This is a genomic window from Thalassobaculum sp. (assembly GCF_040219615.1).
In the GTDB taxonomy this organism is placed as follows: domain Bacteria; phylum Pseudomonadota; class Alphaproteobacteria; order Thalassobaculales; family Thalassobaculaceae; genus Thalassobaculum_A.
Map to the genome: position 1 here is coordinate 1 of NZ_JAVJSE010000016.1, position 55855 is coordinate 55855.

Here is a 55855-nt window from a genome sequence, read left to right on the forward strand (position 1 = left end):
CGATCCGTCGACCATCAGATCTACCGACAACGCAACCTCGTCGAACGCTTCTTCAACCGACTCAAACACTTCCGGGCCATCGCAACCCGATATCACAAGCTCGCCAGAAACTTCCTCGCCGCCATCGCACTCGCATCCGCCCGACTCTGGATCAGGCAATATGAGCCCACGACCTAGGCGAGCCTGCGACCCCCCGGCCGGCTCGAGACCATCGCTACCGCCCCCGGTCCCGCGGATGCGCCGATCGGTGCACGTCGAGCAGCCGGGCGGCGTCGACCTCGGTGTAGCGCTGGGTCGTCGACAGCGAGGCGTGGCCGAGCAGCTCCTGGATGGCGCGCAGGTCGCCGCCGCCGGCCAGCAGGTGGGTGGCGAAGGAGTGCCGGAGCGCGTGCGGCGTGGCGGTCTCGGGCAGGCCGAGCCAGCCGCGCAGGGTCTGGATCGCCTGCTGCACCCGCCGGGCGCCGAGCCGGCCGCCGCGCACGCCGACGAACAACGGGTCGCCGGGGCCGAGCCGGTACGGGCATAGCGTCAGGTAGTCGTCGACGGCGCGCCGCACCACCGGCAGCACCGGCAGCATCCGTGCCTTGCCGCCCTTGCCGGTGATGGTGATCGTGTCGCCGAGCGGCAGCGCCCTGCGGTCGAGCGCCAGAGCCTCGCCGACCCGCAGCCCGCAGCCGTACAGCAGTGCCAGAACCGCCGCGTCGCGCGCCGCCACCCAGGGCTCGTCCGACAGCTCGCCGACGCTCTCCAGGGCGTCCATCGCCTCGTCGACGGTCAGCGCCTTCGGCACCGAGCGCGGCACCCGCGGGCCGCGCACCGCGCCGACCGCGGCGTTGGCGGCCAGGCCGCGGCGCTCCAGGAACCGGAAGAACCCGCGCACGGTGGACAGCGCCCGCGCGGTCGAGCTCTTCTCCAGCCCGTCCAGCGCCCGGCGCGCCAGCCAGGCCCGGAGGTCGGCGGGCGTGAGCGCCGCCAGCGCCGGCAACGACACCGAGTCGCCGAGATGCCCGGCCAGGAAGCCGAGGAAGCCGCCGAGGTCGCGGCCGTAGGCGGAAAGCGTGTGGGGCGAGACCCGCTTCTCGGAAGTCAGCCATTGCCGCCAGTCGGCGATGGCGGCGGACAGGCGCGCGTCGACCGGCCCAGTGCCGTTATCGGGCGCGGGGTCGAGGGGGTCGCTCAGCCGGGCAGGTGCAGCCACTGCCGGATCATGATCTCGAGCGCCCGGGCCAGGAAGCCGAGCAGTTCGGTGCCCTGGCCGGCGACGAAGCCGTCGGGCTTGCGGGAACCCAGGGCCAGCAGGCCGACCGGCGCCTGGGTCGAGGCCCGCAGCCGGGTCAGCGCCTGGCTGCGGACCAGGCCGGCGGCGGCCCCGAACAGCCGCGGGTCGCCGTTGATGTTGCCGGTCAGCAGGACGTCGCGGCCGCGCCCCAGCATGCTGTCGACCGCGCCCTCGGGCAGCGCCCGGATGCCGGCGGCATAGGCCTTCGGGATCGGCACGTCGCCGGCCTCGACGCCGATGGTCACGGCGTCGACGTCGAGCTGGATCGCCAGGTCGCCGGTGACCGTGTGGATCATGCTCTCGAAGGACGGCGCCCGCAGGATCGACAGTACTGAATCATGCACCCGCGACTGGATCGACTGGTTGGCCCGCGCGGTGGTGACCAGGTAGTCCTGGGCGGCCTGCAGCTTCTCGTTCTCGGTCTTCAGGCGCTGCACCATGGCGTGCTGGAAGTCGACCACGTTGCCGGCGCTGCGGCGCGGCGGCGTCAGGATCTCCAGCAGGCCCGGGTTGTCGACCAGGAAGTCCGGGTGGCGCTTCAGGTAGTCGACGATGCGGTCGGCCGTCAGCTCCTTCAGGTCGCCCGGCGGGCGGCCGCTGCCCTTCGCGCTCTTGGCCGGGACCTTGTCCGTCATGCGGCGTCGGTCTCCGGCCCCTGATCGGACTGGCCCAGGATCGACTGACCGGTCTTCGCCCAGTCGGCCAGGAACGCCTCCAGGCCCTTGTCGGTGAGCGGGTGCTTGTACATCTGGCGCAGCACCGCCGGCGGCAGGGTCGAGACGTCGGCGCCCAGCTTGGCGGCCTCGATCACGTGCTGCGGGCCGCGGATCGACGCGACCAGCACCGCGGTCCGGAAGTCGTAGGCGGCGTAGATCTCGACGATCTCGGCGATCAGGTCCATGCCGACCGCGCCGATGTCGTCGAGCCGGCCGACGAAGGGCGAGATGTAGGCGGCGCCGGCCTTGGCCGCCAGCAGCGCCTGGGCCGCCGAGAAGCACAGGGTGACGTTGACCGGCGTGCCGGCGTCGGACAGCACCTTGCAGGTCTTCAGGCCGTCGACCGTCAGCGGCACCTTGACCGCGATGTTCTTGGCGATCGAGGCGAGGTAGCGGCCCTCGCGCAGCATGGTGGCGTGGTCGGTCGCGGTCACCTCGGCCGAGACCGGGCCTGGAACCACGTCGCAGATCTCGGCGATCACGTCGGCCATCGGCCGGCCGGACTTGGCGATCAGCGACGGATTGGTGGTCACGCCGTCGACCAGCCCCGTGCTTGCCAGGTCGCGGATCTCCGCCACGTCGGCGGTGTCGATGAAGAACTTCATGGCCGGTTGGTCCCCACTCGTGGAAGGCCGGAGCCCTACGCGAATCGATTTGTCGAGTCTACCCCATCGCCAAGAAACCGGCCAGCCGAGCGGCCGGTCGCGCGTCGTCCGGCACACCCGCGTTGTAGGGGCGGCGATCGGGCGGCAGACTCGCGCCCCGAATCCGGTTACCGAATCCGGTGCCCGAAGCCGGCCGGCGGTGGCCGCCGCCGAATCGCCGCCAGGGCCTGCCATAGCCCGGGGCATGCAAGGAGAGTTTCGCCGCTTGGACGACCTGTTCGCCCTCGACGCGCCGTTCGAGAGGGTCAGCGTGCTGCTGCCGCTGCCGCTCGACGCGGCCTACGACTACAAGGCCGACCCGGCCTGGGGGCTGGGCCGCGGCGCCGTGGTCGAGGTGCCGCTCGGCAAGCGCCGGCTGATCGGCGTGGTGCTCGGCCCCGGCGGCGACGACGTGCCGGACGAGCGGCTGCGCGGCGTGCTGCGGGCCTACGACGTGCCGCCGCTGCCGGCCGCGGTACTCGACCTGGTCGACTGGGTGGCGAGCTGGACCCTGGCGCCGCGCGGCTCGGTGCTGCGGATGGCGGTCAGCTCGCCGGGCGCGCTCGAGCCGCCGCCGGCGTCCCATGTCCTGACGGCGGTGCCGCAGGCGGCATGGCCCGAGGGGACCCGGATGACGCCGGCGCGGCGGCGGGCGCTGGCGGCGCTCGACGGCCCGGCGCTGGAGCCGAAGGACCTGGCACGCGAGGCGGCGATCGGCCCGGCGGTCATCAAGTCGATGCTGGAGTCCGGGCTGCTGGAGCGCCACGCCCTGACGCCGTCGCCGCCGTTCCAGCCGCCGGATCCAGACCGGGCCGGGCACGCCCTGACCGGCGAGCAGGCCGACGCGGCGGCGGCGCTGCGCCGGTCGGTGGCGGACCGGGCGTTCTCGGTCACCGCCCTCGACGGGGTCACCGGCTCCGGCAAGACCGAGGTGTATTTCGAGGCGATCGCCGCGGCGCTGTCGGCCGGCCGGCAGGCCCTGGTGCTGCTGCCCGAGATCGCGCTGTCGGCACAGTGGCTGGAGCGCTTCGCCGACCGCTTCGGCACCGCCCCGGCGGTCTGGCACTCGGAGCTCAAGCCGAAAGTCCGGCGCGAGACCTGGCGGGCGGTCGCCGAGGGCACCGCTCGGGTGCTGGTGGGCGCCCGCTCGGCGCTGTTCCTGCCGTTCGCCGAGCTCGGCCTGATCGTCGTCGACGAGGAGCACGAGCCTGCCTACAAGCAGGAGGACGGGGTCGCCTACCAGGCCCGCGACATGGCGGTGGTGCGGGCCCGGCTGGAGGGCGTTCCGGTTGCCCTGGTGTCGGCCACGCCCAGCCTGGAGACCCTGGAGAACGTGCGCGGCGGCCGCTACCGCGCGCTGCACCTGGCGGCCCGGCCGGGCGTCGCCGAGCTGCCGACGGTCGAGCTGATCGACCTGCGCCGCGACCGCCCGGAGCGCGGCCGCTTCCTGGCCCCCGCCCTGGTGCGGGCGGTCGAGCGTACGCTGGCCGACGGCGAGCAGGTGCTGCTGTTCCTGAACCGCCGCGGCTATGCCCCGCTGACCCTGTGCCGCGGCTGCGGGCACCGGCTGGAATGCCCGAACTGCACGGCCTGGCTGGTCGAGCATCGGCTGCTGGGCCGGCTGCAATGCCATCACTGCGGCTTTTCCGGGCGTATGCCGCGGGTCTGCCCGTCCTGCGAGGCCGAGGACAGCTTCGTGGCCAGCGGCCCCGGGGTCGAGCGGCTGGCCGAGGAGGTGCTGAGCCGGTTCCCGGAGGCGCGCTTCCAGATCGCGTCGTCGGACACCATCCTCGGGCCTGAGCAGGCCGGCGAGTTCGTGCGTGCCGTCAACGCCCGCGAGATCGACGTGATCGTCGGCACCCAGATCGTCGCCAAGGGCCACCACTTCCCGTGGCTGACCCTGGTCGGCGTGGTCGATGCCGACCTCGGCCTGGCCGGCGGCGACCTGCGGGCCGGCGAGCGCACCTACCAGATGCTGCACCAGGTCGCCGGCCGCGCCGGCCGGGCCGAGCGGCCGGGCCGGGTGCTGCTGCAGACCCATGTGCCGGAGAACCCGGTGATGGCGGCGCTGGCGGCCGGCGACCGCGACCGGTTCCTGGAATACGAGGCCGAGCAGCGCCGGGCCGCGGGCATGCCGCCATTCGGGCGGCTGGCCGGGCTGGTGGTGTCGGCGCCGGACCCGGAGCGCGCCGACGCCGCCGCCCGCGCGATCGCCCGCGCCGCCCCGCGGCTCGAGGGGGTGACGGTGCTCGGCCCGGCCCCCGCCCCGCTCGCCCTGCTGCGCGGCCGGCACCGCCGCCGGCTGCTGGTGAAGGCCCGCAAGGAGATCAACCTGCAGCGCGTGCTGCGCGACTGGCTGACGCCGATCAGGCTGGAGAACGCGGTCCGGCTGGCGATCGACGTCGACCCGTACAGCTTCATGTAGAGTCGGGCGATGTCCGATCCGCTGCTTCGCCCGCTGGTTCCCGCCGACCTGGACGAGACCGTCGCCATGCAGTGCCGGGCGATGGCCGAGCTCGGGCGCACCCACTACGACGCCACGCAAATCGCCCTGCTGCTGGCGGCGACGCGGGAGCCGGACTATCCCGAGGCGCTGCTCGGCAACGACGTCTGGCTGGCGGTCGGCCCGGGCGGGGCAATCCTCGGCTCGGCCGGCTGGGGTGCGGTCTTCGGCTCGCAGCCGCCGACCGGCAGGATCCGCAAGGTGTTCGTGGAGCCGGGCCTGGCCGGCCGCGGATTCGGCCGGCGCCTGGTCGAGGCCGCCGAGGCCCGGGCCGGGGCCGCCGGCTGCCGCGATTTCGTGGTGCGCGCCAACCTGAACGCCGTGCCGTTCTACCAGCGCCTCGGCTATCGGGTGACCGGCCCGGGGACGATGACGGTCGCCGGCTGCGACGTACCGATGACGATGATGGAAAAACCGGCGGAAACCGTCGGTTAGCAGCGCGATGGCTGTCGCGTGACTTGCTGTGCCGTGTCCGCTTGCAGCCCCCGGACCCGTGTGCTAGTTAGGCGCCGCGCCGCGGGGGGAGGCCTCTCCGGGAGGCCTTTGCGCGGCGGCTTCACCAACCACGCGGCCTGTCGGCGTGGTCCCGTCATCCGGACGGGATTTCAGTCGGCACCGATCGAGACGAAGGGGCGTTTCCTCGTGGCATCGGAAACCCAAGGGCTTGCCGCTCGATACGCGTTGGCGCTCTACGAGCTGGCCGACGAGGGCAAGGTTCTGGATGACGTCGCTTCGGACCTGTCCGCGCTGCGGCAGCTTCTGAACGAGAGTCCGGACTTCGTGCGCCTGATCCGGTCGCCGGTGCTTACCCGGAACGACCAGAGCAGGGGCATCCTCGCCGTTGCGAACAAGGCGGGGGCGAATCCGCTCACCGCCAAGTTCCTCGGCGTGCTCGCGGCCAACCGCCGGCTGTTCGCGATTCCGCGGATGATCGACGCCTATCTGTCCGAGCTGGCCCGCCGTCGCGGCGAGGTCGCCGCGCAGGTCACCTCGGCGGTGTCGCTGTCCGACGAGCAGGTCGCCTCGGTCACCGAGGCGCTGCGCAAGGTGGTGGGCCAGAAGGTCACCGTTGATCTCACCGTCGATCCGTCGCTGATCGGCGGCCTTATCGTGCGCGTCGGCTCGCGCATGATCGACAGTTCGCTCCGTACCAAGCTGCAGCGCCTGCAGCTCGCCATGAAAGGGATTGGCTGATGGACATCCGTGCCGCTGAAATTTCCGGCATCCTCAAGGAGCAGATCGCCAATTTCGGGGCCGAGGCGGAAGTCGCCGAGGTCGGGCAGGTGCTCTCGGTCGGTGACGGTATCGCGCGCGTCTACGGGCTGGACCAGGTCCAGGCCGGCGAGATGGTCGAGTTTCCGGGTGGTATCCGCGGCATGGCGCTGAACCTCGAGACCGACAACGTCGGTATCGTGATCTTCGGCGACGATCGCAACATCAAGGAAGGCGACACCGTCAAGCGGACCGGCGCCATCGTCGACGCGCCCGTCGGCAAGGGCCTGCTCGGCCGCGTGGTCGACGGCCTCGGCAACCCGATCGACGGCAAGGGGCCGCTGAAGGACGTCGAGCGCAAGCGCGTCGAGGTCAAGGCGCCGGGCATCATGCCGCGCAAGTCGGTGCACGAGCCGATGCAGACCGGCCTGAAGGCGATCGACAGCCTGATCCCGGTCGGCCGCGGCCAGCGCGAGCTGATCATCGGCGACCGCCAGACCGGCAAGACCGCCATCGCCGTCGACACCTTCATCAACCAGAAGGCCGTCAACGACGCGGCCGGCGACGACGACAGCAAGAAGCTGTTCTGCATCTACGTCGCGATCGGCCAGAAGCGCTCGACGGTCGCCCAGATCGTCAAGACCCTCGAAGACTACGGCGCGATGGAGTACTCGATCGTGGTCGCCGCCACCGCCTCCGAGCCGGCGCCGCTGCAGTTCCTGGCGCCGTATACCGGTTGCGCGATGGGCGAGTACTTCCGCGACAACGGCATGCACGCGGTCATCGTGTACGACGACCTTTCGAAGCAGGCCGTGTCCTACCGCCAGATGTCGCTGCTGCTGCGCCGCCCGCCGGGGCGCGAGGCCTATCCGGGCGACGTGTTCTACGTGCACTCGCGCCTGCTCGAGCGCGCCGCCAAGATGAACGACGCCAACGGCGCCGGCTCGCTGACCGCGCTGCCGGTCATCGAGACCCAGGCCGGTGACGTGTCGGCCTACATCCCGACCAACGTGATCTCGATCACCGACGGCCAGATCTTCCTCGAGACCGACCTGTTCTATCGCGGTATCCGGCCGGCGGTGAACGTCGGCCTGTCGGTCAGCCGGGTCGGCTCGGCCGCCCAGATCAAGGCCATGAAGCAGGTTGCCGGCAGCATCAAGCTGGAGCTCGCGCAGTATCGCGAGATGGCCGCCTTCGCTCAGTTCGCCTCGGACCTCGACGCCGCCACCCAGCGCCTGCTGGCCCGCGGCGCGCGTCTGACCGAGCTGTTGAAGCAGCCGCAGTTCAGCCCGATGACGGTCGAGGAGCAGGTGATTTCGATCTTCGCCGGCGTGCGCGGCTATCTCGACAAGATCGCGATCGCCGACATCGGCCGCTTCGAGAGCCAGGTTATCGCCGACATCAAGGCGAAGGCACCCGGCATCCTCGACGCGATCCGCACCGAGAAGGCGCTGTCGGACGACACCCAGGGCAAGCTGAAGGAGTTCATGGACTCCTTCGCCAAGACCTTCGCCTGATCCAGGGGCGCGTCCTCCGGGGCGCGCCCGACACCGGGACCCGCTGACCGGCGGCCCGGCGACACAACGCGAACGGTGCGGCAGCGGACGGTACGATGGCCAACCTCAAGGACCTGAAGATCCGGATCAAAAGCGTCAAGTCGACGCAGAAGATCACCTCGGCCATGAAGATGGTCGCGGCCGCCAAGCTGCGCCGGGCGCAGGAGGCGGCCGAGGCCGCGCGGCCCTACGCCCAGCGCATGGACCGGATGATCGCGTCGCTCGGCGCCAAGGTGGGCAGTTCCGGCGGGCCGAAGCTGATCGCCGGAACCGGCAAGGACGACGTGCATATGATCGTCGTCGCGACCGCCGACCGCGGCCTGTGCGGCGGCTTCAACTCATCGATCGTGCGCGCCGCCCGGCGCCGCATCACCGAGCTGGAGAAGTCCGGCAAGACCGTCCGGATCATGACCGTCGGCCGCAAGGCCCGCGACCAGCTGCGCCGAACGCATGCGTCGCAGATCGTCAAGTCGCTGGAGAACATCGCCCGAACGGTGGTCGGCTTCGAGACCGCCAACGACATCGCCCGCGAGCTGATCCACGGCTTCGATGCCGGCGAGTTCGACGTCTGCACGATCTTCTTCAACCGCTTCAAGTCGGCGATGAGCCAGATCGTCACCGCCCAGCAGCTGATCCCGGCCAGCATCCCGGAGGCCGAGGAGGATCAGGGTGACGAGCTGAAGGCGCTGTACGAGTACGAGCCCGACGAGGAAGGCATCCTCGCGGCCCTGCTGCCGCGCAACGTCGCCACCCAGATCTATGCCGCGCTCCTGGAGAATGCGGCCAGCGAGCACGGCGCGCGGATGACGGCGATGGACAGCGCCACGCGCAATGCCGGCGACATGATCGACCGACTGACGATGACCTACAACCGGACCCGTCAGGCGGTGATCACCAAGGAGCTTATCGAGATCATTTCGGGCGCAGAGGCGCTCTGAGGCCGACCACCCTCCGCCTCCCCCGCCCAACCGAGGAGCCTAGAGCATGGCGAACAACGCTACCGGCAAGATTACCCAGGTCATTGGCGCCGTCGTCGACGTGAAGTTCGAGGGCGAGCTGCCGCCGATCCTGAACGCGTTGCACACCAAGATCGGCGACAACCTCCTGGTGCTGGAAGTGGCGCAGCACCTGGGCGAGAGCACGGTGCGCACGATCGCCATGGACTCCACCGAGGGCGCCGTCCGCGGCCAGTCGGTCGAGGACACCGGTGCCCCGATCACCGTGCCGGTCGGCCCCGAGACTCTCGGCCGCATCCTGAACGTAATCGGCCAGCCGGCCGACGAGCGGCCGCCGGTCGAGAGCAAGATGCACTACCCGATCCACCGCCCGGCGCCGGAGTATGTCGACCAGTCGACCGAGGCCGAGATCCTGATCACCGGCATCAAGGTCATCGACCTGCTGGCGCCCTACGCCAAGGGCGGCAAGATCGGCCTGTTCGGCGGCGCCGGCGTCGGCAAGACCGTGCTGATCATGGAACTGATCAACAACGTCGCGAAGGCGCATGGCGGCTACTCGGTGTTCGCCGGCGTCGGCGAGCGGACCCGCGAGGGCAACGACCTCTATCACGAGATGGTCGAGTCGGGCGTCATCGTGCCGGACGGCCCGGGCTCGAAGGCCGCGCTGGTCTACGGCCAGATGAACGAGCCGCCGGGGGCCCGCGCCCGCGTCGGCCTGACCGGTCTGACCCTGGCCGAGTACTTCCGCGACGAGGAAGGCCAGGACGTGCTGTTCTTCGTCGACAACATCTTCCGCTTCACCCAGGCGGGCTCCGAGGTGTCGGCACTGCTCGGGCGCATCCCGTCGGCGGTGGGCTACCAGCCGACCCTGGCGACCGACATGGGCGCCCTGCAGGAGCGGATCACCACCACCAAGAAGGGCTCGATCACCTCGGTGCAGGCGATCTACGTGCCGGCCGACGACCTGACCGACCCGGCGCCGGCCACGTCGTTCTCGCACCTCGACGCCACCACGGTGCTGAACCGGCAGATCGCCGAGCTCGGCATCTACCCGGCGGTCGACCCGCTCGACTCGACCTCGCGCATGCTCGACCCGCGGGTCATCGGCGACGAGCACTACAACGTCGCCCGCCGCGTCCAGGAAGTGCTGCAGCAGTACAAGTCGCTGCAGGACATCATCGCCATCCTGGGCATGGACGAGCTCTCGGAAGAGGACCGTCTGACGGTCGCGCGGGCCCGCAAGATCCAGCGCTTCCTGTCGCAGCCGTTCCACGTCGCCGAGGTGTTCACGGGCAGCCCGGGCAAGCTGGTCGCGCTCGAGGACACCATCAAGGGCTTCAAGGCCATCGTCGACGGCGAGTACGACGACCTGCCGGAGGCCGCGTTCTACATGGTCGGCGGCATCGACGAGGTCATCGAGAAGGCCCGCAAGATGGCGGCCGAGGCCGCCTGATCGGGCTGGATCGCGAAGCGTCGGCAAAGAGGTAGGGATCGATGGCTGAGACCACCCAGTTCGAGCTCGTGTCTCCGGAGAGGCTGGTCCTCTCCCGTGACGTCGAGATGGTCGTCGTCCCCGGCAGCGAGGGGTACTTCGGTGTGCTGCCGCGGCACGCGCCGATGATCTCGACGTTGTCGGCCGGCGTGATCGACATCTACGAGGGCGGCCAGGTGGTCGACCGGATCTTCGTCGCCGGCGGCTTCGCCGAGGTGACCGAGACCCGCTGCACGGTGCTGGCCGAGGAAGCGACGCTACTCTCCGAGGTCAACGTGGCGGAGACCGAGAAGACCCTCGCGGGCGATCGCGACGTCCTCAAGGATACCAGCGACGCGATCGAGCGCGGCAAGCTCGAGGAGCGTATCCGCACCCTCGAGGCGCTGCTGGCGGCGACCCGGCGCGCCGCTTAGAGCGACCGGCTCCGGCCGTCCCGCGATACCCCAGACACCCCGAGCGGCCGTCCGTTGGACGGCCGTTTGGCGTCTTGTCATACTCCTTCCCGATTCGCGGCCGCGTCGGAGGGAGTCGCTAGGGTGCATTGGCTGGGCCGCTCGGTCCTGATCCTGCTGGCGATCGTCGCCGTGCTGGCACCGGCCATCTGGATTGGCCGGGACGTCGTGCCGCCACGGGTGGTGCGCTGGGCGGTCAACTACGCCGCCGGCGCCGAGGTGATCGACGACCTGGCCTTCCGCATCGACGGGCTGTCGACCGGCCATGTCGAGCTGACCGACCTGCGCGTCAACGCCGATGCCGCCCTGACGGCCGAGCGTGTCCGTCTGGCCTTCGACCCGCGCGAACTGCTGGGCGGCCGGTTGCGGACGGTGACGGTGGTCGCGCCCGAGCTCCGCGCGACGGTCGGCCCGGCCGGCGGTGTCGGCCTCGGCAGCCTGGACGCGGTGGTGGCGGCCTTCGGTTCGCAACCCGACGGGACGCCCCACGGGCCAGCCGACGGACCGGCGGCCCTGCGGCAGATTGAGATCCGGGACGCGACCGTTCGGCTGGCCGGCGCCGCCACCGGGCGGCTGCGCCTCGACGGCATCCTCGCACCCGCGCCGACCGGCCTGGCCGCGACTCTGGCCTGGCGGCTCGACGCCGCGACCGACGGCACCGGCGCGCCCCAGACCTCGATCCTGCCGCCCGGCCTGGCGGTCGCCGCCGAAGGCCGCCTCGCGCTCGACCTGGACGCTGCCGCCACACGGGTGAACCTGGGTATCGGCGACGGTCGGCTGCAGCGCGGGACCCTGGCGGTCGACGGCCTGGGCGGCACCGTCGTCCTGGCCCTGCCGAGCGCCGGATCGCCGGTGCTGAGCGCCGCACTGACGGCGGTCCGGGCGGTCGCCGGCGAGGTCGCCCTGGCGGATCCGTCCCTGCGTCTGCGCTACGATCCGGACGGGCTCTCCGCCACCGCCCGGCTGGGGGACGGTCCGGAACCCGGCGTCGTGGCGGCGGCGACCGCCGATGCGGCAGGCCCGGACGGCCGCCGGCCGTTCCGGATCGAGCTGCGGGCCGACCTGGCGCGCATCGACGCGATCCTGGCGGCCTGGACCGACCGGCCGCCGATGGCGTGGCGTGGTACGGCCACCGCCGAGATCGGGGGCGCGCTCTCGCTCGACGACCCGACGCCGGCGGCTATGTGGTCCGGTGCGGTGGCATCGGGCGGGGTGACGGTGACGCTGGACGATGGGGCGTTGCCGCCGGGCTACGGCCGCGTTCGCGGCACCGCGCGCCTGGCACTGGCACTCGCCGCCGGACGGCTGTCGGTCGAGACCGTCGAGCCGCTGACCGTCGAGACCGAGCCGGCCAGCCCGCCGGTCGACGAACTGCTCGCCTCGCCTGTCGAGATCACCCTCGGCACCGTCGACACTCCGTTCAGACTGCTGCTGGAGGAGCCGTTCGGCGCGGCCCGGCTGGAGGTCGCGGGACCGGCGGCGGCGCTGTCGGAGGACGGTGCGCGCGGCGCGGTCGAGGGCAGTGCCGCGTTCCGACTCGGGCCCGCCGGCTGGGAGCTGGAGCGGCTGGTCCGGGCGGCGGTGCAGGTCGCCGGCGTGACCCGGGCCGGCGTCGTGCTACGGCATCTCGATGCGGTGGTCGAGGACCTGACGGTCGGGCCGACGGGGCCTGCCGGCCGGTTCGACATGACCGTCCGTGCCAGCGCGCCGGACCGCGGGATGTCAGGGATGACCGCCGCCGTCTCGGGTCGGATCGAGCCCGGCGACGGCGGCGTGGACGTCGTACTGGCGTCGCCGGGCCTGCTGAGCGTCGACCGGCTGGCGCCAGCCGCCCCGCTGGCGCCGATCGAGGGATTGACGGCGCGCATCGCGGCCACCCGAAATCCGATCGCGACGGTTCCGGCGGACGGCGGTCCGCTCGTGCTGCGGCTGCCCCTCGATCTCCCGGCGCTTGCCCTGGCGTCGGCCGAGCCGGGGCGGTGGCGGATCGATCTCGCGCCGATGCGGGTCGACGTCGACGCTACCCTGGCGCCCGAGGCGGCAGGGCGGCTGCGGATCAGGCTGGCGAACGCGGCGGCCGGGATCGCACCGGCCGGCGTGAGACTGGAGGGTCTGGCCGCCGACCTGCGCATGGCGCTGGCGCCGAACGGCGCGCGCCTGGAACGGGTCGACCTGCGGGCCCGCAAGCTGGCCGACCAGGCGCGTCTGGCGCGCTTCGTGCCGCTCTCGCTCGAGGGCCTGGTGCGTGGCGCGGCGACCGCCAGGAATCCGGACCGGCTTGCGTTCCGGGTGACCCTGCGCGGCGGCGACGGCGCCTTCGTTCTGGATGCCGACGGCCATCACGCGCCGTCCACCGGCCGCGGCGAGGCGGCACTGACCCTGTTCCCGATCCGGTTCGTGCCGGGCGGGCTGCAGCCGGCCGACCTGTCGCCGGCGGCGGCCGCGATGTTCCGCAGCGCGTCGGGGGAAATATCGCTCGCCGGCCGGGTGCGCTGGCCGGGCGAGGCGGTGCCGCCGGACGACCCGTTGACCCTGACCCTGAAGGATCTGGGTTTCACCGGGTCGGTCGGGACGGTGACCGGGCTGGGCGGGTCGGTGGCGCTGACCCAGGTCGACCCGCCGGCCACGCCGCCGGGCCAGGAGCTGACGGCGACTGCGGTCGACATCGGCATCCCGATCGTCGCCCCGCGGGTACGGTTCCGCCTCGAGCCGGAGCGCATCCTGCGCCTGGAGAGCGTCGAGGCCCGGTTCGCCGACGGCCGGGTCAGCGCCGAGGACGTGGCGGTGCCGCTGGACGGCGGCCGGGCCGTTCCGGTGGTGCTGACGGTCGAGAAGGTCGATGCCGCCCGGCTGGCCGAGGTCATCGACCTGGAAGGACTGAGCGCGACCGGAACCCTGTCCGGATGGCTGCCGCTGCTGTGGGACCCGCGGTCCGGTCTGGCGGTCCGGCAGGCGCGGCTGACCGCCGGAACCGGCGGTGGGCAGCTGCGTTACCGACCCAAGGACGGCGCCCCCGGATTGCAGGATTCCGGCGAGCAGGTTAGCCTTCTCCTCGAGGCGATCAGGAATTTCGAATACGAGTCCTTCGAGGTCGAGGCCGACGGCCGCCCCGGAGAACCGTTCGACGTAAAACTCAGGTTGCGCGGTGCCAATCCGGACCTCTATGACGGCTACCCGATCGCCCTCAACGTCACCCTCGAGGGGGCGCTCGACCAGCTGTTCGGCAATCTCCGCCGCAGCCTGGGGCTTACCGACGTCATCCGCCGGCGCCTGGAGGCGTCGAGCGGTGGCTAGCGGCCGCCTGCTGCCCCTGGTCCTCGGAGCGTCCCTGGCCCTCGCGGCCTGCACGCCGCGCATTGCGCTGGAGGCGCCGAAGGAGCCGATCACGATCAATCTGAACATCAAGATCGAACAGGAGGTCCGGATCAAGGTCGAGCGGGACCTCGAAGAGCTGTTCAAGAGCGACAAGAAGATCTTCTGAGGAGAGGGTGATGCGGTTCGGGCGACGAACACTGGTCGCGGCGCTGACCGCGCTGTCCGCGGCCGCCGCTTTCGGCCCGGTTCCGGCGCTGGCGCTCGACCTCGATGCCGCGAAGGCCAAGGGCTGGATCGGCGAGCGTCGCGACGGCTATATCGGCCTGGTCGACGCGGCGGCTCCGGCCGAGGCGGCGGCGCTGGTCGCGCAGGTGAATGCCGAACGCCGCGACGCCTACGAGAGCGTGGCCAAGCAGAACGGCGTGCCGCGCGAGCAGGTCGAGGCGCTGGCCGGGCAGAAGCTGATCGGCCGCGCGGCCGCCGGGACCTTCGTCATGGACGCCGCCGGGCGCTGGATCCGGAAGTAGCGACGGATCGCCGGCTGCGCGCCGGCGCCGGCCTTCAGTCCGACTTCTCCGGCGGCCGGTCGTCGTCTTCGTTGTTCATCTGAACGAAGCGGGTGTGCGGCCGGCGCTTGCGGCCTTCCTCGACGCGCGTCTGCAGCTCGGAGTCGAGACGGTCGTTTTCCCAGCTGTGCATCTGGCTGACCATCCGGACCCGGGCCTGCTCGTAGCGCGAGCCCGACTTGACCTGTTCGTGGTCCGGGAACAGCTCGCGGACCGGAATTCGCGGGGCGTACCCGGAGATGCGATGGATGGCGCGCTCGACGGCGCGGCTGCCGCCGATGGCGTCGCGGGCGACATAGGCATCGCGCCAGACCGAGATCATGTCGTCCCAGCCGTCGAGCCCGTAGGCGATGTCGCGCCGCAGCCGCTCGAGCCGGTCGATGGCCGCCAGGTTCTGGTCGAACAGGTCGGCCAGCTTGCCCATCAGCTCGTTGAGCTGGCTGAGCCGCTCGTTGACGTAGCCGATGCACTCGTCGGCGGCTTCGACGATCAGCTCCACCTGGCGGTCCAGCTCCTCGCGAACCTGACTGCGGTAAGCGGTGACCTCGGACCGGAAGTTCAGCAGCCGGGTGTGCTGAAGGTACAGGAAGCCGTTGCTCTTCTCCTCGCCCTTGGCGGTGACGTTGCCGAACGGCGTGATCATGCCGACCAGCGGGTCGAGGTAGCTCTTGGCGTCGCTCACGGTGCACTTGCCGCGCTCGGCTGCGAAGATCATCACCCGCTCGATCAGCAGGTCGAGGTCGATGCGGGTGCGGCCGGAGTCGCCGCCCATCAGGTCCATGAGCGTCCGCGTGTTGGTGCGGGCCATCAGCTGGTCGCCTTTGGCGATCCCGCATTCGCGCGTCAGCTGGGCGATGAACGAAAGCCGGACCATGGCCTTGTCCTCGGCGTCGCGCTGGGCCGCCCGCTGCGCCGCCTCCTGGATGGCCGGGTCGCCGCTCAGCGCGGCGTCGGCTTTCAGGCAGATGTCGCGGATGTTGACGGGGTCGAGGTCGCGGACCGTGACAGTGCGGAGAACCTGCTCGTGCACCCGCTGGTCCCGCAGATCCAGGCTGGCGAGCTGGGTGACCTGTTCCCACGGCACCACGACCAGTTCGCCGCGCCGGGCGCCCGAGTAGTTCGGGATCACCGCTTCAAGCAGCCGATCCTCACCATGGAAATACTCGCGCACCCGCGCATGCGCCAAGTCCTTCTGGTGGAACGGGACGGCGGTTCCCCTGCGCTCGAAAGTCTGAGGCAGATTGATGCCGCGCATTCGCGTCCCCCAACTGATTTCACAGGAGTTTACGCTGGTATGACGGGATTAGGAACGCTCGGCTTGACTGGTGCCTGCGGCGCGTTGGCGGACAGCCGGGCCGAGCTCCTCGATCACCGCCGCGTAGATCGCCTTCTTGAACGGCACGATCAGCGAGGTCAGCTCGTCGATGCCCACCCAGCGCCAGGCGTCGAACTCCGGATGTGCGGTGTCGAGCCGGATGTCCTGATCGGTCCCGGTGAAACGGCAGGCGAACCATTTCTGACGCTGGCCGCGCCAGCGACCGCCCCACAGCTTACCGACCAGATGGCCCGGCAGATCGTAGGTGAGCCAGCCGGCGGTGCCGGCCTCGATCACCGCGGCGGCGGTACCGATCTCCTCCTCGAGTTCGCGCAGGGCGGCGGCCTCCGGCGCCTCGCCGTCGTCGATCCCGCCCTGGGGCATTTGCCAGGCGTCCGGCGTGTCGATACGGCGCCCGACGAACACCCGGCCGCGGGCGTCGAACAGCATGATGCCGACACAGGGCCGGTACGGTAGCGAGTCCGGGGCGGTCAATTGGCTTTCCTCAAGGCGGCCGGACGTCAGCGCAGCCGCTGGCGGTCGGCGATCGCGGACACCGGCGCCAGCGCCAGGCCCTTGGCCTCCAGCGTGCCGGCCCAGCGCATCAACCGGTCGAGCGTGACCGGCAGCGGGCGCGCGATGCCGACCGCGTAGCGCTGCTGGCGGGCAATCGACTCCAGCCCGGCGAGCGCCCGGTCGACCGCATCGATCGACGGGGTGGAATCGATGAAGGCGTTGTTGAAGGCGCGCGGCAGCTGGATCGACGAGGCCAGCTCGGTGGCGATGCTGCGCGAGGTCGCCCGGCTGTCGACGAACATCAGCCCGCGCTGCTTGAGACCCTGCAGGATCGGCATCAGCGCGTCCTCGACGGTGCTGAACTGCGAGCCCATCCAGGTCGCCACGCCGACATAGCCGGGTGCCCGGCCGAGCACCCATTCCAGGCGGTTGAGGTTGTCGACCAGCGACAGCGAGGTCAGCAGGGTCGACGGCCCGGGATCGTCGCGCGGAAAGTCCAGCGGCTCCATCGGCAGGTCGATCAGGGTCTCGTGTCCGGCGCGCCTCGCCTTGGCCATCAGCGACTCGATGTTTCGGGCGTAAGGCGAGAAGCTCAGGCTGATGGCGCCAGGCAGGCCGGTGATCGCGTGGTCGGTCAGCTCCTTGCTGAGGCCCAGCCCGACCACCACGACGGCCACGCGCGGCCGGGTGTCGTCCAGGTTGAACGGGCGTCCGTAGGTCGACCAGGGCTGCCGGCCGTCCGGTCCGACCATCGGCAGCTTGATGTCGTTCTTGGTCTCCAGCAGGGTCGGGTCGACCGCTGCCAGCCGGACCCCGTCCGCCGGCGGCGGCTCCTCGGCCGCCGGCATCGCGCCCGGTGTCCCGTGCCCGGCGTCGGGTCCGCCGGGACCCGGCTCGGGCTTGCCGTGCGGATCGGCGGCGGCACGGCCGTCGGCCGGCTTCGCGGGCATGGCGCTGGCGGAACTGTTCGGCGTCGGCGCCTCGCCGTCGGCCAGGATCGGCACCGTGAGCTGCGGGCGTTGCAGGGCCCGCCGTGCCTCGGTCGTCTCGGCATTCACCAGGATCCAGCCGATCAGGGCACCGGTGCCGCCGATCACCAGGACCGCCAGCGCAGCGGTGGCGGCGGCCACGGCGATGCCTTTCAGGCGAGAGCCGTTCCCGGCGTCGCCGGCCGGCTCGGCTGCCGCTGACGGCGCCGCCATCGCGTCGTCGAGCGGGTCCACCCCGTCCGGGTCGCCGGTATTCGGGCGCCTGTTCAGGAAGGGAAGCCGTATCTTGGGCAGCTTCACGGTCGGCTTCGATGCCTCAATTCACGCGACGTTGGTAGAGGTGGATGCCGCGCAGCAGGTCGATGGCCCGGGCCAACTGGTAGTCCTCGATCTCACCCGGCTTGTCGGTGTCGGGGCCGACGGTCGAATCGACCTTGTCCTCCGCCGGACTGGCGGCGCCGGACTTGGGCGCCCCGGCGGCGCCGTCAGGGTTGGTGAGCGCGCCGCGCAGGTCGGCCTCGCGGCGGCCGCGCTGCTGGGCGATCTTCTCGATCTTGGCGGGCTCGACCAGGATGTCCGGGGTGATGCCCTTGGCCTGGATCGAGCTGCCCGACGGCGTGTAGTAGCGCGCCGTGGTCAGCCGCATCGCCCCGTAGCCCTGCAGCGGGATGATGGTCTGTACCGAGCCCTTTCCGAAGGACTGGGTGCCCAGCACGATGGCCCGGCGATGGTCCTGCAGGGCGCCGGCGACGATCTCCGACGCTGAGGCCGAGCCGCCGTTGATCAGCACCACGAGCGGGGCGCCGCCGGTGACGTCGCCCGGCTCCGCGTTGGCGCGGCTGGAGTTCTCCTCGCCGCGGCCGCGGGTCGAGACGATCTCGCCGCGCTCAAGGAACGCATCGGAGACCGAGATCGCCTGGTCCAGCAGGCCGCCGGGGTTGTTGCGCAGGTCGATGACATAGCCGTGCAGCCGGTCGCCGAGCTCGCCCTTGATGGCGGCGACGGCGTCCTGCAGTCCGCCGGTCGCCTGCTCGTTGAAGGTGGTGATCCGGATGTAGCCGATGTCGCCGATGGCGCGGTGCCGGACCGACCGGATGGTGATGATCGCGCGCTCGAGCTTGACGTCGAACGGCTCGGCCTCGCCGCGCCGGATGGTCAGGGTGATCTCGGAGCCGACCTTGCCGCGCATCTTCTCGACCGCCTCGGACAGGGTCAGGCCCAGCACCTGCTCGCCGTCGAGATGACTCACCAGGTCGCCCGGCTGCAGCCCGGCCCTGGCCGCCGGCGTGTCGTCGATCGGCGACACCACCTTGACCAGCCCGCCTTCCATGGTGACCTCGATGCCGAGGCCGCCGAACTCGCCGCGGGTCTGCACCTGCATGTCGCGGTAGTTCTTGGCGTTCAGGAAGGACGAATGCGGGTCGAGCGAGGCGAGCATGCCGTTGATCGCCGCTTCGAACAGCTTCTCCTCGCTGACCTCCTCGACGTAGTTGGCGCGCACGCGCTCGAACACCGCGCCGAAAAGGTTGAGCTGCCGGTAGGTCTCCGACGAGTTGGTCTGGGCGTCGAGATGGCCGGCGCCGGCCACGGCGAGTCCGCCGAGCAGCGTGACGACGGCGGCCGTGGCGCCGAGGCGGCGGACCAAAGGCCGGCGAAGCAACGGGAGGCGGGTCTCTGGGGTGGTCATCCTTTGGCCTTTCCGGTCAGTCCCGCGAACCACGGTAACGGGTCAATCGGGTCACCATTGTGGCGAAGCTCCACATACAGCTCGGGACTTTCGCCGCCGCCCACGCCGGACGGTCGCGCCCGCATTGTACCGACCGGTTCGCCGGCGAGCACGCGCTGGCCGACCTGCAGTCCGATGCGGCCAAGCCCTGCGAGCAGCGTATGATATCCCTCGCCGTGTTCAATGATCAAAATGAGCCCGAACCCCTCGAAGTCGCCCGCATAGATTACGCTGCCGTCATACGGCGCGACCACCGTGGCACGGTCGCGGCCGGCGATCACGATGCCGCGATTCCGCAGACCTTCCGGGTCGCGCTGTCCGAAACGGCGCACCATGGTGCCGGCGATCGGCCGAATCAGGCGGCCCTTGGCGGTGGTGATCGGCGGCGCCGCCGGTAACATGGCGAGCAGCGGGCCGGCGGCGGGGCCGGTCGCGCCGGCGGCAGGCCGCTCGGGCCGGGCGGTCGGCAAGGGGATGCCGGCACCCTGGGTCGCCACCGGTGCTTCGTCCGCCGGCAGCGGGGCCGCCGGAGCCGCTGCTTCGGGTGCCGCTGACTCGGGGGGCGGCGGCCGGACCAGTGATGCCAGCCGCTGCTGCTCGGACCGCTCCTGGGCCCGCTGAGCCTCCAGGCCCGCCAGCAGCTCGCGCAGTGACCGCGCGGAATCCGAAAGCATCTGCAGCCGTTCGGCGGTGCCGGCAGACCGGGTCTCGGTGGTCGCCAGCAGCCGGGCCTTGTCGTCGGCGAGCGTCGCCAGTCGCTGGCGCTCGCGCTCGAGCTGGGCGCTGGCGGCGTCCAGCCGGGCGTGCTGGTCGCGGATGCTGGCGTCGACCTCCGCCAGCGACGCCAGCTCGGCCTTCAGGCGCTCGGCCTCGGCGTTGATGCGCGGGATCGCGGCTTCCAGCAGGATTCCGGTGCGGACCGTCTCGAGCGGCGGACGGCGCATCAGCAGCAGCATCTCGGGCGGCCGGCGCGCCAGCCGCTGCAGGGCGCCGATCAGCTGGCCGAGCTCGATCTGCCGGGTCGCCAGGATGGCGCGCTTCTCGCCGGCCTCGTGACGCAGCACCGCCAGCGTGGCCTCGACCTCGCCGACCGTCTCCTCGGTCCGCTGCTGGCGGGTGGCGGCCTCGGCCATGTCGGCACGCAGGCGTTCGACCTCGCGGCCGAGTTCGCGGGCCAGCCGGTCCAGCCGCTCCTTGCTCGACCGGCCGCCGGCCAGATCCTGCTCGATGCGCTTGAGTTCCTGGGCGGCCCGGTCGGGATCCGCCGGCTGCCGGTCGCCGGCGGTCTGCGCCCGCAGCGGCCGGCCGTCGGTCAGCCCGAGCGCGACGCCGCCACATGCGAGCGCCAGCAGCAGGACCGGCGCCGCGCGGCTCACGGCGCTACTGGGCGGCGTGGTGTTCGTGCGCCGCCACATCGGCGGTCACCAGCATCGGCGTGCCGGTCATCGCCGCCGGAGGGGTGATGCCCATGAGCGTCAGCAGGGTCGGCGCCACGTCGGCCAGCTTGCCGGTGCGCAGCCCGATCACCTCGGATGGCGCGCCGACCAGCACGGTCGGGACCAGGTTGGTGGTGTGGGCGGTGTGCGGGCCGCCGGTCTCCGGGTCGACCATGATCTCGCAGTTGCCGTGGTCGGCGGTCAGGAACATGGCGCCGCCGACCGCCTCGATCGCCTCGGCGACCCGGCCGACGCAGGCATCGACGGTCTCGACCGCCTTGATGGCCGCCGGCAGGCTGCCGGTGTGGCCGACCATGTCCGGGTTCGCGAAGTTGGCGACGATCAGGTCGTAGGTGCCGGACCGGATCGCCGCGACCAGCCTGTCGCAGACCTCCGGCGCCGACATCTCCGGCTGCAGGTCGTAGGTCCTGACCTTCGGCGACGGCACCATGATCCGGTCCTCGCCGTCGAACACCTCCTCGCGCCCGCCGTTCAGGAAGAAGGTGACGTGCGGGTACTTCTCGGTCTCGGCGATGCGCAGCTGACGCTTGCCGGCCCGGGCGACCACCTCGCCGAGGGTGTCGGCCAGATCCTGCGGCGGGAATATCGCGAGCATCCGTGCGGCCAGCGCCGACGAGTACGCCACCATGCCGGCGGCGACCGCCAGCTGCGGCACCCGCGGGCGGGCGAAACCGTCGAACTCCGGGTCGAGCAGGGCGGTCAGGATCTCGCGCGCCCGGTCGGCCCGGAAGTTGGCCATGACGATGCCGTCGCCGTCGCGGATCGCGGCACCCTCGCCGATCACCGTCGGGCTGACGAACTCGTCGGTCTCGTCGCGGGCATAGGCGGCCTCGACCGCCGCCACCGCGTCGTCGGCCCGGTGCCCGGCCTCGGCCAGGGCCAGCGCCCGCCAGGCCGCCTCCACCCGTTCCCAGCGCTTGTCGCGGTCCATGGCATAGAACCGGCCGGTGACGCTGGCGATCCGGGCGGCGCCGTCCAGGTCCTTCACGAAGGAGGCGAGCTGCCCGGCGGCGCTCTTCGGCGGGCAGTCGCGGCCGTCGGTGAAGACATGCACCACCACCGGCACGCCGCGGGCGGCGATGACCTTGGCCAGGGCCGCGATCTGGCGCTGGTGGCTGTGGACGCCGCCGGTCGAGACCAGCCCCATCAGGTGGCAGGTGCCGCCGCTCGCCTGCAGCGCGTCGGCGATGCGGCCGATCGCCGGCTGGCGCTCCAGCTCGCCGTCGGCGATCGCCTTGTCGATGCGCGGCAGGTCCTGGAACACCACCCGGCCGGCTCCGAGGTTCATGTGCCCGACCTCGGAATTGCCCATCTGGCCCTTCGGCAGGCCGACATGCTCCTCGGACGCGTTCATCGTCCCGGCCGGCCAGCTCTCGCGCAGCCGGTTGAAGTTCGGTGTCTCGGCGAGCGCCACGGCGTTGTTCACCGTGTCGGCACGCTCGCCCCAGCCGTCCATGATGCACAGCACTACGGGGCGGGGGGGCTTCGGTGTCGCGGTCATGGCGGCGTTATACAGCAGCGGATCGGAGGCGTCACGGGCGCCGCCGGCCGGACATGTCGTTCGCCGTCGCCGACGAGCCGGCGCCGCTTCCGACGAAACCGACCTCGATCTCGGAGCGCGAATTGTGACGGCGCGCTGCCGGTGATATGCCGGGAGACCGATCTCGACCGGAGCCGCCGTCGGCTTCGGTGGAGCGCCTGGGGTGAATCGGGGCAGTGCGTATGGATGATGCGAACACCGGTCCGAGCCTGCCGGTCGCGATGACCGACGACATCGTCGATTCGTCCCGCGATGCGATCATCACCATCGATCCGAAGGGGCGGCTGACGTCGTTCAATCCCGGGGCGGAGGCGATCTTCGGGCTGCGGGCGTCGGAGACCGTCGGGAAGACCGTGGCCGAGGTCTTCCTTCCGATCCAGGAACTGGACGTCTTCACCGACTGCGTGCTGGAAGCGGTCCGGAACCCGGACCGGGAGCATACCGCCAACATCAGCCTCGACGGCGAGAACGGCCGCCTCCACCTCAGCGTCCGCGCCGTGCTGCTGCGCCACAAGGGCACCGGCGACCGGGTCGGCGTCCTGGTGATGATCTCCGACGAGAGCGAGCGGGTCGAGAGCCTGGCGCAGGCGGCGGAGCGGGAACGAGAGCGCGCGGCGACCGGCCGGTTCATCGTCGCCATCCTGACGATCTTCAGCGTGTTCACGCTGCTTCTGGAGCCGATGCAGAAGCTGGCGCAGGCCCGGTTCTTCGACCTCGGCCCGGTGATGGCGCTCCTGACCCTGGTGGTCATCGCCTTCCTGATCAACCGGTGGATCTCGCCGTCGTCCGAGACCATCGGCCTCGATCTCCGGCCGCGGCGCCGGCACCTGGTCGAGGCGGTCGCCTGGTCGGTCGCGTTCTGCGTCGCGATGACCCTGGCCAAATACGCCTTCCTCGCCCTCGACTCCGCCGGACCGCCCGAGCCGCTGTTCAGCTTCTACGTCCTGGACGACGGCACCAGGGTGGACAGCGTCGGGCTCTACGCGCTCGGGCTGTCGGTCTACCTGGTGTCGGTGCCGTTTCAGCAGTTCGCCGTGCGCTGCGCCATCCAGGCACCGCTGCAGAGCTTCCTGACCGGAGTCGTCGGCCCAGCCGGCTGGATAGCGAATGTGACAGCGACGCTGCTGTTCGCCGTGCTGCATGCTCATCTCAACCCGGTGGTCTCGCTCGCGGTGATCCTGCCGTCGTTGCTCTGGGGGTGGCTGTTCATGCGTTCCGGCAGCGTCGTCACGCCGATCGTCTCCCACGCCATCATCGGCGTGTACGCGATCTTCGTCCTCGGGGTGTTCGCCGGGTTGGATCAGGTTTGAACGCGCCGACACCGACCGAAGGCGAAGCAGCAGCATGAGCGACAGCCGGCGGCCGAGAGTTCTGATCGTCAACGCCTATGTCGATCCCTGGCGCTCGGCGGCGCCCATGCGCCTGTTCATTCCGCGCGCGATGGCACCCTACTACCTCGCCGGGCGGTTCTGTCGCGACCGCACCGACGTCCGGGTCCATGACGAGGTCAATCACGGTGCCCTGCTGGACCCGCGCCTCTTCGAGTGGCCGGATCTCGTCGTGCTCTCCGGCCTGACCGCCGCCTTCGACCGGGCTCGTCAGCTCGCGGCCTGTTTCCGCCACGCCCGCCCCGGTGTCGCGATCGCCATCGGCGGCCCGATCGCCCGGGCGTTGCCCGGACTGTGCGCGACCGTCTTCGACTACGTCTGCCAGGGCGACGTCGAGAGTCTCGACGACCTGATCGACGATGCGCTCGGGGCGGGCCGTCGCGCCGAGGACCCCGGGCCGCGGTTCGACCTGGTCGGATGGTCCTACGGCCTGGGGTTCGTCGAGACCACCAGGAACTGCAACTTCAGCTGCGCCTTCTGCTCGCTGACCGGCGAGAAACGGCCCTACCGGAGCTATTCCTCCGACGAGATCTCCCGCCAGTTCAGGGCCATGGGGCGGGTCCAGATGCTCATGGTGCTGGACAACAACCTCTACGGCAGCAACCGCGCCGACTTCGAGCGTCGGGTCGACCTCATTGGCGCGCATTGGCGCCGCGGCGACTTCCGGGGATGGGGCGCGCTGGTGACCGGCGACTTCTTCAAGAACCCGGACAACCTTGCCCGGGTCGCGGCGAACGGCTGCAAGGCCCTGTTCTCCGGTGTCGAATCCCTCGACCCCGTGGTGCTGAAGAGCTTCAACAAGCGCCAGAGCCTGTCGTCCGACCCCGCCACCCTGGCCCGGCTGTGCGCCGAGCACGGCGTGCTCTTCGACTACGGCATGATGCTGGACTTCGGCCAGCAGACGGTGGCCGAGGTCGACGGCCAGATCGACACGCTGCTCGCCAGCACGGACACGCCGCTGCCGGCCCTGCTGTCGCTGACCATCCCGATTCTCGGCACGCCCTATTTCGACGAGGCAGCCAGGGCGGGCCGCCTCATGCCGAACCTCCGGCTGAGCGACCTCGACGGCCAGAAGCTCGTGGAGTGGCCGAAAGAACCGCTCGAGCGGGTCGTGCCCTATGTGGCCGACCTGCTGCGGTTCCGCGGCCGCAAGACGGCCCTGCTCCGCCATGCGGTGCGCCATGCCTGGTCCCGCAGGTCGTCGTTCGACGTCACGCAGTCGATGATCAGCCTGCTCGGCCCCCTGGTGCGGTATGGCGGCAGCCTGAGGATCGGCAGCATCCGCCAGATGCGCCAGAGCTGGCGGGAGCCGCGGCGGACCTACTGTGCGATGTCCAATCCGCCGAGCGTCGCCTACCGTCCGCCCCGGCACCTGCCTGAGCGGTTCGCCCGGGACTTCGAGCCGCTATACGTCACGGACGGTGCCGGGCGGCTGACGGAAGAGCTTCAAGCAGCGACGGCGGGGAACCGATGATGGGCAATGGGAAAGAGGGTCCGTCCGGCGGCCGGCCGGCAAGCCTCCCTGGGCTGGACCGCTGGACGCGCGCCGCGTTCGGCATGCTGGATGGCCTCGCGGTCGGGCGGCTGACGGTGGTCCTGGCCGACGGCCGCGAGGTAGCGTTCGACAGCCCGGCGCCCGGACCCGACGCGGTGCTCCGCCTGCACGATCCCGGCGTGACCAGGCGCTTCATTCTGGGCGGGCACCTGGCATTTGCCGAAGCATACATGGACGGGGCGGTGGACAGCCCGGACCCGGTGGCCGTGGTCGAGCTGTTCGAGCGCAACAAACACGCGTTCAATCAGGGCAACCCGGACGGCCTGGTTCGCATCCTGGTCCGCCGCGTGCTGCATTGGCTCAACACCAATACCCGTCGCGGCAGCCGCCGCAACGTCGCCCGTCACTACGACCTGGGAAACGCCTTCTACGCGCAGTGGCTGGATCCCTCCATGACCTATTCCGGGGCCGTGTTCGAGGGCACCCAGCAGGACCTGGAGTCGGCGCAGGCCGCCAAGAACCGCCGGATCGCCGAGAAGCTCCGGCTACGGCCGGGTCAGCGGCTGCTGGAGATCGGCTGCGGGTGGGGTGGGTTCGCCGTCTATGCGGCCCGGGAGTTCGGCGTCGAGGTGCTGGGTATCACCCTGTCGCGGGAGCAGCATGCATACGCCGTGAAGCGGGCGCGCCGTGCCGGGGTCTCGGACCGGGTGCGCTTCGAGATCCGCGACTACCGCGACCTCGACGGCCGGTTCGACGCGATCGCGGCGATCGAGATGTTCGAGGCGGTCGGAGAGGCGTACTGGACCGGGTTCTTCGCGCGGCTCCACGACCGCCTGGTCGCCGGCGGCCGCGCGGCCCTGCAGGTCATCACCATCAGCGAAGACGGCTTCGCGGACTACCGGGCGAACCCGGACTTCATCCAGCGCTACATCTTTCCCGGCGGCATGCTGCCGACCCGGGAGCACCTGCATGCGCTCGGCCAGGCGCAGGGCCTGCGCGTCGACGCCGAGGAGGCGTTCGGTCCGGACTACGCGCGCACGCTCGCGGGGTGGCGGGCCCGGTTCCTGGCGAACTGGCCGGCGATCGAGCGCCAGGGCTTCGACACGCGGTTCCGTCGGATGTGGGACTACTATCTGGCCTATTGCGAGGGCGGCTTCCGGGGTGGCTGCATCGACGTCCGCCAGATCGCCTATGTACGGCCGTAGCGCGGCGGCGCGGCACGTCAGGCAACCAGGGGCGCCCGGTCGGCCTTGTGAGCCGCCTGGGCCGCCAGGGCGTTGTCGAGGAACTGCCGCGCGCACGACGCCCAACTGAACTCCAGCGCCCGCCGGCGGCAGCGCTCCGGCGGTATCCGAAGGGCGTCCAAGGCGGCTTGGCGAAGATCCCCGGAGAGAACGCCGGCCCCGCTGTCGCCGATCACGTCGCGCGGCCCCATGACCGGAAACGCGGCGACCGGGACGCCGCAGGACAGCGCCTCCAGCAGGACCAGGCCGAAGGTGTCGGTCAGCGACGGAAACACGAACACGTCGGCGCTGGCACAGTGCCTCGCCAGGTCTTCGCCGGATTTGTGGCCGGTGAAGTGAACCGCCGGATAGTCCCGCCGGAGGCTCGCCAACTGCGGGCCGTCCCCGACCACGACCTTCGATCCGGGCAGCTCCAGGTCCAGGAAGGCCTTGAGGTTCTTCTCGACCGAGACACGACCGACGTTGATGAAGATCGGGCGCGGCAGGTTGTCCGGCAGGACGGAGCCGTCGATCGGCCGGAACAGGTCGGCATGCACGCCGCGCGACCACGACATCAGGTTGCGGAAACCCCGCTCGTCGAGGTCCTGCCTGAGCGATCCGGTGGCGACCATGCATCCGGCGCCGGCGTTGTGGAACCGCCGGAGCCACGCATAGGACCAGCCGACCGGAACCGGCCAGCGCGCCGCCAGGTACTCCGGAAAGCGCGTGTGGTAGCTGGTCGTGAACGGCATTCCGACCCGGCGTGCCGCGGCGGCGACCAGCAGCCCGAGCGGGCCCTCGGTGGCGATGTGCAGATGCTCGCAGTCGAATTCCGCCATCCGCCTCTGCACGGCTCCCCGGTATGTCAGAGACAGCCGGATCTCCGGGTATGTCGGGCAGGGGACGGTCGGAAACGCCTGCGGGGACAGGACCTCGACGCGGACCCCCATCGCGCGCAACTCGCCGGCGGTGCATTCCAGCGAACGGACGACGCCGTTGACCTGCGGCCGCCAGGCATCGGTAACGAGGAGAATGGACGTCATGGCGTTGTCGCACCGTGGGAGTCTCCGTGGCCGACGATGATACCGGACCGCCGCACCGTCTGGGGCGCAACCTGCCATTTCCGACACCCGCTGGCCGCGAAGCGTTCGGCGGACCGGCCGACGGCGGCCGCCCGAGCCTTGCTTCGGGCGTGAGACGGCTCTCCGCGAGCAATTGAAACAACAGGCGATCACAGGCTGAAACAGACGCGCCGTAGAACCCCGGTCGTCCCGGACGGGGACAGGCAAGTAACGGGGGTTGCGATGTCACTCTATGACGAGGTCGGCGGGGCCGCCGCGATCGACGCCGCGGTCGACGGGTTCTACGGCAAGGTGCTGGCGGATCCGCTGCTGTCGCCGCTGTTCGCCTCGATGGACATGACGGCGATGCGGCGCAAGCAGAAGATGTTCTTCGCTGCGGTGTTCAAGGGCGAGGCCAATGGCGCCGACGGCTACATGCGCAGCGCCCACAAGCGGCTGGTCGACGACGGCCTGATCGGCGACGCGCATTTCGACGCCGTCGCCCTGCACCTGCAGGCCACGCTCGAGGATCTGAGCGTGCCTGGCCATCTGGTCCGGCAGATCATGACCGCGGCGGCGGGTCTCCGGAACGCGGTGCTGAACCGCTGAGGTTGAGCGGAAACGCTCGGGCGTGATATTTTTCGCTCATGATCACCTCCGAGCAGATCCGTGCCGCCCGCGCCCTTCTCCGCCTCGGCCAGGGCGAGCTGGCGCGGCGCGCGCGCACCTCGACCGCCACGATCAGGCGGCTGGAGGCGGCCGGCGGCACGCACCGGGTCGGTGAGGACACGGTCTCGGCCGTCCGGTCGGAACTCGAGAAGGCGGGTGCCGAGTTCATCGCCGACGGAGTCCGCCGCCGGCCACTCAAGCCGGACCAGGAGGTCAAGCGCCGCAGACTGCTCGCGATTGCCGAGCAGAGCGCTGCGATGCTAACCGGCCGACCGATATTCTCCGACGAGGACCTGTACGACGAGAATGGCCTGCCGAAGTGATCGCCATCGACACATCGGCGATCGTTGCGATCCTGCGGCTCGAACCCGAGGCCGCGAGCTTCGTCGATGCCGTGTCGGAATCGGATCGATGCCTAGTCTCCGCGGTCTCGTCCCTGGAGGCGGCGATGGTCCTGGCGCGATCGATCGGTGACCCCGCAGCCTGGGAGCCCCTGGACGAGATGCTCGCCTCACCAGGTATGGAGGTCGTTCCCTTCGACGCCGCCCAGGTGGCGCGGGCGAGGGAGGCCTTCCTGCGCTACGGCAAAGGCCGGCACCCGGCTGGCCTGAACTTCGGCGACTGCGCCGCCTATGCGCTGGCCGCCACTCGCGGCGTGCCCTTGCTGTTCAAGGGAGACGATTTCGCGAAGACCGACCTCGCCCCGGTTCTGTAGCGGCGAACGCCTGCGACCCGCCCGCCACCCGCCACTGCCCCTGCAGGGCGAGTGCGGCGGCGTGGATCAGGCCGGCGGCGCGCATCCGTTCCGCCTCGGCGAGGCCGCGGTCGAGCGCGGCGGCGACTTCGTCTCCGGACAAGTTGCCGACCGCCAGCACCACCGGGCGGTCGCCGAGATCGCTGTCCGGATCCTCGTCGCCGGCCGGACCGCGCCGGACCGCCGGATGGCCGGGCAGGTCGACGGCGTTGCCGATCAGGGTGGCCGCCGCATCGGCGGCGGCGGCGGTGGCGGCCAGCACGGTCACCGCGTCGGCGATGCCGAGCGAGAACGAGCGGCCGCCGCGGCCGCTGGTGGCCGCCCCGCGCACCGGGTCGTCGAAGCCGATCGTCACGGTGCCGGCCAGCGCCGGGGCGATCAGGTCTGGCACCAGCCCGAGCTCGAAGCGGGTGTCGGGCGTGAGGTGGAAGGCGATGTCGCCGCCGTCGTTGACCCACGCCCGGTCCAGGGCCGGGGACCCGGCCGCCATCGCGGCGAGCACATGGTCGGCGACCGCGCCGGCGACCGCCGCCATCGGGGTGACGAAGGTGGCGCGGTGCGGGTGAACGGCGGCGACCATGCGGCGGGCGATCGGGCCGCGAACCGGCGCCGGCATGTCGCCCGCCGGCGCGCGCAGCAGCGGCAACTCGGCGACCAGGGCGGCCAGCAGTCCTTCGAAGGCCCCGGACGCGGCGGCGTAGGCGGCCCGCACGGCCTCCAGCGGCCCGTCGGCGCCGATCACCAGGTCGATCGGACCCTCCTGCAGGTGCAGGCGGCCGTCGGACAGGATCGCGGCGAGGCCGGTCAAAGGCGGCGGCCGGCCCTTCGTGGCCCGCCGCTGCGCGACGGGCACCTCAGGGCGATAGAGGTTAACTCACTGAAAATGCTCTTCCTCTGTCGCCCTGAGGTGCCCCGCGTGAGCGGGGCCGCGAAGGGCCGGTTGGGGTTTTGCCTCACCGTCGAACCGGGGGGTCGTAGGGCCATGGGTTGTCGGCCCGGCCGGGCTCGCGGCGCAGCTCCGGGTGCTCGGCCAGCACCGCGTCGAGCTCGCGGATCGAAGCCATGTGGCCGCCCAGCGCGGCGTAGGCGTCGCGCGGCAGGGTGAACTCGATGGGGGCCACCAGCGCCGGGGTCGGGACGTAGCCGAAGGCGTTCGCCGGCAGCCGCGTCACGTCGACCATCAGGGTGATACCGCCGCCCGGCCAGACATAGGCGGGCGCGCCGCCGCAGGTGACCCGGGTGATCATGTTCTGCACCGAGCGGGTCAGCCGCACCGGGTTCTCGGTCACCCCGGCCCGCAGGCTGCCGCCGGCACCGCCCATGAACAGCACCGTGCACAGCGCCGGCTCGCAGTTCTCGCCGATCCGGTCGACCACCACCTTCAGGGGGGCGGGCATCGCCAGCGGCACGAACTTCAGGTTCTCGTCGAGCTCGAAATACGCCGAGTCCTCGCCGGTGGTGGAGACCATCAGCACCCGCTCGCCCGGCCAGGCGGTCTTCGGGTCGACCTTCTCGATGATCGCCAACGGGTCGGTGACGTCGGTGCCGCCCCAGCCGGCGCCCGGCTCGGCGACCTGGAAATAGCGGCCGGGGGTGGACTTGCGGCCGCGCACCCGGATGCCGCCGGGCCGCATGTCCAGGAACCGGCCGGCCTGGTGCTCGCTCAGCACCCCGGTGATGTGGTCGTCGACCACGATCACCTCGTCGGCATGGCCGAGCCACTGTTTCGCGAAGATGCCGATGGTGGCCGATCCGCAGCCGACCCGCATGCGTTCCTCGCGCTCGCCGTCGACCACCGGCGGCCGCCCGGCCTGCACCGTGACGGTCGAGCCGCCGTCGATCGCCAGGTCCACCGCCTCGCCGTTGCACAGCGCCAGCAGGGCGGCGCAGGTCACCGTGCCCTCGCGCTTGGAGCCGCCGACCAGATGGCGAACGCCGCCGAGCGACAGCATCTGCGAGCCGTATTCGGCGGTGGTGACGTGGCCGACCGGCTCGCCGTCGACCCGCACCGCCGCCTGCTCGGGGCCGAGATGGCGGTCGGTGTCGATCTTCACCTTGACGCCGCAGTAGCTGAAGATGCCCTCGGTCACCACGGTGACGGTGTCGACGCCCTGCCATTCGGCCGCGACGATGAACGGGGCCGGCTTGTAGTCCGGGTAGGTGGTTCCGGAGCCGATGCCGGTCACGAACACCGGCGAAGCAGGAACCGGGGCCTCGGCCACGACCTTGCCGTCCCAGTCGGGCGCGGCTTCCAGGAACGGCACGACCTCGCCGTCGCGCGCCACTGCGCGCTCGGTGACCACCAGCGGGTCGAGGCGGACCAGCGTGCCGTCGTGGTTGGCGTAGCGGTCGCAGGCGCCGGCCTTGCCCCTGCGGATCCGGCACAGCACCGGGCAGGCGTCGCAGCGCACGATGTCGCCGGCGGTGTCGGGGGCGACCGCAGTCTCACTCATTCGGCGATCCTCCCGGTCGTTTCATTCTCTTCTGACGTCATCCCGGACGGACGCGCCTGCGCGCGGCCGATCCGGGACCCACGTGGCGACGGGCAGTCATCGCCGGAAAGCGTGAGTCCGCGGGTGGGTCCCGGGTCCGCTCCGCCTCCGGCGGCGCGGCCCGGGATGACGTTGGGGGAGAGAGGCGCCGACTTGCCGCGCGCCCGGATCGCCGCCCGCACCCGGTGCGGCAGCGCCGGCACCCGGGTGATGTCGATGCCGGCGGCGTGCCGGATGGCGCCCAGCACGGCCGGGGCGGTCGGCACCAGCGCCGGCTCGCCGATGCCCTTGGCGCCGTAGGGCCCGAGCGGCTCGGCGTCCTCGACCAGGATGCAGGTGATCTCCGGCATGTCGCCGACCGTCGGGATCAGGTAGTCGTGCAGGTTCTCGGTGCGCCCCGGCAGGTACTCCTCCATCAGCGCCAGCCCCAGGCCCTGGGCGATGCCGCCGTGGATCTGGCCCTCGACCAGGGTCGGATTGACCGCCCGGCCGACGTCGTGGGCGGCGACCATCTTCAGCACCCGGGTGGTGCCGACCTCGAGGTCGACCGCGACCAGCGCGATCTGCGCGGCGAAGGCGTAGGTGGCGTAGGGGGTGCCCTGGCCGTCGGCGTCCAGCGGCTCGGTCGGCGGGTCGAAGGTGCCGGTGCCGGCCAGCACGTCGCCCTCGGCGTCGACCGGCATGCCGGCCAGCTCGATGACGCGCTCGCGGCCGTCGTGGCGGACCAGCACCCGGCCGTCGGCGAACGCCAGCTCGGCATCGTCGCCGGCATTGGCCAGCCGCAGCAGCTGGGTGCGCAGGTCGCGGCCGGCCAGCTCGGACGCCTTGCCGGACACGAAGGTCTGGCGCGACGCCGAGGTCTTGCCGGCGTCGGCGGTGCGGTCGGTGTCGCCGCACACCTGGGCGATCCGGGCCAGCGGCGCGCCCAGGGCGTCGGCGGCGATCTGCGCCATGATGGTGTAGCTGCCCTGGCCGATGTCGACGGCGCCGTTGTACAGCACCAGCGACCCGTCGGACCTGAGGCCGAGCCGCATCACCGACGGGTTCGACATCGAGGTGTTGCCGCAGCCGTACCACATGCAGCCGATGCCGGCGCCGAGCCGCAGCGGGCCGCCCTTGGCGTTTGCCGTCGCGCACTCGTCGAGGTAGCCGCGCCAGTGCGGGCGCAGCGCCTCCAGGCAGGCGGCGAGGCCGACCGAGGCCCGGATGATCTGGCCGGTGGCCGTCGGGTCGCCGGCGCGCAGGGCGTTGCTCAGCCGGAACTCCAGCCGGTCGAGGCCCAGCCGGTCGGCCATGCGGTCCATCAGCGCCTCGCCGGCGATCGCCGCCTGCGGCACCCCGAAGCCGCGGAACGCGCCGGCCGGCGGGCCGTCGGTGTAGACCGCGGCACTGGTCGCCAGCACCGCCGGCACCCGGTACGGTCCCGGCGCGTGCACCGGCACCCGGCCGGCCACCGTCGGCCCCCAGGAGGCATAGGCGCCGGTATCGAAGTCGCCGTCGAAGCGGTAGCCGAGGATGCGCCCGGTCCGGTCGGCGGCGAGTGCGGCCCGCATGCGCGCCGGATGGCGCTTGGTGGACGAGGCGAGGCTCTCCGGCCGGTGCCACAGCGCCGCCACCGGGCGGCCGAGCTTCCAGGCGGCGACCGCCAGCGGCAGCTGCACCGACTGGTCGAGCTTGCCGCCGAACCCGCCGCCGACCGCCGACGGCAGGATCCGAACCCGCTCCGGCGCGATGCCCAGCACATGGGCGACCTCGTCGCGGTCCATGTAGGGGGTCTGGGTGGTGACCCGGATCTCGATCCGCCGGCTGCCGTCCGGCCCGTCCACCGGCCGGGCCCAGCCGGCCTCCGGCTCGATGTAGGCGTGCTCGACGAACGGTGTCTCGAAGGCATCCTCGACGACCACATCGGCATCGGCGAAGGCGGCCTCGACGTCGCCGCTGGAGACCCGGCCGCGGATCAGCACGTTGCCGGGCGAGGCGTCGTGCAACTGTGGCGCGCCGTCGGCCAGCGCCGCCTCGATGCCGACCACCGCGTCGCGCGGCGTCCACTCGACCGGGAAGGACGCGAGGTCGAGCGCCTCGAACGACGCACGGTCCGCGACCATGACCGCCGCCACCGCCTCGCCGCGGTAGCGCACGAAACGCTCGGCGAACACCGGCTGGTCCTTGAGCGTCGGGTAGATACCGAAGCTGTTGTGGCCCGGAACATCGGCGGCGGTCAGCACCGTCACCACCCCCGGCGTGGCGGCCGCCCAGCCGGCGACGTCGCCGAGCGCGAAGTCCGCGAGCGCGTGCGGCGAGCGCAGCATCTTGAGCCACAGGGTGCCGGCGGGGTGCGCGTCGTCGGCGTAGGATTCGGTGCCGTCGAGCTTGCCGATCCCGTCCAGCCGCGCGACCCGGGCGCCGACGGCGGCGCCGGCATCGGGCATCGCCGGGTCCGGGGCGTCGGTGGCGACGTCCAGCACTGCCTCGACGATCTTCTGGTAGCCGGTGCAGCGGCACAGCACGCCGCCCAGCGCGTCCAGCGCCTGCTGCCGGCTCGGCCGCAGTTCGCGCGCCAGCAGGTCGGCCGCCGCCATCAGCATGCCGGGGGTGCAGATCCCGCACTGCGCGGCGCCGTGGCGGTGGAAGGCGCGCTGCAGCGCCGACAGCCGGCCGTCCGGCCCGGCCAGTCCCTCGACCGTCACCACCGTCGCGCCGTCGGCCTGGGCGACCGGCACCAGGCAGGCACAGGTCTGGGCGCCGTCCAGCAGCACCGTGCAGGCGCCGCAGTCGCCGGCGTCGCAACCGACCTTGGTGCCGGTCAGACCGAGGTCGTCGCGCAGCACCCGGGCCAGCCGGCGCCCCGGGTCGACCGTCACCGACCGCTGCGTCCCGTTCACGGTCAGCGTGATCGTCGCGCTCATCACCGTTCCCTCACGCCGCCGCCAGCTCGGACAGGCAGCGCCGGACCAGCACGCCGGCGGCCTCGCGCCGGTAGCCGGCATCGGCCCGCACGTCGTCGATCGGCTGCAGCCCGGCCAGATGCGCCGCGCCGACCGTGCCCGCGGCATCCCGTGCCGCCAGGCCCAGCAGCGCCGCCTCCAATTCGCGCAGCCGCACGGCCGCCGCCGAGCAGGCGCCGACCGCCAGCCGCACGGCCGCGATCGTCCCGTCCTGCGCGACGGTCATGGTCCCGGCCACCATCACGATCGAGATCACCAGATAGCGTCGCGCGCCGAGCTTCAGGAACCGGCTGCGGCCGTCCAGCGCCGTCGCCGGGATCCGGATCGCGGTCAGCAGCTCGTCCGGCCGCCGGTCGGTCCGGCGGTTGCCGAGCACGAACCGGTCGAGCGGCAGCCGGCGGACGCCGTCGAGCGACGCCAGCTCGACCTCGGCGTCGAGCGACAGCAGGGCCGGCACGCCGTCGGCCGCCGGCGAGGCGTTGCACAGGTTGCCGCCGACCGTGCCGCGGTTCTGGATCTGCACGCCGCCGACCTCGCGTGCCGCGGCCTTCAGGCCGTCGCAGGCCGGCGGCAGCGCGGCGGCGACGACCTGGCTCCAGGTGGCGGTCGCGCCGATCACCAGGGCGCCGTCAGGGTCGCGGCGGATGCCGGCCAGCTCCGGCAGGGCGGTGATGTCGAGGATCGCCTCGTCGGGGGTGTGGGTGACACGCGCCGGAAAATGGTCGGTGCCGCCGGCCAGCACCGTACAGGGCCGCTCCCGCAGGGCCGTCAGGGCGTCCTCGAGACGTCCCGGTCGCGTATAGGAACCCAATGTCGCCGTCTCCGGCCGTTGCCCCGTTCGACGCAGCCCGGCCATGCGGGCCTGCGTCAGTTCGTTCGTGTGCATATGAGTGTGGACACACGCCCGTGATGGGTCAAGCCGGCACACTGGATTTGCCGGCTGGCCGATGCAAGTCTGTATCCATGGAGGGACGTTCCGGCATCGGTCGGCTGGTCGGGTCCGTCTTGCTGGCCCTGGCCGGCGGGGCGTTTCCGGACTCGGCGCGAGCCGAGGTTCCGGTCGATCTCGAACTGATCCTGGCGATCGACTCGTCGGACAGCGTCGACGGCCGCGAATACGCCCTGCAGGTCGGCGGTCTGGCCGACGCGTTCCGGGATCCCACGGTGCACCAGGCGATCGGCGACGGGCCGCTCGGGTCAATCGCGGTGGCGGTCGTCGAATGGTCCGGCCGCTACCAGCAGATCGTCCAGATCCCATGGACCCGGCTCGACGGCGCGGCCGCCGCGGTCGCCTTCGCCGAGCAGATCGACCGCCTGCGGCGGGCCTTCGACGAGGGCGTGACGTCGATCTCCGGCGCCCTCGACTTCGCGGCCGAGCAGTTCGCCGGCAACGGGTTCGTGGCGGCCCGCCGGGTCATCGACATCTCCTCGGACGGCGTGCAGAACCAGGGGCGCCGCATCGACCTAGCGCGCGAGGCGACCCTGGCGCGCGACGTCACGATCAACGCGCTGGTGATTCTCAACGAGATGCCCGACCTGGAGGAGTATTTCAGCGAGCGGGTGATCGGCGGGTTCGGCGCCTTCGTGATCGTCGCCAACGACTACCCGGACTATCCGGAGGCGATCCGCCGCAAGCTGCTGCGCGAGATCGGCCAGACGCCGGTGAGCCTGCTGGACCGCGAAGGCGGGCAACTGGCCGTGCTGCCGGCCGTCGGAGGCGTGGCGGCGCCATGAGAGAGCGCCGCGGGGACGGCCGGGGTCCGACGGCGCGCCGTCGCCTGATACATGGCGCGGTCGCGTGGCTGGCGGCGGCCGCGGTCGCCGTCGCGGCCGACCGGGCGGCCGCACTGGACCTGTCGGTCGACATGACGCTGGTGCTGGCCGTCGATACCTCGGCCAGCGTCGATGCCGAGGAATACGCCCTGCAGCGCGGCGGGCTCGCCGCCGCTTTCCGGGACCGCGAGGTCGCCGAGGCGATCGCCGCCGGGCCGCTCAAGCGGATCGCGGTGTCGGTGATCGAGTGGGCCGGCGCCGCCCAGCAGGTCCAGGTGGTCGCCTGGACCCTGGTCGACGGGCCCGGCGGTGCGCTGGCGCTGGCCGACCGCATCGACAGCCTGGAGCGGGCGATCCCGACCGGCGCCACCTCGATCGCCGGGGCGCTGGCGTTCGGCACGGCGCTGCTGCGCACCGCTCCCTACGAGACCGCCCGCCGGGTCATCGACCTGTCCGGCGACGGCCGCAACAACCAGGGCCAGGACGTCGAGGACGTGCGCCGGGTGGTCGTGGCCCAGGGGGTGACGATCAACGGGCTGGCGATCCTCAACGAGCACCCGACCCTGGACTACTACTTCCGCGACCGGGTGGTCGGCGGCACCGGGGCGTTCGTCGAGGTCGCGCATGACTACAACGCCTATGTCGGTGCCATCCGGCGCAAGCTGATCCGGGAGATCCGCAGCCTGACGGTGAGCGGGCGCGACCCCGACCCCGACCGGTCTCCCACGCCCGCCACACGCTTGCCTGAAAGCCGGGTTCGACTGGCGGCCGCCCCGCCAACCGCCCGCTGAACCGTCATGCGCCTGCTGCTCCTCGCCCTGGCCGCCGCCGCCGGATGGTCCGCCGAGATCCGGGCGGAGCCGGTCGATCTCGAACTGGTGCTGGCGGTCGATTCCTCGGCCAGCGTCGACTACATCGAGTTCAACCTGCAGCTCGAGGGGCTGGCCTATGCGTTCCGCGACCCGGACCTGATCGCGGCGATCGGCAACGGCCGCCACGGCGCCGTCGCGGTCGTGCTGATGGAGTGGGCCAGCACCGGCCGGAACGAGATCGTGCTGCCCTGGACGCGGATCCGCGATGCCGCCGACGCCGCCGCCTTCGCCGACCGGATCGACCGCTCGCCGCGGCAGATCCAGACCGGGGCGACCTCGATCTCGTCGGCCATCCGGTTCGCCAACGCGCTGTTCGACGACAACGGCTACGAGGGGACGCGCCGCACCATCGACGTGTCCGGCGACGGCTACAACAACCAGGGCGAGGCGCTGTCCAGCGCCCGTGCCGAGGTGATCGCGTCGGGAACCACCATCAACGCCCTGGCGATCGAGAACCAGGTCCTGGGCCTCGGCGACTATTTCGAGGACCAGCTGATCGGCGGCCTCGGCGCCTTCGTCATCCGCGCCGACAGCTACCGTGACTATCTCGGCAAGATTCGCCGCAAGCTGCTGCGCGAGATCCAGGCGCCGCCGATGTCGTGAGCGCCGTCTCAGCGCGTGAACACTTCCTCCCAGCGGCACGGCAGCGGCTGGCCTTTCGCGAGCAGCTGGCGTGCCCGGTTGCGCTCGGCCTCGTCGAGGTCGGACCACAATTCGGTCGCGTCGCTCTTGGCGTCCGCCGCCCCCTGGGTCTCGGCGACCCGGAGCCACGCGTAGGACAGGCCGCGGTCTTCGGGCCGGCCGGACACGCCCTCGGCCAGCCGGCGCAGCACCCGGACCCCGTCGACGACGTCGCCGGAGTAGATCTGGGCGAGCTTCTGCGAGGCCGGCGCGTATCCCTGCGCGGAGGAGCGGCACAACCACTCGACCGCGGCCCGGGTGTCGTACAGGCCCTGCTGGTCGCCGAGCGAGCAGCACTGCGCCTCGCCGACCTTGTACTGCGCCTTCGGATCGCCCGCGCGCGCGGCCGGAAGGTTCCGGTCGTAGACCACCTGGTCCTTGGTGACGTTCGCGCCCTCCATCGCCACGCCGGCGCATCCGGCAAGAGCCGGCAGCGCCAGCAAAGCGACGATTCGAACGACGGCGATGGTGTTCATGACATTCCCCCAGGTTTCTACGGCGGGGGCGGTCGCCGCGCTTTCGGCATCGAGCCCCCACCGCCGCATCTTAATGCGGTCGCACCCGGCCGTGCATCCCGCCGGTCAGGCAACTGTCGAATTTGCGAGTCGCAGGGCTGCGCGCGCCCCGTTCCGGCCGGATCGCGGATTCACGATTCCATCACGGCCGATGAAACATTTTGCCGGCAGCGGGGTTCTACCGGTGGGGCGATCGGATCGAGCGATGCGGAGGATTGACATGCAGCGCGACGGCACAGGACCAGAACCCGGCGTCGGCCCGGTCCGGGCGGGCGACCCGCAAGGCCCCGCCCATGGCGACCGGCAGGCGACCTGTGGGCCGGAGACCGGCGGGAACGCCTCGGACGGCCGGGCACCCGGTTTCAGCCCCGCCTGGGCGCTGCTGGCGGCCTCGGAGCCCGTTCAATACGCGCCGGTGCTGGGGATCATGCGTCCGACGCTCAAGGCCAGCGTGCCCGTGCCGGAGGCGCTACCGGCCGAGGCCGGCATCGCAGGGACCGGTGACGATCCGGGGGCGGTCCGGCGGCCGATCCTGCGAGCCGACGAACCGGTGCGAGGCTCCCCGCGTCCGGCCGAATCCGGGCGCCCGACGGCCGGTCGGCCGGTGCTGCTCGGCGCCGTGGCGGTGCTGGCGATTGCGGCGGCCGGCGGATATCTCGCCCTCGCCATGAACCGGGATGGCGGCGGGCCGGCCATCGCCGCCGACGGCGCCTCGGCCCCGGACCTGCCTCCGGCCGCCGGCGACGCCGTCGCCCCGCGGACACCGGTGGCCCCGGCCGTGCCCGCCCCGGTCGCGGCGGCTGATGTCCCGTCGCCGCCGGACGTCGTGGCCCGCCAGGCGCCCCCGGTCCCGGTGGAACGGCCCGCCGGGATCGCGGCGGCGACCGCGGAGTCCGGCGCCGCGCCGACGCCGCAGGACGGTCGCGCGATGATCCGCAGCGCGCAGCGCGCCCTGGCCGACGCCGGCCTCGATCCGGGGCCGGCCGACGGGCTGATGGGGCCGAAGACCCGGGCGGCGGTGATGGCCTATCAGCGCCGGATCGGTGTCGAGGCCGACGGCGAGATCGACGCCGCGCTGCTGCAGCGGCTGGCGGCGGCGGAGCGGCCCTCGGACCGGGACATTCCGCCCGCCAGGCTGCCTGCGCCGGCACCCGTCAGGGTCACGGCCGCGCCGGACCCGGCACCGGGGTCCGATCGTTCCGCCAGGCTCGGCGGCATCGACAGCCTGCTCTCGACGTTCCACCGCGTGTTCGGCGTCCCGGACGGCACCCCGGCGGGCCGTGAGGCGATCGCCGACGCCGGCGGCACCGACGGCGTCCGCCGCTGAGTCTCCGGCATCGCCGTGCCCGCGGGGCCGCGTCGGCAATCCGAGACGGCACGGTCGAATGAAACAAATCCCGCCGGGATCCGGTCCTGGAAATGGGACGCGACCGATCCGGACCACCTGCGTCGCGGGTGATGTCCGGGCCGGGCGCGTCGCCGCACCACTAGACCGACCGGATCGGAGGGGAGAATGCGCAGCGGCGGCAATGCGGCAAGGCAGGCAGATGATTCCCGGATGGGCGACCTCCGGATGGGCGGCCTCCGGGCCGACGGCCCGCAGGGCCCAATCCCCGCGGCGCGGTCGGGGCCGATCGCGCCGGCCGAGTTCGAGCCGAACTGGTCGATGCTCGTGGAGTTCCCGGAGCATCGGGTCCGGGACCGGCATCCCGCCGGCGCAGGCCGGGGGCTCGAGGGGTCGGAAGCCCGGCACGCGTCCCCCGGCCCCGTATCCCCCGATCAAGTTCCTCCCGATCCCGCTGCGCCCGACCTCGGGGCCGATCAGCCGGGTCGCTCGGCCGGCCGGCGTCCGTCGTTCCTGCTGGCGACGATGATCTTCGCGGCCTCGGCGGCGGCCGGCGGCTATCTCGCGATGCGGGCCGACCCGGCGAACCCGCCGCCGCCCGCCGCGGTACCCGGGGAGCCGATGCCGGCCGCGCCGCCCGCGTCGGGTCCCGCCTCCGGGCAGGACGCGCCGGACGACGGGCCGGTCGTGGCGCCCGTGCGGGCAATGCCGCCGGTGGACGGATCCGAGGCACCGGCGCCGCCGGATGACCCGCGGCCCGGCGCCGCACCGTCCGACCCCCTGGTCGCGCGGGCGCAGCGCGGCCTGTCGGCCGCCGGCTTCGCGCCGGGCCCGGTCGACGGTGTCATCGGTCCGCAGACCCGGGACGCGGTGCGGAGCTTCCAGCGCCGTATCGGGGTGGCGGTTGACGGCGAAATCGACGCGGCACTGCTCCGGCGGCTCGGCGGGTTCAGGCCGCCTGCCGCCCCGGCCACGGCAGGCCCCCCGTCGCCCGGTCCGGCCCGGATCGCCGACGGCTCGGCCGGCCGCCCGTCCTACCGGATCCCCGGCAGCGGCCGCACGATCGTGCTGTGGGGCGGCAAGAGGGTGTTCGACGCCCCGGAGGAGCGGCCGATCGCCGATCCCGGGAGCGGGGGTCTGCTACGCTAGCGCCGGTCAGCGCGCCTGCTCCAGGGTGGGGGCGCTGTCGGCCACGGTGGTGCGGTGCATGTCGCGCTGCTTGGTGTGGTCGTAGCGCCGGGCCCGGTGCATGACCACGCGGTTGTCCCACATCACCAGGTCGTGCGGCCGCCAGCGGTGGGCGTAGACGAACTCGCGCTGGGTGGCGTGCTCGGTCAGGTCCTTCAGGAACATCCGGGCCTCCGGCACCGGCCAGCCGCGGATCGCCCCGGCATGGGACGCGACATACAGGTTCAGCCGGCCAGTGCGCGGGTGCCGGCGGACCAGGCGCTGCGGCACCGGCTGCCACTTGGCGCGCTCCTCGTCGGTGAACTGGTCGAAGCCGAGCGAGCCGCGCGAGTACAGCTGGCTGTGCTCGGCCACCAGGTCCAGGCATTCCGCCTGGGTCTTCGGGTCGAGCGCGTCCCAGGCGGCCCGCATGTCGGCGAACTCGGTGTTGCCGCCCTCCTCCGGGATTACCCGGGCCGACAGCAGCGAGTATTTCGACGGAGTCGGCTTGAACGAGCTGTCGGTGTGCCAGAGCATGTTGCCGAGGCCGAACAGCCGGCGCCGGTCGTCGCGCGGCAGCACCTTGCCGTTCCTGTCCAGGTTCGAGATGTCGTTGATGTCCATCGACAGCCGCCGGTCGGCCTGCTGCGCGATGTCGCCGGTGGCGGTCTCCATCGGCCCGAAATTCGTCGAGAACGCGTATTGCTGGTCGTCGTCGATGCGCTGGTCCGGCAGCACCAGGACGGCGTAGCGGTCCATCGCGTCCTCGATTTCGGCAGCCAGCTCGGGCGACACCCCGGCGGCGATGTCGAGCCCGGTGACCTCGGCCACGAAGTCGTCGCGGCGGGGATTGATCGGCCGGATCGTGAGAGCCATGGCGTTTCATCCTATGAGATATCGTTGACGGCTTTTGCCCGACGATAGCGCGGCCCCGCCCGGGTTCGCCAGCCCGCGTCGCCGCGCCACCGTTCCCGTGCCGCCGTCCCGTGCCGCCGTCCCGTTCGGCCGTCCTCGGGCTTGTGCGCCACCCCCCGCTTCGCGCTACCCTGCACCGACTTTTGAAACGGGAGTTCATGGAATGCCCGACGCGGATGTCGACGTGGCGATCGTCGGGGCCGGGTTCGCCGGCCTGTACATGCTGCACCGGCTGCGCGGCATGGGCTTCCGGGCGCAGGTGCTGGAGGCCGGCAGCGGTGTCGGCGGCACCTGGTACTGGAACCGCTATCCCGGCGCGCGCTGCGACGTCGAGAGCATCCAGTACTCCTACCAGTTCGACGACGACCTGCAGCAGGAATGGGAGTGGAGCGAGCGCTATGCCACCCAGCCGGAACTGCTGCGCTATGCCGAGCACGTCGCCGACCGCTTCGACCTGCGCCGCGACATCCGCTTCGACACCCGGGTCGCCGCGGCGACGTTCGACGAGGCCGGCCGGCGCTGGGTGCTGGAAACCGAGGCCGGCGACCGGGTGACCGGCACCTGGTGCGTGATGGCGACCGGCTGCCTGTCGTCGTTCAACACCCCCGATTTCCCGGGCCGCGACAGCTTCGACGGCGCCACCTATCACACCGGCCGCTGGCCGCACGAAGGCGTCGACTTCAGCGGCCGCCGGGTGGCGGTGATCGGCACCGGGTCGTCGGCGATCCAGTCGATCCCGATCATCGCGGAGCAGGCCGAACACCTGACGGTGTTCCAGCGCACCGCCAACTACACGATCCCGGCCCACAACACTCCGCTCGACCCCGAGGCGGTGCGCCGGGTCAAGGCGGACTACCCGGCGCTGCGCGCCTGGGGCAAGCGGATGGTGAACGGCATCGCCTTCCACCCCAACCCGAAGCCGGCCGGCGAGGCCACGGCCGAGGAACGCCGCGATGTCTACGAGCGGCGCTGGGCCGAGGGCGGGCTGACCTTCATGGCCGCGTTCGGCGACCTGATGCTGGACGACGAGGCGAACGCCACCGCCGCCGACTTCGTGCGCGGCAAGATCCGCGAGATCGTGACGGATCCCGAGACCGCGGGGAAGCTCTGCCCGACCAACATCATCGGCTGCAAACGGCTATGCGTCGATACCGGCTACTACGCCACCTACAACCGGCCGAACGTCACCCTGGTCGACATCTCGGAGGCTCCGATCGAGGCGATCACCCCGGCGGGCGTGAAGGCACAGGGCGTCGAGCACGCGGTCGACGCCATCGTGTTCGCCACCGGCTTCGACGCCATGACCGGGGCCCTGACCCGGATCGACATCCGCGGGGCCGGCGGCGTTCGCCTGCGCGACAAGTGGCGGGACGGCCCGCGCAGCTATCTCGGGCTGGCGGTCGCCGGCTTCCCGAACCTGTTCACGGTGACCGGCCCGGGCAGCCCGTCGGTGCTGACCAACATGCTGCCGTCCATCGAGCAGCACGTGGAGTGGATCTCCGACTGCTTCCGTTACCTTCGCGGCCGCGGCATCGACCGGATCGAGGCGACCGTGACCGCCGAGGACGACTGGGTGGCGCACAACGCCGAGGTCGCCGGCAACACCCTGCGCTCGACCTGTAGCTCCTGGTATGTCGGCGCCAACGTGCCCGGCAAGCCCAGGGTGTTCATGCCCTATATCGGCGGCTTCCCGGCCTATGTGGAACGCTGCGACGCGATCGCCGCCAAGGGCTACGAGGGGTTCGCGCTCGGGGCGTAGTGCGTCCGTCGCTCCGTGGGTTCCGGCTCGGCCGCACCGGGGCGGTGCGTCCGTCCGGAATGACGACAGTAGGGGCGGCTCGTTGTTTCTTCGTCATTCCGGACCGGACCGCGGCAGGCGGGACGGAGCCGGAACCCACCGGCGCGACCGCCTTCTACCGCGCGACCTTGTGCTCCATGCGGCTGAGCAGGCGGACGCAGGGCCACAGCAGGGCCAGGTAGATCCCCGCCGCCAGCACGATCGGCGACGGGTTGTAGGTCAGCGAGCGCGCCATGTCGGCCGAGTACAGCAGCTCCGGCATCGCCACCACGCTGGCGATCGAGGTCAGCTTGACCACCTCGACGGTGTTCGAGATCAGGTCCGGCAGCACGTTGCGCACCGCCTGCGGCACGATCACCCAGGCCAGGGTCTGGAAGCCGTTCAGCCCGGTCGAGCGCGCCGCCTCCCACTGGCCGCGGCCGATGCTCTCGATGCCGGCCCGGTAGATCTCGCCGTAGTAGGAGCTGGTGTTCAGCAGGAAGGCGATGCACACCGCCACGAACGGGCTCGGGCGGATGCCGGCGAACGGCAGCCCGGCATAGATGAAGATCAGCAGCACCAGCGGCGGCACCGCCCGGAAGAAGTCGATCAGCGCGAAGGCCGGCCAGCGCACCGCCCGCCACCGGCTGCGGCAGACCAGGGCGACCGCCAGTCCGCCGACCAGGCCGAGCGGGATCACCGCCAGGCACAGCAGCAGGGTCATGCCGAGGCCGCGCAGCAGCAGCGGCAGCGCCTGGCGCATGATCTCGAGGTTCAGGAACTGGTCGACGAAGAGCTCCATCGCCGCCCCCTACGCCCTTCCCCAGGCGAATCGGGTCTCTAGCCAGCGCCCGACCGCCACCACCGGGACGAACAGCAGCACGTAGGCCACCGAGCCGATCAGCAGCGGCGTGGCGTTGCCCGAGAAGCTCTGGGCGGTCTGCGCCTGCATCAGGATCTCCGGCACCCCGATCACGGCGCCGAGCGCGGTGTTCTTGGTGATCGCGATGGTCCGGTTGGTCAGCGGCGGCACGGTCATCCGGATCGCCTGCGGCAGGATCACCCAGGTCAGGGTCTGCAGGAAGCTCAGCCCGGTGCTGCGCGCCGCCTCCCACTGGCCCTTGCGGATCGACAGGATGCCGGACCAGAAGATCTCCTCGGCGAAGGCCGCCAGCACCAGCGACAGCACCAGCCACAGCACGGTGAAGCCGGACAGGCTGAGACCGACATTCGGCAGCCCGAAATAGGCGATCAGGATCACCACCAGCGGCGGCAGCGAGCGGAACACGTCGACGAACAGCACGATCAGCGCGTTGAGGGCGCGGATCCGGAAACTGCGGATCGTCGCCAGGGCCAGGCCGCCGAGGATGCCGGTGACCACCACGGCGGCGGCGACCTCGATCGTCACCACCATGCCCGACAGGATGTCCGGCAGGTACTTGTCGATCACGCGCTGGTTCAGGAAGGCGTCGACGAACCGGTCCATGGGCCCGGCCTCAGGCCGCGACGTCGGCGAGGAATGCGCGGGTCCGGTCGTGCCGGGGGGCGCCGAAGATCTGCTCCGGCGGGCCCTGCTCGACGATCAGGCCGTCGTCCATGAACACCACCCGGTCGGCGGCGTCGCGCGCGAACCGCATCTCGTGGCTGACCACCACCATGGTCATGCCGGCGTCGCGCAGCTCGCGCATCGCCGCCAGCACGCTGCCGACCAGCTCCGGGTCGAGAGCCGAGGTCGGCTCGTCGAACAGCATGATCTTCGGTTCGAGCGCGACCGCCCGGGCGATCGCCGCGCGCTGCTGCTGGCCGCCCGAAAGCTGGGCAGGGTAGGCGTCGACCTTGTCGGCCAGGCCGACCCGGGCCAGCGCCGCCTCGCCGATCTCGCGGGCCTCGGTCCGGCTCTTCCCCAGCGCCATGCGCAGCGCCAGGGTGACGTTCCCCAGCACGGTCATGTGCGGGTACAGGTTGAAGGACTGGAACACCATGCCGATGCGCCGGCGCATGGCGTTGATGTCGGTCCCGGGGTCCAGCAGCTCGACCCCGTCGACCCGGATCGAGCCCTCGTCGGGCTCCTCAAGCCGGTTGCAGCAGCGCAGCAGGGTGCTCTTGCCGGAGCCGGACGGCCCGATCACGAACACCAGCTCCTGCGGCCGGACCGTCAGGTCGATGCCGCGCAGCACCTGGAGCGCGCCGAAGCTCTTCTTGAGGCCTGCGACGTCGAGCATCGCCACGGAATCGGGCGCCATAGGACCTCCTCGTGCCGGATCGGGACGGGGCGGGAAGGACGGCGCCGGGGACCGGCGCCGTCGCGCATTGCCGCGATCAGCCGCAGTTCGGCTTGTGCTCGGTCGGATCGTAGCCGGGCATTCCGGGTACGCCGTAGCCCGGGAACACCGTGACCGCCGCCGAGCCCGGCGCCGGCTTGGTACCGAACCACTTCTCGTGCATGGCGGCCATGGTGCCGTCGAGCTTCATGCACTCGATGGCGTTCTCGATCAGCTTGCGCATCTCCGGGTCGTCCTTGCGGGCCGGCGCCGCCCAGACCAGGCCGGTGGAGTGCAGGTAGGACAGCTTGATGCGCGGGTTCTTCTTCACCGCCCAGGCCGAGACGGTGTTGCCGGCGACGTTGGCATGGGCCCGGCCGGCGATGAGGGCCTGGATCGCGTCCGTGTTGGTGCCGAAACTCTCGATCTTCCAGCCGATCTTGTCGGTCAGCCCGCGCGCCCAGCTCTCGTAGACGGAGCCGCGGTTGACGGCGACCGTCTTGTCCTTGAGGTCGGCCAGCGCCTTGATGTCCGGCGTGTCCTTCAGGATCACGAACTGGTAGTCGGTGTTCAGGTAGCCTTCGGTGAACAGCAGGTTCTCGGCGCGTTCCTTGGTCACCGTCGTCGGCGCGGCAATGAAGTCGTAGGTGCCGGCCTGCAGGCCCGGCAACAAGCCCGAGAACTGGGTGGCGTCGATCACGATGCCGCGTCCGGTGCGGTCACCGATCTCGTTGGCGAGATCGATGTTGAAGCCTTCCACGCCGCCGCTGAGCGTCGGCATGGCGTGTGGCGCGAACGTGCCGTCGACCCCGGTCTTGAGGGCCGCGGCCTGCGCGGCGGTCGACAGAAGGATGAGCGCGAACGCTCCGGCGAGATTCTTCATGATGGATCCCCCACAAGAAAACATGCTGTGAACCTCCCTGGGAGCCTGGCGACGCGTTGAGCCGCGTTCTGGAAGGTTGCCCGGGTCGGCGGCCGCCGGCCCGCGAGAAGACGAAGGCTGGCACGATTCTGCCGCGGCGTCCAAGGACACTCGGAGCGGCCCCCGTCAGGCCGCCCGTTGCGGGCCGGCCGTCCCGTCGGCGACCACCACCCGGTTCCGCCCCTGCAGCTTGGCTTCGTACAGCGCGGCGTCGACCCGCCGCAGCCAGTCCTCCGCCGCCTCTCCGGCCTCGACCTCGCCGACCCCGATGCTGACCGTCACCGGGCCGACCAGGCCGAACACATGGGTGGCGATGCCCTGCCGGATCTTCTCGGCCATCACCGCGGCCTGCAGAAGGCCGGTGCCGGGCACCAGCACCATGAACTCCTCGCCGCCCCACCGGCACAGCACGTCGGAGCGGCGGATGCCGGCGCCGACCTGCCGGGCGACCTCGCGCAGAACGGCGTCGCCGGCGTGGTGGCCGAGCTCGTCGTTGACCCGCTTGAAGTGATCGGCGTCGAGCGCCAGCAGCGACAGCGGCGTGCCGTAGCGTTGGGCCCGGGCGACCTCGGCCTCCAGGGTGTCCTCGAAGTGCCGGCGGTTCCACAGCCCGGTCAGGCTGTCGGTGCGGGCCAGCACCTCGATGTCGTGGCGGGCGGCGTGCAGCTCCGACTCGACGCGTTCGTTGGTCAGCAGCACCAGGCCGTAGGCGGCGACGATGTCGGCGACGATCGCCAGGATCAGGGCCAGGCGCACGTTGTCGCTGTCCAGCGGCGCCTCGATCGGCCCGGGCTGCAGCGCGCGCCAGGCGTGGTGCAGCTCGCTGACGCTGAGCAGCACCATGATCGCGCTGAGCAGCCAGAACGCCGGGCTGCGCCGGGCGCTGGCCAGCCGCAGCGGCTCGAAGGCGCAGCGCAGCTGCAGGAGCGCGCGTGTCACCGAGTACACCACGAGACGGCTGTCGATGTCGGGCTCGACGAAGCAGAACCAGATCTGGAACAGCAGGGCGACCGCGACCAGGCCGTAGTTCGTCCAGACCGGGGCGCGGGAGCGATGGAGGCCGTGGAACCGGGCGAGGCCGTCGAACAGCAGCGCCGGCGCCGTCAGCAGCAGCACGTTGGTCAGGAAGATCAGGGTCGCCGAAGGGTCCGGCCCGCGCAGCGCGAACACCATGACACCGAGGGTCACGGCGATCTGCCAGCCGAGCCATTCCCGGAAGCCGCCATATACCCGCTGGGATACGTAGACCAGCGCCATGACGCCGGTCACCGACAGGAAGACCAGGGAGCCGACGAAGGCCAGGGTACGGACGTCGAGGCTCTCGATCATCGGGGTATCGCGAGCGGCCGTGCGGCCGCCAGCAGGGCGTCGCAGTCGAGATGGAGTTCCAGGTGGTCGGCCAGCCGGTCGAGCACCAGGTCGACCGAGGCGTCGAAGCGCAGCGTCGGGTCGCCGTCGCCGCCGAGGGTCCGCAGATAGGCCCGCCGGAAGCCGTCGGCGGCGAACAGGCCGTGCAGGTAGCATCCGGCGATCCGGCCGTCGGCGGTGGCGGCACCCTCGGCCCGGCCGTCGGCCAGCGTCAGGACCGGCCGGGCGCGGTCCGGGCCGTCGGTGCGGCCGATATGGATCTCGTAGCCCTCGACGGCCTCGCCGGTGGCGAGGTGGCGGGCGCCGGTGCGGGTCAGGGTCTTGTCGGCGGTCAGCACGGTGTCGACGTCGAGCAGGCCGAGGCCGGCGGCCACGCCCGGCGGGCCCTCGATGCCGTCGGGGTCGCGCACGCTGCGGCCGAGCATCTGGTAGCCGCCGCACAGGCCGAGCACCCGGCCGCCGCGCCGCACGTGACCGGCGATGTCGACGTCCCAGCCCTGGGCGCGCAGGAAGGCGAGGTCGCCGATCGTCGACTTGGAACCGGGCAGCAGCACCAGGTCGGCGTCGCCGGGCAGCGCCTCGCCGGGACCGACCAGCCGCAGGTCGACCGCCGGCTCGGCGCGCAGCGGGTCCAGGTCGTCGAAGTTGGCGATGCGCGACAGCCGCGGGACCGCAACCACGATCCCCGCACCCGGCCGGTTGCGGGCCGCCGGCCGCTCCAGCGCGACCGCGTCCTCGGCCGGCAGGCGGGCGGCGTCCGGGAACCACGGCACCACACCGAACCCGGTCCAGCCGGTGCGCTCGGCGATGGCGCGCAGCCCGTCGTCGAACAGGCTGGGGTCGCCGCGGAACCGGTTGATCAGGAATCCGGCGACCCGGGCCCGGTCGGCCGGGTCGAGCACGGCATGGGTGCCGACCAGGGCGGCGATCACGCCGCCGCGGTCGATGTCGCCGACCAGCACCACCGGTACCCCGGCGGCCCCGGCGAAGCCCATGTTGGCGATGTCGCCGGCCCGCAGGTTGATCTCGGCCGGGCTGCCGGCGCCCTCGACCAGCAGCAGGTCGGCGCCGTCCGCCAGCCGGGCCGCGCTCTCCAGCACGGCCGACAGCAGCCGCGGCTTCAGGGCCTGGAACTCGCGGGCGCGGGCGTGGCCGACCCGCCGGCCGTGCACCACCACCTGGGCGCCGGTGTCGGTCTCCGGCTTCAGCAGCACCGGGTTCAGGTCGACGACCGGCTCGATGCCGGCAGCCCGGGCCTGCAGGGCCTGGGCGCGGCCGATCTCGCCGCCGTCGGCGGTGACCGCCGCGTTGTTCGACATGTTCTGCGGCTTGAACGGCCGGACCCGCAGGCCGCGGCGGGCGAACAGCCGGCACAGCCCGGCGACGATCAGCGACTTGCCGACGTCGGATCCGGTCCCCTGGAACATGAGCGCGCGTGCCGTCATGGACGGGGATTAGCGCAGTACCGGCCCGGAGGGAACGGCTTGCGTGGGTTCGTCGGCGGTTACTCCATCGGCGGTCGATAAGTCGTTCGGGTAATTCGCCATTCCCAGGTGGGTTCGCCGCGATCGCGGCGGCCGGTGACCGCGATCCGCAGCCAGCGGTCATGGGACAGGGCGGCGCCGACCCACAGTTCGTTCCAGGCGTCGAACACCGCCGGGGCCAGGGCGGGCCGCTCCCGCATCAGCCGCCAGCCGGCCTGCCGGACGATCCAGGCTTCGCCGTCGGCGACCGCCACGGCATCGTCGCCCTGGGCCCGGGCCAGCCGGACCAGGAATGCGGCGAAACCGGCGGCGCCGGGCGCGACGCCGCCGAGCCGGTCGGCCATGGCGTCGAAGCAGTGCATCCCGACCTGGCGCGCGGCGATTCCCGCAACATGGCCGCCCAGGGCCGGGCCCAGGGCCGCGACCGTCTCGGGCAGGATCGAGGTGACGTATTCCATCGCGTAGTTGCGGGACACCCTGCGCAGCCGCGCCTCGGGCCAGCCATCGTCGGACAGTTGCGGGGCGGCGGCCGGATCGAAGGGCGGGCATTGCTCGCCCGGCGAGAACTGCAGGCGCTCTTCCGGGGCCAGGTCGTGCTCCCACTCCCTGTAGTAGCCCTCCAGGCCCGGCTGGCCGTCGACGGTCTGCCCGGTGCACACGAATCCGAGCCGCGGGTTGCCGAGCACCACGCCGTTGTTGGCGTGCCAGCCCAGCAGCATGGCGCGCGAGACCTCGCTCGGGATGCCGCAGACCGCGGTGCCCGACCAGATCCAGCGCGGCGGCGGATAGCGCACCCAGGCCTTGCGGTCGCTCTCACGGACGTATTCGACCTTCACGCCGCCGACCTGGTTGGACAGGTAGTGGTACTGGGCGCATGCGACCGCGTGGGGCGGGCGGTCGAGGCCGAGCTTGGCGAGGCCCGGCAGGAACCGCGCGAGCTGCTGGCGGCGGAAGGTGCGGAACACCACCTCGGCCGCCGGCCCGGCGCCGGCCCGGGTGACCAGCGCCAGGATCAAGCCCGTCAGGTAGCTGTGATACAGCGTCTCGACGGCGGCGTAGCCGGCGACGTCGTCGGGCTGACTTGGGCTGGTCGAGGTCATGCCGATCAGTAGCATTTTCGACGCCCGAAAGCAGGAGGGCCGGTGTCGGGGCGACTGCATCCGACTAGGATGGGCCTCGCTGACCCATGCGTCGGGCATCCGGCGAGACCCTCGATCCAGGAGACCACCATGAGCGACCGGACCGATGCGGCGCCGACCTCCGAGGCGCCGACCCACGAGGCGCCGTACCGGGGCCTGCGGGTGCTCGATCTCGGGCAGGGCGTGGCGTCGCCCTATTGCGGTCAGCTGCTCGCGGTGTACGGCGCCGAGGTGGTCAAGCTGGAGCCGCCCGAGGGCGACTGGTCGCGGCGCCTCGGCACCACCTATGGCGGCCACTCGGCGCTGTCGGCGGTGTTCAACCGCGGCAAGCGCAGCCTGTGCCTCGACCTGAAGCAGGCCGCCGGGCAGCGGATCGCGCGCGACCTCGCCCTGCGGGCCGACGTGCTGATCGAGGGATTCCGCCCGGGTGTCGCCGCCCGGCTCGGGCTCGGCTACGACGACCTGGCGGCCGAGAATCCGGGCCTGGTGTACGTGTCGGTCAGCGGCTTCGGGCAGACCGGCCCCTATGCCGGGCGGCCGGGCTCGGACTCGGTCGGCCAGGCGTTCTCCGGGCTGGTGTCGCTGAACGTCGGCGCCGACGGCATCCCGCACCGGGTCGGGGCGACCATCACCGACGTCTCGACCGGGCTGTACGCCTTCCAGGCGGTCGCGACGGCGCTGTTCGCGCGCGCCGCGGTCGGCCGCGGGCGGTGGATCGACGTCAGCCTGATGCAGTCGACGGCGGCCCTGCTGGGGCACAAGCTGGCCGAGCACGTGCTGGAGGGCGGCCGGCCGCGCGCGCTCAACGTGCCGGCCGGGTCGTACCCGACCGGCGACGGCTGGATCATGGTGACCTTGGTGAACGAGGCGCAGTACCGGAGCCTGTGCCGCGTCGTCGGGCGCCCGGACCTGGCCGAGGACCCGCGCTTCGCCGACTTCGCACGACGCGCCGACGTGGCCGACCAGCTGATGCCGCAGATCGCCGAGGCGCTGCGCGGCGACACCACCGCCGCCTGGCTCGGCCGCCTGCACGCCGCCGACGTCATCGCCGAGCGCATCCTCGATCCGGGCGAGTGGGCCCGGGACCCGCATGTGGTGGCGGCACGCGGGGTGGTCGAGGTGGCGACCGCCGGCGTCGGGGTGGTCCAGGCCCCGCGCACCCCTGGCGCGCCGCTGGCCTGCGACGCCGCCCTGTCCGCGGCCCCGGCGGTCGGGCAGGACAGCCGCGCCGTGCTCCGGGAGGCCGGCTTCGGCGAGAACGAGATCGACGGGCTGGTGGCCGCCGGGACGGTGCGCGAACCGGCCGCGGCGTAGGCGCCGGCTAGGACAGCCTGCGCAGGTCGGCGCGCAGGGTATCCGGGTCGGAGCCGGTGATCAGGGCCTCGACCTTCGCGTGCTCGCTTTCCCAGATCGGGTAGGCCTGGGACAGCAGATCGGTTCCGGCGGCGGTCAGGGTCAGCCGGCGGCTGCGCCGGTCGGTCTCGTCGACCTCGACCCGGACCAGACCGCGCCGCTCGAGCGGCTTCAGCGCGGCTGTGAGGGTCGTGCGATCCATCGCCAGGATCTCGGAGACCTCGCCGATACGCGGCGCCCCGATCCGGTGCAGCGCCATCATCAGCGAGAACTGGCCGTTGGTCAGCCCGAGCGGCCGGAACGCCGTGTCGAACCGGCGTGCCAGCGCCCGTGCCGCCCGCTGCACGTGCAGGCAGAGGCACGCGGCCCGGACCCGGGGCGTCACGCAGAGATCGAGAACGTCACTCTTTGACATGGCGTATTACTGTTGATATCAACTAATTTGTCAAGCAATCCTGCGCAAACCGGGAACCGGAGGAGCGACAGCATGGGCGGAGCCACAGGAACCATCGAGCCCGAACGGGAAGTCCTGGGCATGCTGTCGGCCTGGGCGGCCGAAGCGTCCGCCGGCGACCTCGACGCCCTCATGGCCCATTACGTGCCCGACATCGTGTCCTACGACGCGATCTACGCGCTGCAGTTCCGGGGAACGGAGGCCTACCGGGCGCACTGGCAGGGGTGCCTGTCGGCATGCGAGTCGATGCGGTTCGAGATCCACGATCCGCGGGTCGCGGTGTCCGGCGACGTGGCCTTCGCGCATTATCTCGCGTTCTGCGGCGGCACCGGCCACGACGGCAGCGAGCACACCGGCTGGATGCGGGCAACCGCCGGCTGCCGGAAGATCGACGGGCGCTGGATGATCGTGCACGAGCATTTCTCGGCGCCGTTCGATCCGATCAGCGGCAAGGCACTGTTCGACCTGCAACCCTAGGCCGTCCGCGCTACTCGACCTTGGCCTGGGCGCGATCCTCGCGCCAGCTGGCCAGGGTCTCGCGGGCCATCGTCAGCAGCCTGCGCTCGCGCCCGGTGTCGATCGAGATCGATGCGGTCATGCCGGCGCGGAGCGGCGGGTTGCCTTCGGCCGGCTCCAGGTCGATCCGGACCGGGACGCGCTGCACCACCTTGACCCAGTTGCCGGAAGCGTTCTGCGGCGGCAGCACCGCGAACTCGGCCCCGGTCGCCGGGGCGATCGAGGTCACCCGCGCCCGCCACTTGGCGTCCGGGTAGGCGTCCACGGCGACCTCGACGGACTGGCCCTCGCGCACATGGGTCAGTTCGGTTTCCTTGAGGTTGGCGACTACCCAGGTCTCGTCGATCTCGATCAGCCCGAACGCCGGCTCGCCCTCCTCAAGCCACTCCCCGGGCTCCAGGTGCAGCTGCGTGACGATGCCGTCGGCCGGCGCGCGCACGTTGGTGTAGCCGAGTCGCAGCTCGGCCATGTTGCGCTCGGCCAGCGCTTCCAAAAAGCGCGGGTGCAGCTCGGCCGCCCGCTCCGGATCGCCGCCCAGCTCGGCCAGAACCTTGCGGATCTTTTCGCGCAGTGCCCGCACCTGCTGCCGGGCCGCGGCCACTTCGAATTCGGCCTCGTCCAGCTTGGCGGCGGTGCCGGCCCCGGTCTTGGCCAGGGAGCGCTGGCGCTGGGCCTCGCGCTCGAAGTAGCGCACGGTGGCCACGCCCTCGTCGATCTCGGCCTCGATCTGGCGGAACTCGGCGCGCATCGCGTCGATGGCGTTGCGAACCGACGAGATCTTGGCGTCGGCGATCTGCAACTGCAGCCAGTACGGATCCGGGTCCAGCCGGAACAGAAGGTCGCCGGCCTCGACCCGCTTGTCGTTGCGAACCATGACCTCGGTCACGCGGCCGTCGATGTCGGTCGAGATCGCGATCACATGCGCCTTCACATAGGCGTTCTCGGTGGTGATGTAGCGTCCGGTGAACGCGTACCAGGCGGTCCCGGCGGCGATCATCAGCAACGGCACCAGCACCAGCAGGAGCACCCGGCGAAAGCGCCGGCCGCGCCCACGCCGCGCCCGGGTCTGCGAAGCGGCATCGAGCTCGGACTGCTGGGCCGCCTCGGCCCGATCAGTCATCCGCCGCCTCGCGCTGGGTCTCCGGCGCCGGCCCGCGCAGTTCGTCGAAGGCGTGCAGGTTGGCCTTGATCTGCAACAGGGTGTCCACGAACGTCTCGTAGCGCTCGCGTTCGATGCCCTTGCTGGCATCGTTTCGGATATCCGCGGCGATCGCGCGCAGCGACCGCATCAGCCCCTGCACCCTGTCGGTCAGGTAGACGCGCTTGATCCGGCGGTCCAGCCTGTCGGGACGCCGTTCGATCCACTCCTTCTCCTCGAGCCGGTCGAGCAGACGGCCCAGCGTCGCCTTCTCGAGATCCATGAACGCGGCCAGCTCGGACTGGGTGACGCCTTCCTTGGCATAGAGCGCGGTCAGCACCCACCACTGCGATCGGGTCAGGCCGAGCTCGCGGCCACGCCGATCGAACGCGACGCGCATCAGTCGTGCGACGTCGTGGATCAAGAATCCGAAGTTGCGATGCAGATCGGAACGTTCCATCACGCAATGTTAGTTGGCATGCCAACTGTTGCCAACAGAAAGGTCGCCTCGTCGTATCACCATATCGCTTTGCGGCCGGGGGACCCGCCGGCCGGCCTACAGGGCTGCGGCGTCGTCGTCGCGCAAGGCGTCCTCGAGCGACATCTGCCGGCGCTGGTCGGAGACCGAACGGCCGGTCAGCCCGGGGAAGGTGAGCGTGACGACCGTACCCTGGCCGGGGACGCTCGAGACGTGCAGTTCGCCGTCATGCTCGCGGACCAGCGCCCGGCTGAGCGCGAGCCCCAGGCCGGCGCCCTCGGTCGGGCGCGACGCGCCGACGTCGACACGTTCGAACGGCCGGAAGACGCGCTCGAGATCGACGCTCGACATGCCGATTCCCGTGTCCGTTATTCGGACGGTGACGGCCCGGTCGGGACCGGTCTCGGTCTCCACCCTTACGAGGCCGCCGCGTTCGGTGAACTTGACGGCATTGGTCAGCAGGTTGAGCAGGATCTGCCGGAACCGGACGCGGTCCCCGAGAATGCGCGGGTCGGCGGCGTTGTCGGCGACGCACTGAAGGTCGATGCCGGCGTCGACGGCCCGGCCGTTGACCAGCCGGCAGCATCCCTCGACCTGCTCGACCACGTCGAGCGGCTCGCGCCGCAGGGACAGCTTGCCGGCCTCGACCCGCGAGAGGTCCAGGACGTCGTCGATCAGGGCGAGAAGATGGTCGCCGCTGGCCCTGATGTCGGCGGCGTAGTCGCGGTACTTGTCGTGGCCGATGGGCCCGTACAGCTGTCGGGCCATGACTTCGGAGAACCCGATGATGGCGTTCAGCGGGGTGCGCAGCTCGTGGCTCATGGCAGCCAGGAACATCGACTTCGAGCGATCTGCCGTCAGGGCGGCATCGCGCGCCCGCGACAGCTCCTCGGAGGTGGTCTTCAGCCGGGCATTCTGACGGCCGAGCAGGGCAAGGGCGTCGGAGGTCTCCTGGAGCGCCCGGTCGCGCTCGCGCAGCGCCGCCTGCAGATGGTCGAGCGCCTGCCGCAGCGCGCGCAGCGCCACCCGGTCGATGACCAGATGCAGGCCGGCCGCAACCAGCGCGGCGAACCCGAACACCAGGGCGGTCTCGATCAGGATCGCACGCAGGCTGACGGCGACCACCACCTCGCCGAGTCGGGTGCCGTCCAGCATCACCGACGCGCGCGACCGCAGCACCGGGCGGGCCACCGGCGCAGTCGGGGTCATCAGGACGCCGCCTTCCGGACCGAGCAGGGTTCGTTCCACCTGGATGCCCATGGTCGGCGTCAGGTCGAGCACCGGGAGCAGATCCTTTGGGGCCTGGCGCCAGCCCGCGCCGGCCGTCGTTGCGTGGTCGGCGACCCGTTGTGCGGTCACCGCCGCGTCCAGCACGGCGTGCTCGTGGAGGGCGCGGATGCCGGCGAGGGCGAACAGGGCCGGGATCGAGAACAGGA

At 71.6% G+C, this 55855-nt stretch carries 52 protein-coding genes (1 of these 52 cut by a window edge); 25 read left to right on the forward strand and 27 right to left on the reverse strand.

Translation table 11 applies throughout. The annotated features are described in order from the left end of the window. Positions 1-177, forward strand: a 177-nt coding sequence (locus tag RIC31_RS10810) for a transposase (protein WP_350106842.1), incomplete at its 5' end; no start/stop codon positions are given. Positions 178-214: 37 nt separating this feature from the next. Here RIC31_RS10810 and RIC31_RS10815 read toward each other — a convergent pair. Genes RIC31_RS10815 through fsa form a run of 3 tightly spaced genes read right to left on the reverse strand, consistent with a single transcriptional unit; the run spans position 215 to position 2600 of the window. Beyond that, entirely contained in the window at positions 215-1198 is a 984-nt protein-coding gene (locus RIC31_RS10815) for a tyrosine recombinase XerC (protein ID WP_350106518.1), read from the reverse strand. Further along, the gene (locus tag RIC31_RS10820; protein WP_350106521.1) at positions 1177-1914 is read right to left on the reverse strand and encodes a DUF484 family protein; all 738 of its coding nucleotides are present in this window, start codon (positions 1912-1914) and stop codon (positions 1177-1179) included. The genes RIC31_RS10815 and RIC31_RS10820 overlap by 22 nt, the downstream gene beginning before the upstream one ends. Continuing rightward, a complete protein-coding gene (gene fsa, locus RIC31_RS10825) occupies positions 1911-2600 on the reverse strand; it encodes a fructose-6-phosphate aldolase (protein WP_350106524.1) in 690 nt (229 codons plus the stop codon). Before fsa ends, RIC31_RS10820 begins: the two co-directional genes overlap by 4 nt. Before the next feature lie 265 nt (positions 2601-2865). On the opposite strand from fsa, the gene RIC31_RS10830 reads away from it, so the two are divergent. From RIC31_RS10830 to RIC31_RS10875, 10 genes are all read left to right on the forward strand, one after another. Beyond that, positions 2866-5064, forward strand: a complete 2199-nt coding sequence (locus RIC31_RS10830) for a primosomal protein N' (RefSeq protein WP_350106527.1) — start codon at positions 2866-2868, stop codon at positions 5062-5064. Positions 5065-5073: 9 nt separating this feature from the next. After that, positions 5074-5577 carry a GNAT family N-acetyltransferase gene (locus RIC31_RS10835; protein ID WP_350106530.1) on the forward strand — a complete coding sequence of 168 codons (504 nt, stop codon included), beginning with the start codon at positions 5074-5076 and terminating at the stop codon, positions 5575-5577. A 207-nt stretch (positions 5578-5784) separates the two neighbouring features. Then, positions 5785-6336, forward strand: coding sequence for a F0F1 ATP synthase subunit delta (locus tag RIC31_RS10840; protein WP_350106845.1), 552 nt, complete (start codon positions 5785-5787; stop codon positions 6334-6336). Further along, positions 6336-7871, forward strand: coding sequence for a F0F1 ATP synthase subunit alpha (atpA, locus tag RIC31_RS10845; protein ID WP_350106533.1), 1536 nt, complete (start codon positions 6336-6338; stop codon positions 7869-7871). Before RIC31_RS10840 ends, atpA begins: the two co-directional genes overlap by 1 nt. Before the next feature lie 95 nt (positions 7872-7966). Continuing rightward, complete coding sequence (locus RIC31_RS10850; protein ID WP_350106535.1) at positions 7967-8848, forward strand: F0F1 ATP synthase subunit gamma; 882 nt, start codon at positions 7967-7969, stop codon at positions 8846-8848. 46 nt (positions 8849-8894) lie between these two features. Further along, complete coding sequence (gene atpD, locus RIC31_RS10855) at positions 8895-10319, forward strand: F0F1 ATP synthase subunit beta (protein WP_350106539.1); 1425 nt, start codon at positions 8895-8897, stop codon at positions 10317-10319. Between the two features lie 41 nt (positions 10320-10360). Next, entirely contained in the window at positions 10361-10771 is a 411-nt protein-coding gene (locus tag RIC31_RS10860) for a F0F1 ATP synthase subunit epsilon (protein ID WP_350106542.1), read from the forward strand. 123 nt (positions 10772-10894) lie between these two features. Beyond that, positions 10895-14104 (forward strand): intermembrane phospholipid transport protein YdbH family protein, encoded by a 3210-nt coding sequence (locus RIC31_RS10865; protein ID WP_350106545.1) that lies wholly within the window; start codon positions 10895-10897, stop codon positions 14102-14104. Then, positions 14097-14291 carry a YnbE family lipoprotein gene (locus RIC31_RS10870; RefSeq protein WP_350106548.1) on the forward strand — a complete coding sequence of 65 codons (195 nt, stop codon included), beginning with the start codon at positions 14097-14099 and terminating at the stop codon, positions 14289-14291. The genes RIC31_RS10865 and RIC31_RS10870 overlap by 8 nt, the downstream gene beginning before the upstream one ends. Before the next feature lie 10 nt (positions 14292-14301). After that, positions 14302-14652 carry a YdbL family probable chaperone protein gene (locus RIC31_RS10875; protein WP_350106551.1) on the forward strand — a complete coding sequence of 117 codons (351 nt, stop codon included), beginning with the start codon at positions 14302-14304 and terminating at the stop codon, positions 14650-14652. A 34-nt stretch (positions 14653-14686) separates the two neighbouring features. Here RIC31_RS10875 and RIC31_RS10880 read toward each other — a convergent pair whose 3' ends face one another. From RIC31_RS10880 to gpmI, 6 genes are read right to left on the reverse strand one after another with little or no spacing between them, the layout of a single operon-like run. Further along, on the reverse strand, positions 14687-15946 hold the full coding sequence (locus RIC31_RS10880; RefSeq protein WP_350106554.1) for a hypothetical protein: 1260 nt from the start codon (positions 15944-15946) through the stop codon (positions 14687-14689). 48 nt (positions 15947-15994) lie between these two features. After that, entirely contained in the window at positions 15995-16501 is a 507-nt protein-coding gene (locus tag RIC31_RS10885; protein ID WP_350106557.1) for an RNA pyrophosphohydrolase, read from the reverse strand. A 26-nt stretch (positions 16502-16527) separates the two neighbouring features. Beyond that, positions 16528-17811 (reverse strand): divergent polysaccharide deacetylase family protein, encoded by a 1284-nt coding sequence (locus RIC31_RS10890; RefSeq protein ID WP_350106560.1) that lies wholly within the window; start codon positions 17809-17811, stop codon positions 16528-16530. Between the two features lie 16 nt (positions 17812-17827). Then, the gene (locus RIC31_RS10895) at positions 17828-19198 is read right to left on the reverse strand and encodes a S41 family peptidase (RefSeq protein ID WP_350106563.1); all 1371 of its coding nucleotides are present in this window, start codon (positions 19196-19198) and stop codon (positions 17828-17830) included. Beyond that, positions 19195-20652, reverse strand: coding sequence for a murein hydrolase activator EnvC family protein (locus tag RIC31_RS10900; protein ID WP_350106566.1), 1458 nt, complete (start codon positions 20650-20652; stop codon positions 19195-19197). The genes RIC31_RS10895 and RIC31_RS10900 overlap by 4 nt, the downstream gene beginning before the upstream one ends. Continuing rightward, entirely contained in the window at positions 20618-22195 is a 1578-nt protein-coding gene (gene gpmI, locus RIC31_RS10905) for a 2,3-bisphosphoglycerate-independent phosphoglycerate mutase (RefSeq protein ID WP_350106569.1), read from the reverse strand. Before gpmI ends, RIC31_RS10900 begins: the two co-directional genes overlap by 35 nt. A gap of 221 nt (positions 22196-22416) precedes the next feature. On the opposite strand from gpmI, the gene RIC31_RS10910 reads away from it, so the two are divergent. From RIC31_RS10910 to RIC31_RS10920, 3 genes are all read left to right on the forward strand, one after another. Continuing rightward, the gene (locus RIC31_RS10910) at positions 22417-23544 is read left to right on the forward strand and encodes a PAS domain S-box protein (protein ID WP_350106572.1); all 1128 of its coding nucleotides are present in this window, start codon (positions 22417-22419) and stop codon (positions 23542-23544) included. A 34-nt stretch (positions 23545-23578) separates the two neighbouring features. After that, positions 23579-25096 carry a B12-binding domain-containing radical SAM protein gene (locus RIC31_RS10915; RefSeq protein ID WP_350106575.1) on the forward strand — a complete coding sequence of 506 codons (1518 nt, stop codon included), beginning with the start codon at positions 23579-23581 and terminating at the stop codon, positions 25094-25096. Between the two features lie 83 nt (positions 25097-25179). Beyond that, positions 25180-26322: a class I SAM-dependent methyltransferase gene (locus tag RIC31_RS10920; RefSeq protein ID WP_350106578.1), complete on the forward strand. Its 1143-nt coding sequence runs from the start codon at positions 25180-25182 to the stop codon at positions 26320-26322. Positions 26323-26339: 17 nt separating this feature from the next. Here the strand turns inward: RIC31_RS10920 and RIC31_RS10925 are convergent, their stop codons facing one another. Next, a complete protein-coding gene (locus RIC31_RS10925) occupies positions 26340-27383 on the reverse strand; it encodes a glycosyltransferase family 4 protein (protein WP_350106582.1) in 1044 nt (347 codons plus the stop codon). A 261-nt stretch (positions 27384-27644) separates the two neighbouring features. Here RIC31_RS10925 and RIC31_RS10930 point away from each other — a divergent pair, with 261 nt between their 5' ends. Genes RIC31_RS10930 through RIC31_RS10940 form a run of 3 tightly spaced genes read left to right on the forward strand, consistent with a single transcriptional unit; the run spans position 27645 to position 28785 of the window. Continuing rightward, complete coding sequence (locus RIC31_RS10930) at positions 27645-28010, forward strand: truncated hemoglobin (protein ID WP_350106584.1); 366 nt, start codon at positions 27645-27647, stop codon at positions 28008-28010. 38 nt (positions 28011-28048) lie between these two features. Next, the gene (locus RIC31_RS10935; protein ID WP_350106587.1) at positions 28049-28393 is read left to right on the forward strand and encodes a helix-turn-helix domain-containing protein; all 345 of its coding nucleotides are present in this window, start codon (positions 28049-28051) and stop codon (positions 28391-28393) included. Next, positions 28390-28785, forward strand: a complete 396-nt coding sequence (locus RIC31_RS10940; RefSeq protein WP_350106589.1) for a type II toxin-antitoxin system VapC family toxin — start codon at positions 28390-28392, stop codon at positions 28783-28785. The genes RIC31_RS10935 and RIC31_RS10940 overlap by 4 nt, the downstream gene beginning before the upstream one ends. On the opposite strand, the gene RIC31_RS10945 is transcribed toward RIC31_RS10940, so the two are convergent. The 4 genes from RIC31_RS10945 to RIC31_RS10960 form a co-directional block, all read right to left on the reverse strand. Then, positions 28739-29632 (reverse strand): UPF0280 family protein, encoded by an 894-nt coding sequence (locus tag RIC31_RS10945; protein WP_350106592.1) that lies wholly within the window; start codon positions 29630-29632, stop codon positions 28739-28741. The genes RIC31_RS10940 and RIC31_RS10945 overlap by 47 nt on opposite strands. 145 nt (positions 29633-29777) lie before the next feature. Then, positions 29778-31277, reverse strand: coding sequence for a 6-hydroxynicotinate reductase (locus tag RIC31_RS10950; RefSeq protein ID WP_350106595.1), 1500 nt, complete (start codon positions 31275-31277; stop codon positions 29778-29780). Next, positions 31274-34222 (reverse strand): molybdopterin-dependent oxidoreductase, encoded by a 2949-nt coding sequence (locus RIC31_RS10955; protein WP_350106598.1) that lies wholly within the window; start codon positions 34220-34222, stop codon positions 31274-31276. Before RIC31_RS10955 ends, RIC31_RS10950 begins: the two co-directional genes overlap by 4 nt. A gap of 10 nt (positions 34223-34232) precedes the next feature. Then, a complete protein-coding gene (locus tag RIC31_RS10960) occupies positions 34233-35072 on the reverse strand; it encodes an FAD binding domain-containing protein (protein ID WP_350106602.1) in 840 nt (279 codons plus the stop codon). A gap of 152 nt (positions 35073-35224) precedes the next feature. Here RIC31_RS10960 and RIC31_RS10965 point away from each other — a divergent pair, with 152 nt between their 5' ends. From RIC31_RS10965 to RIC31_RS10975, 3 genes are read left to right on the forward strand one after another with little or no spacing between them, the layout of a single operon-like run. Further along, on the forward strand, positions 35225-35995 hold the full coding sequence (locus RIC31_RS10965; protein ID WP_350106605.1) for a DUF1194 domain-containing protein: 771 nt from the start codon (positions 35225-35227) through the stop codon (positions 35993-35995). Further along, positions 35992-36825 (forward strand): DUF1194 domain-containing protein, encoded by an 834-nt coding sequence (locus tag RIC31_RS10970; RefSeq protein ID WP_350106608.1) that lies wholly within the window; start codon positions 35992-35994, stop codon positions 36823-36825. The genes RIC31_RS10965 and RIC31_RS10970 overlap by 4 nt, the downstream gene beginning before the upstream one ends. Before the next feature lie 6 nt (positions 36826-36831). After that, complete coding sequence (locus RIC31_RS10975) at positions 36832-37509, forward strand: DUF1194 domain-containing protein (RefSeq protein WP_350106611.1); 678 nt, start codon at positions 36832-36834, stop codon at positions 37507-37509. 8 nt (positions 37510-37517) lie between these two features. Here the strand turns inward: RIC31_RS10975 and RIC31_RS10980 are convergent, their stop codons facing one another. Further along, positions 37518-38063 (reverse strand): SEL1-like repeat protein, encoded by a 546-nt coding sequence (locus RIC31_RS10980; RefSeq protein WP_350106614.1) that lies wholly within the window; start codon positions 38061-38063, stop codon positions 37518-37520. Positions 38064-38307: 244 nt separating this feature from the next. Here RIC31_RS10980 and RIC31_RS10985 point away from each other — a divergent pair, with 244 nt between their 5' ends. After that, a complete protein-coding gene (locus RIC31_RS10985; protein WP_350106617.1) occupies positions 38308-39429 on the forward strand; it encodes a peptidoglycan-binding domain-containing protein in 1122 nt (373 codons plus the stop codon). Between the two features lie 543 nt (positions 39430-39972). Further along, positions 39973-40596: a peptidoglycan-binding domain-containing protein gene (locus RIC31_RS10990; RefSeq protein WP_350106621.1), complete on the forward strand. Its 624-nt coding sequence runs from the start codon at positions 39973-39975 to the stop codon at positions 40594-40596. 6 nt (positions 40597-40602) lie between these two features. Here the strand turns inward: RIC31_RS10990 and RIC31_RS10995 are convergent, their stop codons facing one another. Continuing rightward, complete coding sequence (locus RIC31_RS10995; protein ID WP_350106623.1) at positions 40603-41490, reverse strand: TauD/TfdA dioxygenase family protein; 888 nt, start codon at positions 41488-41490, stop codon at positions 40603-40605. A 202-nt stretch (positions 41491-41692) separates the two neighbouring features. Here RIC31_RS10995 and RIC31_RS11000 point away from each other — a divergent pair, with 202 nt between their 5' ends. Then, positions 41693-43288 carry a flavin-containing monooxygenase gene (locus tag RIC31_RS11000; protein ID WP_350106627.1) on the forward strand — a complete coding sequence of 532 codons (1596 nt, stop codon included), beginning with the start codon at positions 41693-41695 and terminating at the stop codon, positions 43286-43288. Positions 43289-43442: 154 nt separating this feature from the next. Here RIC31_RS11000 and RIC31_RS11005 read toward each other — a convergent pair whose 3' ends face one another. The 7 genes from RIC31_RS11005 to RIC31_RS11035 all read right to left on the reverse strand — a co-directional run bounded on the left by RIC31_RS11005 (position 43443) and on the right by RIC31_RS11035 (position 50456). After that, positions 43443-44108 (reverse strand): amino acid ABC transporter permease, encoded by a 666-nt coding sequence (locus RIC31_RS11005; RefSeq protein ID WP_350106630.1) that lies wholly within the window; start codon positions 44106-44108, stop codon positions 43443-43445. Between the two features lie 9 nt (positions 44109-44117). Beyond that, positions 44118-44792 (reverse strand): amino acid ABC transporter permease, encoded by a 675-nt coding sequence (locus tag RIC31_RS11010; protein WP_350106633.1) that lies wholly within the window; start codon positions 44790-44792, stop codon positions 44118-44120. 10 nt (positions 44793-44802) lie between these two features. Then, a complete protein-coding gene (locus RIC31_RS11015) occupies positions 44803-45549 on the reverse strand; it encodes an amino acid ABC transporter ATP-binding protein (protein WP_350106636.1) in 747 nt (248 codons plus the stop codon). A gap of 76 nt (positions 45550-45625) precedes the next feature. After that, a complete protein-coding gene (locus tag RIC31_RS11020) occupies positions 45626-46450 on the reverse strand; it encodes a transporter substrate-binding domain-containing protein (RefSeq protein WP_350106639.1) in 825 nt (274 codons plus the stop codon). Positions 46451-46615: 165 nt separating this feature from the next. Then, entirely contained in the window at positions 46616-47818 is a 1203-nt protein-coding gene (locus RIC31_RS11025) for a GGDEF domain-containing protein (protein WP_350106642.1), read from the reverse strand. Then, entirely contained in the window at positions 47815-49302 is a 1488-nt protein-coding gene (locus RIC31_RS11030) for a cobyric acid synthase (protein WP_350106645.1), read from the reverse strand. Before RIC31_RS11030 ends, RIC31_RS11025 begins: the two co-directional genes overlap by 4 nt. A gap of 59 nt (positions 49303-49361) precedes the next feature. Next, a complete protein-coding gene (locus tag RIC31_RS11035) occupies positions 49362-50456 on the reverse strand; it encodes a hypothetical protein (protein WP_350106648.1) in 1095 nt (364 codons plus the stop codon). Between the two features lie 114 nt (positions 50457-50570). On the opposite strand from RIC31_RS11035, the gene RIC31_RS11040 reads away from it, so the two are divergent. Then, positions 50571-51794: a CaiB/BaiF CoA transferase family protein gene (locus RIC31_RS11040; protein ID WP_350106651.1), complete on the forward strand. Its 1224-nt coding sequence runs from the start codon at positions 50571-50573 to the stop codon at positions 51792-51794. 7 nt (positions 51795-51801) lie between these two features. Here the strand turns inward: RIC31_RS11040 and RIC31_RS11045 are convergent, their stop codons facing one another. Further along, positions 51802-52248 (reverse strand): MarR family winged helix-turn-helix transcriptional regulator, encoded by a 447-nt coding sequence (locus RIC31_RS11045; protein ID WP_350106654.1) that lies wholly within the window; start codon positions 52246-52248, stop codon positions 51802-51804. 72 nt (positions 52249-52320) lie between these two features. On the opposite strand from RIC31_RS11045, the gene RIC31_RS11050 reads away from it, so the two are divergent. After that, positions 52321-52764, forward strand: coding sequence for a YybH family protein (locus RIC31_RS11050; RefSeq protein WP_350106657.1), 444 nt, complete (start codon positions 52321-52323; stop codon positions 52762-52764). Between the two features lie 10 nt (positions 52765-52774). Here the strand turns inward: RIC31_RS11050 and RIC31_RS11055 are convergent, their stop codons facing one another. The 3 genes from RIC31_RS11055 to RIC31_RS11065 all read right to left on the reverse strand — a co-directional run. Then, positions 52775-53923 carry an HlyD family secretion protein gene (locus tag RIC31_RS11055; RefSeq protein WP_350106660.1) on the reverse strand — a complete coding sequence of 383 codons (1149 nt, stop codon included), beginning with the start codon at positions 53921-53923 and terminating at the stop codon, positions 52775-52777. Beyond that, positions 53916-54341, reverse strand: a complete 426-nt coding sequence (locus RIC31_RS11060) for a MarR family winged helix-turn-helix transcriptional regulator (protein ID WP_350106663.1) — start codon at positions 54339-54341, stop codon at positions 53916-53918. Before RIC31_RS11060 ends, RIC31_RS11055 begins: the two co-directional genes overlap by 8 nt. Positions 54342-54497: 156 nt before the next feature. Then, on the reverse strand, positions 54498-55855 hold the 3' portion of the coding sequence (locus tag RIC31_RS11065; RefSeq protein ID WP_350106666.1) for a sensor histidine kinase. The gene runs 136 nt beyond the window's last position; 1358 of the gene's 1494 nt are visible here — the last part of the coding sequence; its start codon lies beyond the right edge, outside the window — the gene reads right to left on this strand; its stop codon occupies positions 54498-54500.

Excerpts from the sequence above, each read along its gene's own strand:
- RIC31_RS10820 (WP_350106521.1), bottom strand. The coding sequence starts at position 1,914 with ATGACGGACAAGGTCCCGGCCAAGAGCGCGAAGGGCAGCGGCCGCCCG.
- fsa (WP_350106524.1), bottom strand. The coding sequence starts at position 2,600 with ATGAAGTTCTTCATCGACACCGCCGACGTGGCGGAGATCCGCGACCTG.
- RIC31_RS10835 (WP_350106530.1), top strand. The coding sequence starts at position 5,074 with ATGTCCGATCCGCTGCTTCGCCCGCTGGTTCCCGCCGACCTGGACGAG.
- atpA (WP_350106533.1), top strand. The coding sequence starts at position 6,336 with ATGGACATCCGTGCCGCTGAAATTTCCGGCATCCTCAAGGAGCAGATC.
- RIC31_RS10850 (WP_350106535.1), top strand. The coding sequence starts at position 7,967 with ATGGCCAACCTCAAGGACCTGAAGATCCGGATCAAAAGCGTCAAGTCG.
- atpD (WP_350106539.1), top strand. The coding sequence starts at position 8,895 with ATGGCGAACAACGCTACCGGCAAGATTACCCAGGTCATTGGCGCCGTC.
- RIC31_RS10860 (WP_350106542.1), top strand. The coding sequence starts at position 10,361 with ATGGCTGAGACCACCCAGTTCGAGCTCGTGTCTCCGGAGAGGCTGGTC.
- RIC31_RS10875 (WP_350106551.1), top strand. The coding sequence starts at position 14,302 with ATGCGGTTCGGGCGACGAACACTGGTCGCGGCGCTGACCGCGCTGTCC.
- RIC31_RS10880 (WP_350106554.1), bottom strand. The coding sequence starts at position 15,946 with ATGCGCGGCATCAATCTGCCTCAGACTTTCGAGCGCAGGGGAACCGCC.
- RIC31_RS10895 (WP_350106563.1), bottom strand. The coding sequence starts at position 19,198 with ATGACCACCCCAGAGACCCGCCTCCCGTTGCTTCGCCGGCCTTTGGTC.
- RIC31_RS10900 (WP_350106566.1), bottom strand. The coding sequence starts at position 20,652 with ATGTGGCGGCGCACGAACACCACGCCGCCCAGTAGCGCCGTGAGCCGC.
- gpmI (WP_350106569.1), bottom strand. The coding sequence starts at position 22,195 with ATGACCGCGACACCGAAGCCCCCCCGCCCCGTAGTGCTGTGCATCATG.
- RIC31_RS10910 (WP_350106572.1), top strand. The coding sequence starts at position 22,417 with ATGGATGATGCGAACACCGGTCCGAGCCTGCCGGTCGCGATGACCGAC.
- RIC31_RS10915 (WP_350106575.1), top strand. The coding sequence starts at position 23,579 with ATGAGCGACAGCCGGCGGCCGAGAGTTCTGATCGTCAACGCCTATGTC.
- RIC31_RS10920 (WP_350106578.1), top strand. The coding sequence starts at position 25,180 with ATGCTGGATGGCCTCGCGGTCGGGCGGCTGACGGTGGTCCTGGCCGAC.
- RIC31_RS10925 (WP_350106582.1), bottom strand. The coding sequence starts at position 27,383 with ATGACGTCCATTCTCCTCGTTACCGATGCCTGGCGGCCGCAGGTCAAC.
- RIC31_RS10930 (WP_350106584.1), top strand. The coding sequence starts at position 27,645 with ATGTCACTCTATGACGAGGTCGGCGGGGCCGCCGCGATCGACGCCGCG.
- RIC31_RS10935 (WP_350106587.1), top strand. The coding sequence starts at position 28,049 with ATGATCACCTCCGAGCAGATCCGTGCCGCCCGCGCCCTTCTCCGCCTC.
- RIC31_RS10950 (WP_350106595.1), bottom strand. The coding sequence starts at position 31,277 with ATGAGTGAGACTGCGGTCGCCCCCGACACCGCCGGCGACATCGTGCGC.
- RIC31_RS10955 (WP_350106598.1), bottom strand. The coding sequence starts at position 34,222 with ATGAGCGCGACGATCACGCTGACCGTGAACGGGACGCAGCGGTCGGTG.
- RIC31_RS10965 (WP_350106605.1), top strand. The coding sequence starts at position 35,225 with ATGGAGGGACGTTCCGGCATCGGTCGGCTGGTCGGGTCCGTCTTGCTG.
- RIC31_RS10970 (WP_350106608.1), top strand. The coding sequence starts at position 35,992 with ATGAGAGAGCGCCGCGGGGACGGCCGGGGTCCGACGGCGCGCCGTCGC.
- RIC31_RS10975 (WP_350106611.1), top strand. The coding sequence starts at position 36,832 with ATGCGCCTGCTGCTCCTCGCCCTGGCCGCCGCCGCCGGATGGTCCGCC.
- RIC31_RS10980 (WP_350106614.1), bottom strand. The coding sequence starts at position 38,063 with ATGAACACCATCGCCGTCGTTCGAATCGTCGCTTTGCTGGCGCTGCCG.
- RIC31_RS10985 (WP_350106617.1), top strand. The coding sequence starts at position 38,308 with ATGCGGAGGATTGACATGCAGCGCGACGGCACAGGACCAGAACCCGGC.
- RIC31_RS10990 (WP_350106621.1), top strand. The coding sequence starts at position 39,973 with ATGATCTTCGCGGCCTCGGCGGCGGCCGGCGGCTATCTCGCGATGCGG.
- RIC31_RS10995 (WP_350106623.1), bottom strand. The coding sequence starts at position 41,490 with ATGGCTCTCACGATCCGGCCGATCAATCCCCGCCGCGACGACTTCGTG.
- RIC31_RS11000 (WP_350106627.1), top strand. The coding sequence starts at position 41,693 with ATGCCCGACGCGGATGTCGACGTGGCGATCGTCGGGGCCGGGTTCGCC.
- RIC31_RS11005 (WP_350106630.1), bottom strand. The coding sequence starts at position 44,108 with ATGGAGCTCTTCGTCGACCAGTTCCTGAACCTCGAGATCATGCGCCAG.
- RIC31_RS11010 (WP_350106633.1), bottom strand. The coding sequence starts at position 44,792 with ATGGACCGGTTCGTCGACGCCTTCCTGAACCAGCGCGTGATCGACAAG.
- RIC31_RS11015 (WP_350106636.1), bottom strand. The coding sequence starts at position 45,549 with ATGGCGCCCGATTCCGTGGCGATGCTCGACGTCGCAGGCCTCAAGAAG.
- RIC31_RS11020 (WP_350106639.1), bottom strand. The coding sequence starts at position 46,450 with ATGAAGAATCTCGCCGGAGCGTTCGCGCTCATCCTTCTGTCGACCGCC.
- RIC31_RS11025 (WP_350106642.1), bottom strand. The coding sequence starts at position 47,818 with ATGATCGAGAGCCTCGACGTCCGTACCCTGGCCTTCGTCGGCTCCCTG.
- RIC31_RS11030 (WP_350106645.1), bottom strand. The coding sequence starts at position 49,302 with ATGACGGCACGCGCGCTCATGTTCCAGGGGACCGGATCCGACGTCGGC.
- RIC31_RS11035 (WP_350106648.1), bottom strand. The coding sequence starts at position 50,456 with ATGCTACTGATCGGCATGACCTCGACCAGCCCAAGTCAGCCCGACGAC.
- RIC31_RS11040 (WP_350106651.1), top strand. The coding sequence starts at position 50,571 with ATGAGCGACCGGACCGATGCGGCGCCGACCTCCGAGGCGCCGACCCAC.
- RIC31_RS11045 (WP_350106654.1), bottom strand. The coding sequence starts at position 52,248 with ATGTCAAAGAGTGACGTTCTCGATCTCTGCGTGACGCCCCGGGTCCGG.
- RIC31_RS11050 (WP_350106657.1), top strand. The coding sequence starts at position 52,321 with ATGGGCGGAGCCACAGGAACCATCGAGCCCGAACGGGAAGTCCTGGGC.
- RIC31_RS11055 (WP_350106660.1), bottom strand. The coding sequence starts at position 53,923 with ATGACTGATCGGGCCGAGGCGGCCCAGCAGTCCGAGCTCGATGCCGCT.
- RIC31_RS11060 (WP_350106663.1), bottom strand. The coding sequence starts at position 54,341 with ATGCGCGTCGCGTTCGATCGGCGTGGCCGCGAGCTCGGCCTGACCCGA.